Genomic DNA, 57,288 nt, shown 5'->3' on the forward strand with positions numbered 1-57,288 from the left:
TCGTGAACCACGCCGGCGCTTTTCACCCGTAGGTGTATATCCGCCGGACAGAAGAGGTTCCGAGTGCGAGTCCTGGTCACCGGTGCGAACGGCTACCTCGGCGGCGCGGTCTGCCGGGCGCTGCGCGACAGTGGGCACTCAGTCATCGGTTCGGTGCATCGCGGTCGGTCACTCGCGCCCGCCGACCTGCCGATGCGGGCCGCCGACCTGCGCGATGTCGCCGCCCTCACCCACGCGCTGCACGGCATCGACGCGGTCTGTCATCTCGCCGGGCTCACCCGCGCCCGCGATTCGCATACCGAACCGCTGCGCTATTTCGAGGTGAACGCGGGCGGCACCGTCGCCCTGTTGCGGGCGATGGAGGCGGTCGGCGTCCGCCACCTGGTATTCGCTTCGACCGCCGCGATCTACGGCACACCGGATCGGCAGCCGATCCACGAGGATATGCCCGACGACCCGCCGCATCCGTACGCGGCGAGCAAACTGGCCGCCGAAGCGGCGATCACCGCCCAAGCCGCCACCGGCACACTGTCGGCGGTCATCCTGCGGCTGTTCAATATCGTCGGCGGGTCCAATGCCGACGACGGCGGGATCATCCCGCGACTGCTCGCCGTCGCCTCCGGCGAACTGCACTGCCTGCCGGTCAACGGCGACGGCACCGCCGTCCGCGACTACCTCCACATCGATGACGCCGCAAGCGCATTCGTCGCCGCGCTGACCCGCCTGCCCGACCCCGGCGTCTCCCTGCGATACAACATCGGCAGCGGCATCGGCACCAGCGTGAACGAATTGGTGGCGGCGACCTCTCGAATCACCGGCAAGGCCATCGCGGTCCGGCACCGCCCGGCCGCGACCGAACCGCGCCGACTGGTCGGCGACAGCACCCGTGCCTCGAACGAACTGCACTGGGCGACGGTCTCTTCCGATATCGACACGATCATCGGCCGCGCCTGGGCGGACAAAGATCCGAAAACTCGGCCGGTTCCAGGCACTCCGTAGTACGTGTAGCGATCAGCCACCTTCGGGGGCACGTGAATTGGGGGCATCCGCGCACTCCCACCGCGCGGTAATTTCGAACCGAGTATCCACCTGGAGTTTTCGGCGAGGAGGCTGTAGATGGACGAGCAGACGTATGCCCCGGCCCCGGAGTTGACGGCACAGTTGCTGCGGCAATTACGGCTGATCACCGGAGTCGAAATCGGTGCCGAAGACGACTATTTCGAGATGGGCCTGGTGACACCGCTGCGGGCACTGGAAATCGTCGCCCTGTTGGAGCGCACCTTCGATTTCGAAGTGAACACCGATGACCTGGATCCGGATAATTTCCGCACCGTCCACCGCACGGCCGCGTTCGTCGTCCGCAAGGCCGCGGCGCCGACCCGTCCGGCACCGGCGCCCCTGGAACAGCTCCTCGCCGAGTACGTACCCGACAGTGCTCCACCTCCTGCTCCACACAGGTAATCGCACCGGCCTCGATTCCCGGGCGCGTACCGCCCGTGGGGCAGATCCACGACGGCGACGGGATGGCGACGAGCCCCGACGCGATCAGTAGGCGAGCTCGCTCCAAGGGATTTCGATCGGGAACGGGAACCCGATCCGGATCCCCTCCTCGTCGGCGGACGTCCATTCTCCAGCGAGCAGATAGTTGGCCGGGCGGAGTGGACGTACACCGTCGGGGAGGCGACCGTGCCCGGTCTCCAGCGCATAGGCCCGGACGATGGCGATGGCGCTCTCGGTGCGCGCGATCGTCACCTCCCAGTACCAGGGGATACCGGCGCTCGCGTAGCGACCTTTCTTCGCTTCCATATCGGACTGACTGTTCGACGGCGACAGCACTTCGCCGACGACGAGCGTGTCCGCCGCCCTGATGTCCTGGAACGGGGATTCCAGGCAGCGATAGACGAGAAAATCGGGCGTCAGGAAGTCGGACTTGCCCGTGGCGCCGAGGAAGACATTCGTCTCGACGTCGACCTGCCAACAGGTCTCGGGATTATCGGCCATGCTCTTGCGGGCACAACGCTCGACGGCGTTGCGCATGCGGACGGTGAAACGTTGGTGCTCGCCGGGGCCGCGGCGCACCCACACCACGCGGCCATCCCAGAGTTCGATCTGCGCGGCGATTTCCTCGGGCAGCTCTTCGAGTTCCTCCCACGTCATGAATTCGGGGAGGTCCGGTCGATCGACGTCGGGCACGGCCATATGGATCATGGTATGCACCCGAGCGACGGACGACGGCAGCAACAACAGCTATCACCGGCGTCGGATTCGACCTAACGCGCGGGTTCGGCGGGCACCGCGGCACGGCCCAATGCTTCGGCGAGCGCGGGATCGAGGGCGAAGGCGAGCGCGACGAGGGATTCGACCAGCAGGTCGACCAGGTCGTCGCGGCCGATGGGTTCTTCGCGCAACCACGTCAAGGTCGTTTCCTCGACGAACGCGACCCAGCCTCGCATCCCGAGCAGGAGTCGGGGCCTGCGTTCCTGCTCGATCGGCACCGGCGCTTCGGCGAGGATGATGCCGATGATGACGTCGCGGGTCTGGTCGACCAGTGGTTTCAGGTCGGGGCTCACGCTGGTCGGGCCGCGGAGCAGCGCCAGGTAGGAGGCGCGGTTCTCGGCGACGTATTCGACGTAGCGACCGATCGAGTCGTGCAGCATGTCGAGCACCCCGAGTGCGGGGTCGGGGGCGACGCGTTCGAGGAGTTCGGCGTTCGCCTGCGCGACGACGGCCAGCTGGAAATCCTGTTTCGTCGGGAAGTAGTGGAAGAGCAGGCCGCGCGAGATGCCCGCTTGTTCGGCGATCTCGGTGATGGAGATGTCCTCGATGGCGCGTTCGCCGAGCATCTTGACCCCGAGGGTTATCAGCTGCATGCGGCGCTGTTCCGGGGTGAGCCGGACACGCTTGGTCGCTCCCGCTTCTCTTGCCACGCCGCCATCTTACTGAACGTGACTCAATAGCTGTTGACTGACGCTCAATAGATCCGTATTCTCGCTTATATGAGTCGCAAGGTTACAGACAAAGCTGTCGGCGACCGGCCCACCCGCCACGCCAGGACGATCGTCATCGGCAGTGGGTTCGCGGGGCTCGGGCTGGCTATCCGGCTGGGCCAGCAGGGCCGCACCGATTACCTGGTCCTCGAACGCGGCAACGATGTCGGCGGCACCTGGCGGGACAACACCTACCCCGGCGCGGCCTGTGATGTGCCGTCGCACCTGTACTCGTATTCCTTCGCGCTCAACCCGGACTGGTCGCGATCGTTCTCCAAGCAGGGCGAGATCTACCAGTACATCCGAAGTGTCGCCGAGCGCCACCGGGTGCTCGACAAGCACATCTTCGACTGCGACGTGACGAGTGTGCGCTGGAACGCCGACGACGCGCGCTGGGAGATCAGCTCGTCGAAGGGCGAGTTCACCGCGGACACGGTGGTCTCCGCGGTCGGCGGACTCTGCGAACCCGCGCTCCCGGATATCAAGGGCATCAACACCTTCGAGGGCGAGACCTTCCATTCCGCCCGCTGGAATCACGAGATCGACCTGACCGGAAAGCGTGTCGCGGTCATCGGCACCGGGGCCTCGGCCATCCAGATCGTGCCCGCCATCGCGCCGAAGGTCGCGCATCTCGACGTCTACCAGCGCACCGCACCTTGGCTGCTTCCGCGCATGGATCGTCCCTACACGCTGCCGGAACGGCTGGCGTTCAAGCACATTCCCGGCTTCCAGCGTCTGTCGCGCGCCGCCATCTACGCCGCGCGTGAGACCCAGGTCGTGGGCCTGGCCAAGGTGCCCGCGCTGATGCGCGGATTCGAACTGCTGGCGAAAGCCAAGTTGCGCTACGAGGTTCGCGATGCCGAACTGCGCAAGAAGGTGACCCCGGACTTCCGGATCGGCTGCAAGCGCATGCTGATCTCGAACAACTACTACCCGGCGCTGAGCCGCCCGAACGTCGACCTGGTCACCGAGGGCATCGCCGAGATCCGCGCGAATTCCATTGTCACCAAGGACGGTACCGAGCGTGAGATCGACGCGCTGATCGTGGCCACCGGATTCCACGTGACCGATTCGCCGACCTACGAGGCCATCACCGGCAAGGACGGTCGCACGCTCAGCGAGGTGTTCGACGAGATCGGCCAGCAGGGCTACAAGGGCGCGTCGATCGCGAACTTCCCGAATATGTTCTTCCTGGTCGGCCCGAACGTCGGCCTCGGCCACACCTCGATGGTGTACATGATCGAATCACAGATCAATTACATCGCCGACGCGCTGGCGACCGTCGACGAAATGGGCCTGCGCACTGTCGAAGTCCGCAAGGACGTCCAGGACGCTTACAACCGTGACTTGCAGGCGAAACTGGGCAAGAGCGTGTGGAATACCGGCGGCTGCGCGAGCTGGTACCTGGACAAACATGGGAACAACACCACGTTATGGCCCGATTTCACCTTCGAATTCCGTAGGCTGACAAAGACATTCGACGTGGACGCCTATCAGACGACGGCCGCGTCACATAACGATCTGAAAGTGGTGGCAGCACCGTGAGCAATGACGCTTATTTCACGGGCAAGGTTTGTGTGATCACCGGGGCGGGTTCGGGCATCGGCCGGGCGCTCGCGGAGAACCTGGCCAAACGAGGCGCCAAGCTCGCGCTCTCCGACATCGACACCGAAGGCCTCGCCGAGACCGCGCGCCGCTGCGAGGAACTCGGCGCGCAGGTGAAATCGGACCGGCTCAACGTGGCCGAACGCGAGGCGGTGTTGCTCTACGCCGATGCGGTGAAAGCGCATTTCGGCGTCGTGCACCAGATCTACAACAACGCGGGAATCGCCTATCACGGTGACGTGATCAAGTCCGAGTTCAAGGACATCGAGCGGATCATGGACGTCGACTTCTGGGGCGTCGTCAACGGCACCAAGGCCTTCCTACCGCTGCTCATGGAGTCCGGCGCCGGCCATGTCGTCAATGTCTCCAGTCTCTTCGGGCTCATCGCCGTGCCCGGCCAGAGTGCTTACAACTCGGCCAAATTCGCGGTGCGCGGTTTCACCGAATCGCTACGCCAGGAAATGCTGGTCGGTAAGCATCCGGTCAAGGTGACCTGCGTGCACCCCGGCGGCATCAAGACCGCCGTCGCCCGCAACGCCACCTACGCCGACGGCATCGACGCCAAGAACGCGGCATCGATGTTCGACGCGAAATTGGCGATCCACACCCCCGAGATGGCCGCGCAGACCATCACCGAAGGGGTGCGCAAGGGCCACGGCCGCGTGCTCATCGGCTGGGAGGCCAAACTGCTCGATCTGTTCGTGCGGATCACCGCGTCGGGCTACCAGCGCATCTCCGCCGCCGTCAACCGACCCTTCCTGCCGTAGACCATGCGCGATTTCGATATCCCGCTGCCCCTCGCGCGGGCGGTGCTCGATCCCGTCTTCCGCGTCATCCTCAACGATCGCCTGCCGTTCGCGGCGCAGCGCGTGCTCATGGACGTGATGTCGCGCGCGCAGCCGGTGCCCGACGACACCGTCGTGCGACGACTGCGGCTGGCGGGCAGGCCCGCGGAGCGGATCACCTCGGCCTCGACCGCGATCGACGGGCCGCGCGCGCGGGCGGCGGACTCGGGCGCGATCCTGTACCTGCACGGCGGCGGGTACACGGTCGGCTCGCTGACCACGCATCGCTCGCTGGCGGCCCGGCTCGCGCACGGCACCGACTGCCCGGTGTATGTGCTCGACTACCGGCTCGCGCCGGAGCATCCCTTCCCCGCCGCGCTCGACGACGCGGAGACCGCGTTCCTCGAACTCGTCCGGGAGAAGGGGCACCGGCCGGAGCGGATCGCCATCGCGGGTGATTCCGCGGGCGGCGGGCTCACCCTCGCCACCGCGCAGCGACTCGTCGCCGACCACGGGCTCACCCCCGCCGCGCTCGGGCTCATCGCCCCGTGGAGCGACCCCAACCTGATTCCCGACCGCGAACGCGATCTGGTCGTCAATCGGCCCTGGTCACGCTCGTGCGCCGCGGCCTACCTCGGCGCGGGCGACGGCGACGTTTCCGGATACGCGCCGCTGCGCGGTGAACTGCACGGCCTGCCTCCGACCTACCTCCAGGTCGACGAGGGCGAGATGCTCTACGACCAATGCCTGACGCTGGAGGCGGCGCTGCGCGACGCGGGCGTGCACGTCCGGTTCAGCCGGACACGCGGACTGTGGCATGTCGCGCAACTGCAGGCCGGGCTGATCGGGGCCGCGGCCGCCGAGGTGCGGGAACTGGCCGATTTCCTGCGTGAAGCGTTACAGCCGGTGTCGGTCCGGGATCTAGGATGATCACGCACCCCGTATCCACCGGCCGATGGTTCCGCTCGAAACAAGATTCGGACAAATTTCCGGTGGTCGACATGACGACGCGCCCATACGTGTCGTAGATTACTGGCGAGTAAACCACGTGGAAGGGCAGTGATGCGCGAGTTCGAAGTTCCGGCTTCCTACACCATTCCGGAGGACGCGAACAATTCCGACAACGTCTTCCGGCATGCCGAACAGTCACCGAACGCGGTGCTGTTCAACCTGTCGGACGGCAACGGCGGCTGGCGGAATGTCACCGCCGCGGAGTTCGCGAAGACGGTGACCGGCATCGCCAAGGGTTTGATCGCCTCGGGCATCGAACTCGGTGACCGGGTCGCGATCATGGCCCCCACCCGGTACGAATGGGTCGCCTTCGATTTCGCCATCTGGGCCGCGGGCGGCTGCACCGTCGCCATCTACGACAGCTCCGCCGCCGAGCAGGCCAAATGGATCCTGCAGGATTCGGCCACCAAACTGCTGGTCCTCGACAACGACAAGCACCGCGCGACGATCGACGAGATCGAAGCGGGTTCGCTGCCGGATCTGAAGGAAACCCTGCAGATCGACAAGGGCGCGGTCGACCAGCTGATCGAGCGCGGCGCCGACCTCGACGATCAGGTCGTGCACGACCGTCGCAAGCAGGTCAACGCGGCCTCGCCCGCGACCCTGATCTACACCTCGGGCACCACCGGCCGCCCCAAGGGCGTCATGCTCTCGCATGCCAACCTCTGGGCGGAGTCGAAGTCCGACCGGCTCGCGCTGCGCAAGTACATCCAAGAGGGCAAGAAAACCCTCATGTTCCTGCCGCTGGCCCACGTCTTCGCGCGCGCGGTCACGCTGACCTCGTTCGACGCGAAGGTGATCCTCGCCTTCACCGCCGACTGGACCACCCTGGTCGAACAGTTCGGCAGCTACCACCCGCACTTCATCCTCGCCGTGCCGCGCGTGTTCGAGAAGGTGTTCAACGGCGCGAAGCAGAAGGCGCACGACGGCGGCAAGGGCAAGATCTTCGACGCCGCCGCGGACACCGCCATCGAGTGGAGCGAATCCCTCGACAACGGCGGTCCCGGTCTGGTGCTCAAGCTCAAGCACGGCGTCTTCGACAAGCTCGTCTACAGCAAGCTGCGGGTCGCGCTCGGCGGACAGTGCCAGGCGGCTGTCTCGGGCGGCGGACCGCTCGGCGCGCGCCTGGGCCACTTCTTCCGCGGCGTCGGCGTCACCGTCTACGAGGGTTACGGTCTCACCGAATCCACCGCGGCCGTCACCGTCAACACCCCCGAGAACCTGCGGGTCGGCAGCGTCGGCAAGCCGATCGAGGGCCATTCGGTCAAGATCGCCGAGGACGGCGAACTGCTGCTGCGCGGTTCGGTCATCTTCGACGGCTACTGGGGTAACGCGGAAGCCACCGAGGACGCCTTCGCCGACGGCTGGTTCAAGACCGGCGATCTGGGCGCCATCGACGCCGACGGCTTCGTCACCATCACCGGCCGCAAGAAGGAGATCATCGTCACCGCGGGCGGCAAGAACGTCTCCCCCGCGCTGCTCGAGGATTCGCTGCGGGCCCATCCGCTGATCAGCCAGGTCATGGTGGTCGGCGACGGCCAGCCGTTCGTCGGCGCGCTGATCACCCTCGATCCCGAGGCGCTGCCGGGCTGGAAGGAACGCAACGGCGTCTCCGCGGACACCTCGATCGAGCAGCTGATCGAGAACCCGGCCATCGTCGCCGAAATCGATGCCGCGGTCGCGGACACCAACAAGAAGGTGTCCCACGCCGAGGCCATCAAGAAGATCCGCATCCTCGCCGTCGACTGGACCCAGGAGACCGGCGAACTCACCCCGAAGATGTCGCTCAAGCGCGCCGTCGTGATGAAGCAGTACGCCTCCGAGGTGGAGAAGATCTACAGCTGATCTCTCCCTGATATCAACGGCGCCGTCCGCGAATCGCATTCGCGGACGGCGCCGTTGCGTCGGGCCGGATGTTCGTCGGCCGTCAGAAAATGGTCACATCGGCGGCGCGGGGGCGGCAGTAGGCTCGATTCATGGCGCGACTGTGGTATCGGATGGCGGCCGGGATCGTCTCGGCGGGCCTTGCGCTCGGCGTCGCCGAAGTGGTCGCCGCCTTCGTCGGCTCCGAGACCGCGCCGGTGCAGGTCCTCGGCTCGACGGTGATCGACCACACGCCGGGTGGATTGCGTGAGTGGGCGATCCAGACCTTCGGCACCAGCGACAAAATGGTGCTCTATTTGTGCATGGCGGTGGTCGCGATACTGCTGGCCGCCTTCATCGGCGTGGTCGAACGCGGCAACCGCGCGATCGGCTCGTCGGTGTTCGCGGTTTTCGGGGTGGTCACCGCGGTCATCGCGGTCGAACAGCACGGGGTCTCCGCCGCGTTCCCGACGGTCGTCGGTGTCGCGGTGGGGATCTACGCGCTGCGTGTGCTCACCCGCCGGGTGGAGGCTTACGAGGACGCGGTGAGCGACGGTGGGGTGGCCTCGGTATCCGGGGCAGGCGAAGCGGGTCGTGGCTCCCTCGGTACAGGGGAGAGCTCCGCGGCCGCGGTCGGCGTCGTCGGGACCAGCGTTTCCGGTGTAGGCGATTCGGCGGGCCGGGGCGATACGTCCGCGAATCGGGCACGCGCCGATTCCCCCGAGGCGTGGGCCGATCCGCCTGAAGCGCGGGCCGATGCGGCTCGAGCGCGCGCGGATTCGGTCGAGGCAGTCGAGGGTGATCGGCTCACCCCCGGTGACCGTACTCCCGCATCGTCGGTATCGACCGACCGACCGCAACCCACTCCGCATCCGGCCCTCGTGCCGAACGGCGCGAGCGCACTGCGACGCCGACAACTGCTGCGCGGTGTCGCCATCACCGGCGGGGTCGCGCTGGTCGCCGGATTCGGCGGCCGACTGCTCGGTTCGCGACGGGCCGACGTCTCGGGTGAACGGGCGGCGGTACAGCTGCCGGAGCCGGTGGGGCCGCCGATTTCCCTTGCGCCGGAGGCGGATCTGCGTCTTCCGGGACTGACCCCGTATCTCACCCGCAATGCCGATTTCTACCGGATCGACACCGAACTCATCGTGCCGCAGCTATCGATCGAGGACTGGTCGCTGCGCATCCACGGCATGGTCGATCGCGAGATCGTGATCCGCTGGACGGATCTGGCGAATCGGCAGGCGATCGAACGACTGGTGACGTTGGCGTGCGTCTCGAACTCGGTGGGCGGCGATCTGATCGGCAACGCGATGTGGCGCGGTTACCGGCTCGACGAAATGCTCGCCGAGGCGGGCCCGCACCCCGACGCCGACATGGTCCTGTCGCACAGTGTGGACGGATGGACCGCGAGCACCCCCCTGTCGGCACTCACCGACGGCCGTGACGCGCTGCTCGCCGTCGGCATGAACGGTGAACCCCTTCCGGTGTCGCACGGCTACCCGGCCCGCATGGTCGTGCCCGGCCTGTACGGCTACGTCTCGGCCACCAAATGGGTGACCGAACTCGAGGTCACCCGGTTCGACCGCGCGATGGCCTACTGGACCAAGCGCTGGTGGTCCCCGTACGGCCCGGTCAAGACCGGCACCCGCATCGATACTCCCCGCGCGAACGCCAAGGTCTCGAAAGGCACCGTCGCCATCGCCGGAGTCGCCTGGGCCCAGCACCGCGGCATCGGCGCCGTCGAGGTCCGGATCGACGGCGGCCCATGGCAGCAGGCGAAACTGTCCGCGGACCAATCGATCGACACCTGGCGCCAATGGGTCTTCGAATGGAACGCCACCCCCGGTTCACACACCGTCATCGCCCGCGCCACCGACGGCACGGGCGCCATCCAGACCGCCGACCGCGCGGGCGCCCTCCCTGACGGAGCGACCGGCCACCCCGAGATCACCTTCACGGTCAGATAATCGCCGGAGCGCCCGGCTCGGGCGGACAATCTCGTACACGAACGCCCGAAATCTGTTCGAACGACGCGAGATTGTCCGCCCGGACCGGACTCACCCGGTGACGGTCAACCCGCGAGGGTGTCGGCCTTCGAGAGTTTGTCGGTCGGTTCCGCCGCGCGGCCACGGGAGTGGCTGACGAACAGGGCCGAGGCGACGACGCCGATGAGGAGGATGCAGGCGGGGAGCAGCATCGATTCGGCGAGTGCGGAACTGAAGGCGTCCTTGACGAATTCCGGTATGGCGCCCTGACCCGCGCCGCCTTCGGCGACCTTGCCGCCGCCGAGTCCGTTGGCGCTCATGCGGGAGGCGATGAGCGCGCTGATCGCGGCGCTGCCGAGGACCGAACCCACCTGGCGGGTGGTGTTGTAGATACCCGCGCCCGCGCCGGCCTGCTGGACCGGCAGGTTGTGGGTCGCCGTCGACGCCAGCGGGGCCCAGATGCAGGCGTTGGCGAAGCCGGCGAGCGCGGCGGCGACGAGGAAGACCGCGATCGAGGAATCCGGTGTCATCAGCGCGGCGAACCAGAAGACGGCGGCGGCGAAGGCGGTGAAGCCGATGGTCGGCACCAGCCGAGGCGGCAGACGATCGGAGAATTTGCCGATGACCGGGGCGAAGAAACCGGTCACGATCGCCATCGGCGCGAATACCAGGGCGGATTTGGTCGGCGACATCTCGCGCACGGCCTGCAGGTAGAAGTAGGCGGGCACCATCAGCGCGGTGATGGCCGCGCCCATGGCGGCGATGGCGAGATTCGACAGCGCGAAATTGCGGTCCTTGAACAGGCTCAGCGGCAGCAACGGCTCGCCGCGGTTGCGGGCCTGGTTCCAGACGAACGCGGCGAGGACGAGCACACCCGCGCCGATCATCAGCCAGATGCCCACCGACCAGTCGTAGGAATTGCCCTCCTGGATACCGAACACCAGCAGGAACAGACCGACACCGCTGAGCACGATGCCCGGGATGTCGAATTTGTGGTCGTTGGTCTCCAGTGACGGCACCAGCCAGACGGCCAGCCCGAACGCGATGATGCCGACGGGCACGTTGACGAAGAAGATCCACTCCCAGCCGAGGCTGTCGACGAGCACGCCACCCAGAATCGGGCCGACCAGTGTCGCCAGACCCGCGACGCCGCCCCACAGGCCCATCGCCGCGCCGCGACGATCCGGCGGGAATGTCCTGGTGATGACGGCCATCGTCTGCGGGGTCATCAGCGCCGCGCCGAGTCCCTGCACCGCGCGGGCCGCGATCAGCATGCCGATGGTGCCGGACAGACCGCACCACAGCGAGGCGGCGGTGAAGACGGCGAGGCCGATGAGGTAGATGTTCTTGGGGCCGTAGCGGTCGCCGAGTCTGCCGGTCACCAGCAGTGGCACGGCGTAGGTCAGCAGGTAGGCGCTGGTCACCCAGATCACCGAGGAGACATCGGCTCCCAGGTCTTCCATGATCGCCGGGTTCGCGACGGCGACGATGGTCATATCGAGCAGGATCATGAAGAAGCCGACGACCAGCGCGGTGAGCGCTAGCCACGGATTACGTTGGGTGGTCATGGGTTCGGTTCCATTCTCGAACTCGTCGAAGGGTGATGAGCGGTCGGGGCCCGGCGCGCCGGGCTCCGTCGCGAGATCAGGGGGAGGCCGCGGCGGCGCGGCGCGGGACGGGCGGACGCTCGGGATGCCCGGCGTCGGCCCACGGATGTTCCGGTCCGGCGATCCTCGCGCCGGATTCCGGGTCGAATCGCTCCCACTCCAGCGCGCCGCTGCCGAGTTCGGCGAGGAAGCCGTCGATCCACGCGATCTCCGCGCCGACGGTCGCGCGCAGGTACGGCAGCACGATCCAGTACCGACGCGGGACATGGTGTTCGGTGGCCCAGTCCGTCATGCGGTCGAAATCCTCGATATCGGCGCGCAGATGCCGTAGCCGTTCCTGGAGCAGGGCGGTGACGTCGGCGGCGGGCAGATTGTGCGCCTCCGCCAGCGCGAGCGGGAACATCGGATATTCGGCGTGCGGGTACCGGATGACCTCGGCGATCTTGTTCCGCAGCGCCTGTTCACCGAGTTCGGTGATGCGATAGGTGGTCCGTTCGGGACGATTGCCCGACCGGTCGACGCCCTCGGCACGCACCAATTCGTGCTCGGCCAGTCGCGCGACCGTGTGATACAGCGATCCCGGGCGGACCTTGACCAACACGTCTTCACCACGGCGGATCAGCAGCTGATACATCTCGTACGGATGCATCGGCCGCTCCGCCAGCAGTGCCAGCACGGCGACCGCGAGCGCGGTCACCCCGGGACGCGCCTGTGGTCCCATTCTTTCCCCTCTCTCGGTCGAGCGTGGCACCACCGGTCCGCCGTCGGTATATCCCACACCAAATACTCCACACGGAATATACGGTCCGGAACATCGAGGCGGCAAGGGGGTTCCCCGCGCGATCTGTGATGAAAATGCCTCGCAGAGGCCCGAAATGACGGTATTGCGAAGATCAGAGGGCGTGCTCGTCCAGCCAATCGCGCGCCGCGGTCGCGGGGGAGGTTCCGGCGCGGACCTTCAGGATCAGGTCGACCAGATCCTCGGTGGTCAGTTCGCCCGCGACGTAGTTCAGTTTCTCCAGGCGACGGTCGTCGAGCATGCCCTTGCGGAAGATCGGCAGCACGTTCTGCGCCGGGAGCGCGTAATCCTCATCGGTGAGGATCGCGAGGCCGTCGGCCGCGCCGGGGATCAGTGCGGGCGGGCCGGAGAGGACGCCCACCGGCGAACTACCGTCCAGCAAGGCGTTTCGCAGGGCCGCCGCGTCGGGCAGGGGACGTTTCCCGGCGAAAGCGCATCCGTTGATCGAGAGTGGCGCGGACGACGCGCGCAGAATGTCGGGGGCGGCGGCGATTCCGGCTTCCCACTCGCCGCAGCGCGGGCCGATGTCGGCGATCGAACGCAGGTCCTCGCGGTCGGCGACCTCGGCGGGCAGCAGCACGCGCGGCCGCATATCGGTCCCGTCGGCCGGATCGGCGACGACGATGCCCTCCGGCAGCGCCCGATTCAACGCGACGGTCACCTGCTGCGGGGTTCGGGCGGTCGTGGCGGAATCCAGGTAGGCCAGCAGTTCTCCGCTGTGTTCGCCGATGAGACCGATCCGCCCCGCGTCGAGTGCGGCGAGATAGTCGGGCCGCGCTCCGAGTTGCGGCAACACCGCGACGGTGAGTCCGGTGCGCGCGAGCGCGCCCGCGTAGATCTCGGCGAGCACCCGGGATTCCACCGAATCTCCCGCGCCGACAACGAATGCCGAACGCGCGTCGTCGCTGCCGCACGATACTGCGGTGACAGCGGCCGTGACCAGCAACAACCGTGCCAGCATCCGCTTCGACGCGGCCAGCAACATCCGGCGACACCAACTCTCCGAAGTCGACAGAGCCGACACAAAGGCTCAGTAGCGGGCAGTATGGACAACCAGAATGTACCGGTGGCCGTCGTCACCCGGCCGCTCGCATAGCTCGCTCTGCCGGAAGGACCCCAGTGGATACCACATCGACCCCCGATGCCGCGCGGCACCGGCGCTGGGCGCTGCGCTCGGCCTTGCGTGCCGCCCGATTCCTGATCGCCGCGGCGGCATTGGCGACGGCCATGATCCTGTCGGCCTGCGGTGACTCCGATCCACTGGCCGCCGACGGCGATTGCTCGGGCGACACCCTCATCGTGGGGTCTGCGAATTTCCCCGAATCGGAGACCATCGCCGAGATCTACGCGGAAGTGCTGCGCGTCAACGGTTTCACCGTCGAAACCCGGCTGAACATCGGCAGCCGCGAGGCCTACATCCCGGCGCTGCGTCAATGCGCGATCTCGGTGATCCCGGACTACACGGGCAATCTGCTGCAATATCTGGACAAGAACGCGACGGCGACCAGCGCCGCCGACGTCGATGCCGCGCTGGTCACCGCCCTCGGTTCCGATCTCGTCATCGGCACCCCGGCCCAGGCCCAGGACTCCGACGCCGTCGTGGTCACCAAGGCCACCGCCGACCGCTGGAATCTGCGCACCATCGCCGATCTCGCGCCTCATTCGGCCGAAATGAAATTCGGAGCTCCCGCCGAATTCCAGGAGCGCGCGGGCGGACTGCCCGGATTGAAGAAGAACTACGGACTCGATATCGCCGCGAACAATTTCGTGCCGCTCGCCGACGGCGGCGGTCCCGCCACGGTCCGAGCGCTGGTCGAAGGACAGGTGACCGCGGCCGATATCTTCACCACCTCCCCCGCCATCACGCAGAACAACCTGGTGGTGCTACAGGATCCGAAGAACAATTTCCCCGCGCAGAACGTGGTGCCGCTGTTCAACGCGGCCAAGAAATCCGACAGGGCGCTCGCCGCGCTGAATGCCGTCTCCGCGAAATTGACGACGCGGGAACTGCTCGCGTTGAACGAGGCCGTTTCGGGGACGAGCAAGACCGAACCGAAAGCGGCGGCGGTGGCGTGGGTGAACGCCATGGGACTGAACAAGCCCCTCGGCTAGTTCGGCTCGAACACCGGGAGTTCGCGACGACGGACGCGAGAGCCGCGCGTCGCGGGTGGAACCGAGCGCCGAAAGACAGGATTACCAGGAGATACCGTTTGTCCGATATCGAATTTCGCGGTATCAGCAAGATCTATCCGGACGACACCCGTGCCGTCGACGATCTCGACCTGAATATCGAATCGGGTTCACTCACCGTGTTCGTCGGTCCCTCCGGCTGCGGCAAGACCACGTCGATGCGGATGATCAACAGGATGATCACGCCGACCTCGGGGGCGATCACCGTCGACGGCGTCGATATCTCGACGGTGGATCCGGTGACATTGCGCCGCGGTATCGGATATGTCATCCAGAGCGGTGGGCTGCTGCCGCATCGCACGGTGCTCGACAATGTCGCGACGGTCCCCGTGCTTCGCGGCGATTCACGCAGGGCAGCGAGGGCCGCCGCGCTGGAGGTGCTCGACCGGGTCGGGCTGGATCGCGCTCTGGCACGGCGATATCCGGTGCAGCTGTCGGGAGGGCAACAGCAGCGGGTCGGGGTGGCGCGGGCACTGGCCGCCGATCCGCCGATCCTGCTGATGGACGAGCCGTTCAGCGCGGTCGATCCGGTAGTGCGGGCGGAACTCCAGAGTGAAATGCGAAGACTACAGGCGGAATTGCGCAAGACGATCGTGTTCGTCACCCACGATATCGACGAGGCGATCACCCTGGGCGATCGCCTCGCGGTCTTCGGTCGCGGCGGCGTCCTCCAGCAGTACGACACACCGCGACGTGTACTCGCCCGGCCCGCAACCGATTTCGTCGCGGAGTTCGTCGGTCGCGACCGCGGCTATCGCGGCCTGTCGTTCCGCACCGCCGCCCATGTTCCCGTACACGAGATCCGGACCGTCCGCGCCGACGAGGTCGCGGACCTGCGGCCCGCACCGGGCGAATGGGTGCTGGTGGTCGACGCGGCGGACCGGCCGTCCGGGTGGATCGATATCGCCGGTGCGGCGGCGGTGCGCGCCGGAACCTCTCTCGCCGAGAGCATGTCGGCTGGCGGGTCGCTGTTCGCTCCCGGCGCGGATCTGCGTCAAGCGATGGACGCCGCCATCTCCTCGCCGTCGGGAATCGGTGTGGCGGTAGATGATTCCGGCGCGGTCCGGGGCGGGGTGCGGGCGAGCGACGTCGTCCGGGTTCTGGCCGAACAGCGTGCGTCCGAAGACGCCGAACGCCACGGGCTCGCCCCCGACGGTGTCGAATGAGCACGGTCCGAGGTTGTCGATGCGCTATCTGATCGACAATTTCTCCGTCGTCATGGGTTTCACCCGAACCCACGTGTATCTGGCGTTGGTGCCGTCGCTGATCGGATCGGTGATCGCGATTCCGGTCGGCGCGTCGGTTCGCCGGGTGCGGTGGCTGCGTCGGGCCACCGTGACCGTGGCGAGTCTGGCCTACACGGTGCCGTCGCTGGCCCTGTTCGTCATCATCCCGCCGCTGGTCGGCATCTCGACGATCGATCCGCTCACGGTGATCATCGCCCTGTCGGTGTATTCGACCGCGCTGCTGGTGATCGCGGTGCCCGCCGCACTGGATTCGGTGGCGGCCGATGTCGTCGACGCCGCCGACGCCATCGGATACGGCCCGCTGCGTCGCACCCTCACCGTCGATATGCCGCTGGCAGTCCCGGTTTTCGTCGCGAGTCTGCGGGTCGTCGTGGTCGGCAATATCGCGATGGTGTCGGTGGGGGCGCTGATCGGGGTCGGCGGTCTCGGCAAACTGTTCACCCAGGGCTATCAGCGCGACTATCCCGACGAGATCGTCGCGGGCATCATCGTGACGCTCGCGCTCGCGCTGATCTTCGACCGCGCGGTCTATGCCCTCGGTCGACTCGCCACGCCGTGGACGCGGACGAGCGGACGCACCGCGAAGGGCGACGTATGAGTCTTTTCCTCGACGCCTGGACCTATCTCACCGACGGCGCGAACTGGGGCGGTCCTGCCGGTATCGGAACCAGGATCGCGCAACATCTCTGGTACAGCGCCCTCGCGGTCGGCGCCTCGGCCGTGGTGGCGGTGCCGCTGGGACTGGTGATCGGGCATACCGGTCGGGGTGCGGCGCTGATCGTCGGCTTCGCGAATTCGATGCGCGCGCTGCCCACCCTCGGACTGCTCACCTTTCTGGTGCTGATGCTCGGCCTCGGCCTGATCCCGCCGCTGCTGGCACTGGTCACCGTCGGCGTTCCGCCACTGCTGGCGGGCGCGTACGCGGGTATCGCGAATGTGCCCGACGACGTGGTCGACGCCTCGCGCGCGGTCGGCATGACCGAACGCCAGATCCTGTTCCGCGTCGAGATCCCCAATGCCATGCCGATTCTGCTCACCGGCCTGCGCGGGGCGACGTTGCAGGTGGTCGCCACCGCGACCATCGCCGCCTACGTCAACCTCGGCGGTCTCGGGCGCTACATCTTCGACGGCATCGGCCTGTACCGCTACGACCGCGTGCTGGTCGGCGCGATTCTCGTCGCGGTGCTCGCGATGGCGCTCGACGGCATCCTGGCCATCGCGGTGTGGGTGAGTGCGCCGGGCACCGGTCGACTGCGCCGTGGACTCGCGCCGGTCACCGCGGCGAATTCGATCCGGCCCACTTCGTAGCGAGGCCGGTCCGCACCCGAAAACGGGAGCGCTCCGGTCCGAATTCGGACCGGAGCGCTCCCGTGGAGATTCGAACCGCTTACGCGACGCCCTCGGCGCGAGCCGCGTTCGCCACCGCTTCGGCGACGGCGGGTGCGACACGCGGATCGAGGGGGCTCGGGACGATCTTTTCCGGGCCGAGTTCGTCGGCGACGACGCTCAGGATGGCGTCGGCGGCGGCGATCTTCATGCCCTCGGTGATCCGGCGGGCGCCCGCGTCGAGCGCGCCCTTGAACACACCGGGGAAGGCGAGGACGTTGTTGATCTGGTTCGGGAAATCGCTGCGGCCGGTGGCCACGATCGCGGCGTACTTGCGCGCCACCTCGGGGTGGATCTCCGGATCCGGGTTGGACATCGCGAAGACGATCGACTCCGGGGCCATCGAGGCGATGAGCTCCTCGGCGATCAGACCGGCGGACAGACCGAGGAACACATCGGCGCCCGCCAGGGCCTCGGCCGCGCCGCCGTTCAGACCGCGCGGGTTGGTGCGCTGGGCCAGTTCGGACTTGACCTCGTTGAGGTCGGTGCGCTCCCGGCTCACGATGCCGCGCGAGTCGAGGACCGTCACGTCCTTCACGCCCGCGGCGAGCATGATGTTGGTGCACGCGACGCCCGCCGCGCCCGCACCGGAGACGACGACCTTGAGTCCGTCGATGGCGCGACCCTGGACCCTGGCCGCGCCGTTGAGCGCGGCGAGAACGACGATGGCGGTGCCGTGCTGGTCGTCGTGCATGACGGGGCAGTCGAGCGCCTCGATGACGCGCCGCTCGATCTCGAAGCAGCGCGGAGCCGAGATGTCCTCGAGGTTCACCGCGCCGAAGCTCGGGCGCAGGCGGATCAGCGTGTCGACGATCTCGTCGACATCCTTGGTGTCGAGCACGATCGGAATCGAGTTCAGGCCTGCGAACTTCTTGAACAGCGCGGCCTTGCCCTCCATGACCGGCAGCGAGGCGCGCGGGCCGATGTCACCGAGGCCGAGAACCGCGGTGCCGTCGCTGACGACGACGACCAGGCGGTCGGTCCAGGTGTACTGCTTGGCCATCGACTCGTCTTCGGCGATGGCCCGGCTGACCTGCGCGACGCCGGGGGTATAGGCGATCGAGAGGTCGCGCTGGGTCTCCAGCGGAGCTGACAGCTCGACCGAGAGTTTGCCGCCGAGGTGGCCCGCGAAAATCTCTTCCGACGTGATCGAGGAAAGGGAGGTCGGATCTTCGGTGCGGTTCACCGCGGTGGCATTCGGTGCGTCAGTCACAGGTGACACGATTTCACTCCTGCTCGGGTCGGGCTAAACCGGGGGACGGTTACCGCCGGGTACTGAGGTGATAAATGATTCGAACCGCTCATCGAGTGCTCCGGTCGATCAGTTTCGCATTCCGATCGGGCGCAGGGAACCTGCAGCAGGATATCGAATTCGCGAGGCGTCGCTGATCCGCGAAGCGGAGCCGGAGGGTGTTCCGGGCGGATATGCGGTGCGATCCTCGGGGCGCCGCGGTGCGCGGCGGAGAAGATCGTCATCGTTCCCTGACCCGGCGGTGGCAAGGGCGGGAATCCGCAATATTCTGCCAGCCTCGACAACGACTTGCCAAACCGGTGTGTGCTATACCGGTCGCGCGTCATATTCCGAGGGTAAGGCCCGGGAATTACCCCGAGGTAAGGGGAAACTCGCACCCCGGCGAACGGGGTCTGTGAGGAGACGCAGCGCGCTCTGCCCGGCGCGGTGAGTCGAGCGGTCGGCGCGCTCACAGGGGTAGCGGATCCGCCACGCCGCCGCGGTGTCCGTCGGCGGGTTCCTCGGTGCCGGGCCGGGCGGTCGGATGCGCGGCGAGGACCGATTCCTGACCCGCGAGCGGCCGGGCGGGCGGTTCGGAGACCTGGGCGCCGACGGGCTCGCGCGGCGAGACGGCGAGCACCGATTCCTGACCCGCGATCCTGCGGACGTCGGCGGCGTGGAGGTGGTCGGAATCGTCGCGCGTGTCGGCGCTCTCGGCGACGGTGGACGGTGCGGCGGCGTCGACCCGATTCCACGGCTGGGTCTCCGGGCGCACCCAGACCTCGTCGAGGCCGCCGGACATCAGCCGCACCCGCCAATCGGCGTCGGGGGCGGGGTGGTCGGTGCGGCGGTGCATACCCCTGGTCTCGGTGCGGGCCAGCGCGCTGTATTTGGTCCAGCGCGCCACCGCGAGCAGCGCGGCGGCCTGCCTGGCGCGCAACCGACCTGCACCGCGTCCGCCGAGATCGAATTCGGCGCCGGGCCACATCCCGTCCAGTTCACCGATGCTGTCGCGCAGGCTGCCCGCGCTGCGCCAGTAGCTGCGTCGCAACGGCAGGGTGTGTTCCTGCACCAGACCGACCACCGCGCGCGGATCGACGCGCGGCCGATCGTGCAGTCCCGCGCCGGGCACCGGATTCGCGGCCCGGGGTATCCCCCTCGCCACGGCGAATCGGGCCGCGCTCGCACCGGCCCAGACGCCGGAGGCGAGCGCCCACGCGCCGCCCTGTCCGCCGAATCCGCTGACCGCGCCGGTGATGGCTTCTCTCGTCGTGACGTCACCGGCTCCGTACAGGCCGGAAACCGTGGTCGCGCAATCGGTTCCGGTGATGTGCAGGCCGCCGGTGCCGCGCACCGTGCCCTCGAGCACCGCCCGCAGCGGAATTCGCCTGGAGCGGTCGACCACGCCCTGGCGTGACAGCCAGATCCCCACGACCTCGGGCAGGTCTTCGACGGCGGCGTAGACGCGCCTGCCCGCGGCGAGCGCGGCGAACGCGTCGGTGCCGAGTTCGGCGAGGTCGGCGCCGGATTCGTCGTACACCGTGGGGAAATGCGCGGCCAGTCCCGGCGCCGAACTCGAATGCCGCGCGACCGAGGGCAGACTCAGGGCCGGGGCCAGGCCGTAGGCGCTGGAGAATTCCATCCCGGACAGTTCGGCGCCCGCCTCCACCGCGAGCAGCAGCCCGTCACCGGTGTCGACATCGGTGCCGGGTCCGCCGGACAGGAAGGCGCAACCGCCGGTGGCGACCACGACCGCGCCCGCCCGCACGGTCCACGGCAGGTAGCGGTTGTGCGGTTGCAGCCCGGTCGCTCCCGATACGACACCGTCGCCGTCGGTGAGCAGTTGCAGCGCCGGGTGGTGATCGAGAATTCGGACGCCCGCCTCGCGCAGGCGTCGGCGCATCCGGCGCAGATAGCTCGCACCGTCGACGCACACCCGCGAGGATTTGCGGTGGGCGTTGCGATCGGTGCCGGGGAATCGGTAGCCCCAGCGCGCCAACTCGTCGATGCGGCGATATGTCTCGTCCAGGACCATGTCGATCCACATCGGGTCGCCCAGGTCGCCGCCGTGCGCGCAGGCGCGGCGGACGGCGTCGTCGCGGGCGGGGCCGGGCGGCATATTCCAGAGCGCTGTCATTCCGAAGGCGGTGGGACCGCTGGATCCGCAACGGGCCTTGTCGACCAGGATCACTCGCGCGCCGGACGTGGCGGCCGAGACAGCGGCCCAGGCACCGGCGGGGCCACCGCCGAGAACCAGAACTTCCGCTTCCAGATCACCCACAAGAAGAAATATTCGGCCACTATTCACCCGGCCGCAACTATTACACGACGATTAGCCCCACCATTGTGTCCAAAGCAATATTCCCGTGACCACGAAAACAACCGCGGAACCGGTAAAGGCAGCGAAACCCCGACGCCTATCCGAAAAAACTTGAGCGACAACGGCTGTCACGGACGCGAGCACATGCCATACGAGGGATTCCCCGCCCGGCCCGGGGAAATCGCGTCTGCTCGCGATGAAGGCGGATCCGATCACCACGAGGGCCAGCACGACGGTTCCCGCGGCCACCACGCCGCTGAGCCAACGAACGACTCTCACCGGACGATCACCGGCACACCCGTGGCCTTACCGACGAGCTCCTCGAACTGCGCCGGGTCGGTGGTGAATTCGCCCAGGCGGATGGTCTTGTTCGCACCGTGGTAGTCCGACGACCCGGTGGTGAGCAGCCCGAGCTCGGCCGCCAGACCCGCCAGCACCTCCCGATCGGGGTCGGCGTGGTCGGGATGGTCGACCTCCAGTCCGCCCAGTCCCAGCTCGGCCAGCTCGCGGATGTCGTCGACCGCGAGCAGCCGCCCGCGCTTCCTGGCCCTGGTGTGCGCCAGCACACTGACCCCGCCCGCCGACGCGATCATCTCCACCGCGCGACGCAACGGAGTGTCGGCCTTGTCGACGTAGTACGGCCCGCTCGGCGCGAGCAGCCGGGTGAACGCGGATCCGACGTCGGGCACCACCCCGGCCTCGACCAACGCCCGTGCCAGGTGCGGACGCCCCGCCGACGCACCGGCCGAGTCGAGCACCGCGTCCGGATCGATGGGGAGGCCGTCCTCGCGCATCCGTTCCGCCATCGCCCGCAGCCGCTCGACGCGTTCGGCGCGCAAACGCTCGCGTTCCTCGGCGAAACCGCGGTCGGCGGGGTCGAAGAGATAGGCGAGCAGGTGCACCGGCACCGGCCAGCCGTCCTCGCCGAGCCCCACGCACGACATCTCCATGCCGCGCACCAGGCTCAACCCGTCGGGTAGCGCCTCCACCGCTTCGGCCCACCCGGACGTGGTGTCGTGATCGGTGAGGGCGACGACATCCAGGCCGTCCGCCGCCGCTTTCCGCACGAGTTCGGCCGGTGTGTCGGTACCGTCGGACGCGTTCGAATGGGTGTGGAGGTCGATGCGCACGTCTCCAGTCATACAGTGCGCGATCTCCGACGGTTGTGGTCAGGCCCCGGACAGAGCGACCCGGTCTCGAGCGGGCCCGTCGCCGATGCCGACGTAGCATCGGCGGGTGCCCTCGATTCCGCCGATGCCGTCGTTCCGCGCTTCCGCGCGCGCGGCCCGCACGGCGACACGTTCGGAACTGCCGCGCATCCCGGTCCCGACCGCGCGCGCCATCGTCGACTGCGGCGTCTACGTCGACGGACACCGGCTGCCCGGCCGATTCACCCACCGGGACGCGCTGGCGGAAGTGCGCAATCGCGGGGCCGGTTTCGTCTGGGTCGGCCTGCACGATCCCGACGACGCCCAGATGGGCGATATCGCCGAGACATTCGGTCTGCACGCCCTCGCCGTCGAGGACGCGGTCCGGGCGCATCAGCGGCCCAAACTGGAGCGCTACGACGACACCCTGGTGCTGGTGATGCGCACCGTCGCCTATGTCGAACACGAATTGCACAGCGTCAGCGAGATCGTCGAGACCGGCGAGATCATGGTGTTCGCCGCCGCCGATTTCGTGGTGACGGTCCGGCACGGCGAGCATTCCGGGCTGGCGTCGGTGCGGCAGCGCCTGGAGGCCGACGCGACCATGCTGATGTACGGCCCCGGCGCCGTGCTGCACGGCATCGCCGACTACGTGGTCGACAACTACATCGATGTCGCGGCCTCGGTCGAACTGGATATCGACGCGATGGAGGAAGAGGTCTTCACCCCGCGCAGCCAGGTCGCCATCGAATCGATCTATCAGCTCAAACGCGAAGTCGTCGAATTGCGCCGCGCGGTGAATCCGCTGGCGATCCCGCTCCAACTGCTCGGCCACAAATCGGATCTCCCGCTGCCCAAGGAGATCAGGCGCTACATGCGCGATGTGGCCGACCACCACACCAGCGTGGCCGAGCGCATCACCGATTTCGACGGGTCTCTCAGCGCGTTGATCAGCGCGGCGCTGGCCAAGATCGGTGTCCAGCAGAACACCGATATGCGCAAGATCTCGGCCTACGTCGCCATCGCGGCGGTGCCGACGATGATCGCGGGTATCTACGGGATGAATTTCGAACACATGCCGGAACTCCGGTGGACCTACGGATATCCACTGATCATCGGCATCATCATCACCATATGCACGCTGCTGCTGATCCTGTTCCGACGGAACCACTGGCTCTGAGCCCGCGCCCGAACACCCTCGCGGCGCAACCGATCGCGGTCGACGGCAACCGCGGGCGGTACCACAGGTGGTGATCGATCCGAACCGGGCGACCGACTACAGCGAGGCCGCCCCGCGCGCCGGATCGTGCACGTCGATCCCGGCCTCGCCCCACGCGTCACGCAGTGCGCTCGCCCCGCGCACCCGGACCCACGCCGCTTCGGTCGCCGTCACCGGCGTGACCGTGAGATAGCGGACCGGGTCGGCCGGTTCGGGCAGCACGACCTCTGGGATGTCGCTGTCACCGAGCAGGACGGCGGTGAAATTCGCGCCCGCCCACATCGGCTCGCCCAGATCCAGCAGCGCGTCCGGTTGCAGCACGACGCCTTCCACGGCGGGCGTGGCGACCAGGACCCCGAGCGCGCGCACGAGTCCCGCGGTCTCGCCGATTCCGGCGCGCAGGGACAGGACCAGTTCGGCGCGTGGTCCACGCACCGGATCCGCCAGCAGGTCACCGGGATCGCCCATCGGATGACGTGAGCCGCCGAGAGTGACGAAACGCACCAGATCGCCGTCGTGGATGCGCAGGATCTCGATGGCCTCCAGACCGAGGAAGGTCACCGAGGCCGAGTCGACCCCGGCGGCGGCGACGCCGTAGTGGTCGAGCACTCCGGCGCGGACCTTGTCGACTACTTCCATCCGTCAGATCGCCAGCCTGGCGAGCATGTCGCGCGCCTGCTCGGCCGATTTCGGATCACACAGCACGTCGTAACGGCCCGCGACCAACTGCATGGTCGAGGCGAAATCACGCTGACCCTTGGTCGCCGCGTACGGGATCGAGGTGGTGATGACGCCGAAGATGATGCCGCCGACCAGACCGACCAGCAGCGGCCCGAAGGCGCCGCCGGTGGTGAACAGGCTCAGCAACAGACCGAGAAACAGGCCCAGCCACGCGCCGCTCACCACGCCGCCGCCGATGACCTTGCCCCACGTCAACCGGTAGAGCACGCGTTCTACCTGCATCAGGTCGACGCCGACGATCGTCACGTCCTGTACCGGGAATTGATTGTCGGCCAGGTAGTCGACAGCCTTCTGCGCCTCGGCATAGGTCGGATAGGAGCCGACCGGCCAACCCGACGGTGGGGTGGGGAGACCCTGCCGGGCGCGGCTCGAGCCTCCTAGAGGATTCGTCATATCACCATTCTGCTATCACGCCGGGATTTCCGGGGATGTGAAACGCGTGTTCTTGTCGTCCGTGGCGTGGCGGGTGCGCTCGCCCGCGAACCTCTAGCCTGACAGCCATGGCAGCAACCAGGGTTTACGTCGCCAGGCTGGCCGGCCTGGTGGTGCTGGGACCGGACGGCGAGTCCATCGGCCGTATCCGCGATGTCGTCGTGGCCATCCGCTACGACCGCCAACAGCCCCGGGTGCACGGCCTCGTCGTCGAACTGCCGAGCCGGAGGCGGATTTTCGTACCCATGCTGCGGGTGACCGCGATCGAGCCGGGCGTTGTCACCTTGAACACCGGAACCGTGAGCCTGCGCCGCTTCGCACAGCGACCGGGTGAACTGCTCGCCATCGCGCAGATCGTGGATTCGGCCGTCCGGGTGGACGATCCGGACCTGCCCGACCTGGTCGACATCGACGTGTTCGTGGTGGATCTGGGTCTCGAGCAGACCAGGACGCGGGATTGGCGGATCTCGCGAGTCGCGGTGCGGGGGCACCGGCGGATCGGTCGCAGGCGGACCGTGCACGTGGTCGACTGGTCGCGCGTGTCCGGTCTTACGCCGTACGAGATCGGCAGACCGGGCCAGGACGTGACGACACTGCTGGAACAGTTCGAGGGTCTGCGCGCCGCCGACGTCGCCCATCTGCTGCGCGAGTTGCCGGAGAAGCGCCGGATGGAGGTCGCCGAGGCACTCGATGACGAACGCCTCGCCGACGTCGTCCAGGAATTGCCCGACGACGACCAGATCGATCTGCTCGGCCACCTCGAGGTGCGCAGGGCCGCCGACGTCCTCGAGGCGATGGATCCCGACGACGCCGCCGACCTGCTCGGCGAACTCTCCACCGGCGAACGCGAATCGCTGCTCGCCCTGATGGATCCGCAGGAATCCGAACCGGTCCGCAGGTTGCTCCAGCACTCCCCCGACACCGCGGGCGGTCTGATGACCCCCAAGCCGGTGATCCTGACGCCGTCGACGACGGTCGCCGAAGCACTGGCCCGGGTCCGCAATCCCGATCTGACCCCGGCGCTGGCGTCGATGGTCTTCGTGGTCCGTCCGCCGACCGCGACGCCGACCGGACGCTATCTGGGCTGTGTCCACCTCCAGCAGTTGCTGCGCGAACCACCGGCGCATCTGGTCGGCGGGATACTCGACAGCGATCTGTCCCCGCTGCGCGTCGAGGTGTCGCTGTCGGCGGTGACCCGCTATTTCGCCACCTACAACCTGGTGTGCGGCCCGGTGGTCGACGCGGAGAGTCATCTGCTGGGCGCCGTCACCGTGGACGACGTACTCGATCACCTGCTGCCGGAGGATTGGCGCGAGCAGGAGGAATCACACGAAGGGGTGCCAGGGCATGAGTGAGAAGAGCCCGGCGAGGCTGCGGCTGGAGACACCGCTGGAAACCCGTTTCCGCATCGACTGGGATGCCGAGGCGCTGGCCCGCAGTAGTGAGCGGGTGGCGCGATTCCTCGGTACCGGACGCTATCTGGCGATGCAGACCGTGCTCGTCGTCGTCTGGATCCTGATCAACGTCTTCGTGGTGGCGCTGCGCTGGGATCCCTATCCGTTCATCCTGCTCAATCTGGCCTTCTCCACCCAGGCCGCCTACGCCGCCCCGCTGATCCTGCTCGCCCAGAATCGCCAGGACAACCGGGACCGGGTCGCGCTCGAAGAGGACAGGTCGAGGGCGACCCAGACCAAGGCGGATACCGAATTCCTCGCTCGCGAACTCGCGGCGCTGCGGATCGCGGTCGGCGAAGTGGCGACACGCGACTATCTGCGCCGCGAACTCGAGGAGATGAAAGAGGTGCTCGACCGAATCGATGCCGCGGCGTCACCGGATCGTGCGCACGATATCAACAAGACATCGAAGGCGCGTCGCAAGAAAACCTCCGGTCAGAAGCAGGGAGGTGACCCGATTCCGCCGCAGCCAACCGATCCATGACCGGAAATGCTCAACAACCACTTGACCCATGGGTAACCTGGAGAACGTTGTCCCGAGCGGGTCGGATGCGAAATGTCCCGGACAGCCGCTCTCACGACGTCGAGGATTGGTGTGGCCGAATGCGTATATCTGCTCCGATTACCGTGTCGGCCCTGGTAGTGGCGGGTCTCGTCGTCACGGGATCGGGTACCAACACCACCGATGAGACCACGGCACCGCAGGCGACCGACGCGTTGCTCGCCGCTTCGAACGGCCCCGGCGGTACCGGCAACGCGCCAGACAACACCACGGAAGCAGAACTGTCTCGGACAGTCGGCTTGCTGCCGGTGACCCCTCAGGCGCCCCGCAAACTCACGGCAATGACGCCGCCCGCCGACGGTAACGCCCCCTTCGCCGGAACGGTTCCGCTTCGTGACATCGTGCTGCCCGCCACCGGCGGTGCGCTCGGCATCCCGGAAATCGTGCTCGCGGCCTATCGCAACGCGGAGCTGGCAATGGAATCGGCGGCGCCGGACTGCGGCCTGCCGTGGAATCTGCTCGCGGGAATCGGACGGATCGAATCCGGTCACGCGAGCGGCGGGCGAACCGACGCCGCGGGCACCACGGTCACCCCGATCTTCGGCCCGGCGCTCGACGGCACCCTGCCGGGCAACGAGGTCATCCAGGCCACCGACGGCGGCTACGTGCGCGCGCTCGGGCCGATGCAGTTCCTCCCGAGCACGTGGAGCCACTACGCCTCCGACGGCAACGGCGACGGGGTCGCCGATCCGCACAACGTCTTCGACGCGACCGTCGCGGCGGGTAAGTACCTGTGCTCGGGCGGGCTGAACCTGCGCGACCCGGCACAGGAACTGCGGGCCGTGCTGCGCTACAACAACTCGATGTCCTACGCGGCCAACGTCTTGAGCTGGTCGGCGGCCTATCGCACCGGCGGCAAGCCGAGCCAGGACCGCATCTACCCCGGTCTGATCCCGCCCGGTCAGGCGCCGAATCCGGACATGCTGGCGGCGAACAGGACGACACCGAGCCCGTCCACCCAGGCCGAATTGCCACCGAACGCGCCGACCACGGTCGACCCGGCCGCCCCGACCCAGGTGATGATCACCATCCCCGGCCTGCCGCCGATCCCGTGCGGCATCTTCTGCCCCACACCCGCGCCGCCCGCTAATCCATGTGAGACGCAGACGATTCCGGCGCCGATGCCGCGCCCGGGCGATCCGGCGCTCCCCCCGGCGGCCCAGACATTCGGCGCGGGCGAACAGCAGGACCCACGGGCGATAGCACCCGCGCCCGCCTGCGCGCCGCTGATGCCCGATATCGGCGAACAGCGGACAACCGTGCCCGCACCCGCGCCGGAGGCGGCTCCCGAGACCGTGCCCGCCGAAACCCCGGAACCCGAACTGCCCGAGGCCCCGCAGCAGGAAGCGGCGCCCACGCCGACGCCCCAACCCGGCATCACCCTGCCGTTCAACATCGTCATCCCACTTCCGCCCGTCGGTCCCTGACCAAACCTCGATCGAGGTCACGAAGCAGTAACAAAAAGATCTCGAATGCGGTACCCTCTCCTAGAGTTTCAATCTTGAAAGCGGAGGAGGGCACCACACCGTGGGGCGTCACCGTAAACCTTCGACCGGTGTAAAAGTCGGGCGAACTTCTGTCCTAGCTCTGTCAGGTTTGCTCCCCGCCGGCGTCATCGCCGTCGCGGGCGCCTCCGACCTGGACCCCGCCATGCAGGCGGATATCCAACCGTCCCCCGAGGAAGATCGCGACGCGCTCGGCGCGCGCCTGGCCGCCGCGCTCGACGAGACCGCGGACCACGCCATGGCGCAACAGGGTTTCCGTGCCCCGCCGGTGGTCAAAACCGTTGCGCTGCCGGATAACCGGGCGCGCGCCGAGATGCCCGCCGGGCCGCTCGGCATTCCCGGCATCGCGGTCGCCGCCTACCAGAACGCCGAACAGGTCCTGCACACCGAGGATCCCGAATGCGGGATGTCCTGGTCGATGCTCGCCGGTATCGGCCGGGTGGAATCGACCCACGCCTTCGGTGGCAAGGCCGATGCCGACGGCAACCCGCTCTCCCCGGTCTACGGCCCGGTGCTCGACGGCTCGCTGTACGGCAACCACGTCATTCACGACAGCGACGACGGCGCGCTGGACGGGCTCAACGGGTACGACCGCGCGATCGGCCCGATGCAGTTCCTGCCCGACACCTGGAAGCGCTACGCCGCCGACGGCAACAACGACGGCGTCGCCGACCCGCAGAACCTCTTCGACGCCACGCTGACGGCCGGGAAGTACCTCTGCAGCGGCGGACTCGACATGCGCGACATGTCCCAGCAGACCCGCGCGATCCTTCGCTACAACAACTCGATGGCCTACGTCGCGAACGTCATGGCGTGGGCGAACTCGTACAACAACGGCGTCGCTCCGAAGCCCGCGGAACTGCCCCGGATCTGAGAAGACTAAAATCGCTGGAATGTCAGTGGTTACGGAAGCGGATGTGCGAGGAGCCCTCGCAAAGGTCGACGACCCGGAGATCCGCAAGCCGATCACCGAACTGGGCATGGTGAAGAGCATCGGGATCGGCTCCGACAGCAATGTCCACATCGAGATCTATCTGACGACGGCCGGTTGCCCGCTGCGGACCGAGATCACCCAGCGGGTCACCAAGGCCGTCGCCGACGTCGCGGGCGTCGGCGCGGTCACGGTGGAACTCGACGTCATGGACGACGAGCAGCGCACCAACCTGCGCAAGCAGTTGCGCGGCGACTCGCCCGAGCCGGTGATCCCCTTCGCCCAGCCCGGTTCGCTGACCCGCGTCTACGCGGTGGCCTCGGGCAAGGGCGGGGTCGGGAAATCCAGCGTGACCGTCAATCTCGCGGCGGCCATGGCCGCGCGCGGGCTGTCGGTCGGCGTGCTCGACGCCGATATCTACGGCCATTCGGTGCCACGCATGCTCGGCACCGATCAGCGCCCCACCCAGGTCGAACGCATGATCATGCCGCCCGTCGCGCACGGGGTGAAGGTCATCTCGATCGCGATGTTCACCCAGGGCAACACTCCCGTCGTGTGGCGCGGACCGATGCTGCACCGGGCACTTCAGCAGTTCCTGGCCGATGTCTTCTGGGGCGACCTCGACGTCCTGCTGCTCGATCTGCCGCCGGGGACCGGCGATGTCGCCATCTCCATCGCCCAGCTGATCCCGAACGCGGAGATTCTGGTCGTCACCACCCCGCAGCTCGCCGCCGCCGAGGTGGCCGAACGCGCGGGTTCGATCGCGTTGCAGACCCGTCAGCGCATCGCGGGCGTCGTCGAGAACATGTCGTGGCTCGATCTGCCGGACGGCACCCGGATGGATCTGTACGGGTCGGGCGGCGGCCAGACCGTGGCCGACAGCCTGAGCCGCGCGGTCGGCGCGAACGTCCCGCTGCTCGGTCAGATCCCGATCGAGCAGGCGGTGCGCGAGTCCGGCGACGAGGGCACGCCGATCGTGCTGCGCGATCCCGAGAGCTCGGCGGCCAAGGCCCTGCTCGAGGTCGCCGACAAACTGGCGGTGCGGCGGCGTGGCCTGGCCGGGATGTCGCTCGGCATCGACACCACGCGTCACCTGTAATACGCCTCGGCCCGGCCGGCACACGAGGACATGTGCCACGTGTCGGCCGGTGCCAATAAGCTCATCGGCATGCTCACGCTGCTTTTCTACGTGCTGATCGTAGGCCTCGTGGCCGCGATGCTCTTCCTGCTCGCGAGTGTGGTGTTCGGGCGGGGGGAGGAACTGGGGCCGCTGCCCGAGGGCACGACGGCCACCGTGCTGCCCGCGGAGGGCATCAGCGGGGCCGATGTGCGGGCGCTGCGCTTCCAACAGGTGGTGCGCGGATACAAGGCGGGCGAGGTGGACTGGGCGCTGGCGCGACTGGCCGCCCGCATCGATGAGTTGCAACGGGAATTGGCGTACGCGCGCGGTGGTGCGGCCGAGTCCGCCGTACCCGCGAGCGCGCTGCGGACCGGCCCGCAGCCCGCACCGGCTCCGGTCCCGCACCGGCATCCCTGGCCGGAGACGCCCGCGCCGCCACGTGCCCCGTGGGGCGTGGCGGCGGGGCAATCCGATCCGCCGCCACTACCCCTGGCCGGGCTGACGAGCGCGCAGCCGGTCGTCGCCCCGGCGCCGGAGGTATCCCCGCCCTCGGACAGCGCGCCGCTCGATGCGCGGCCCGAGCAGGCACCGGAGACACCGCACCGGGGCGCGCCCGCCGATCCGGGAGCGCGACGACCGGACTCGGGGCAGAACGGCGATTCCGCGCGACCCCGTGACCACTCGACCCCCGATTCGCCGTGACCGCCGTGCCGTTGAGCGACGGCCGATTTCGGTGCCCCTGGGCGGAGTCTTCTCAGCTGTATCGCGATTACCACGATCAGGAGTGGGGCCGTCCCCTGCACGGTGACGACGCCATGTTCGAGAGAATGTGCCTGGAGGCATTCCAGTCCGGGCTCGCGTGGATCACCATCCTGCGTAAGCGCCCCGCCTTCCGGACAGCATTTTCCGGATTCTCCATCGAACGGGTCGCCGAGTTCGGCGACGATGATGTGGCGCGTTTGCTCGCCGATACCGGCATCGTGCGCAACCGGGCGAAAATCGAGGCCGCCATCGCCAATGCCGAGGTTGCCTGCGACCTCGACACCGGCCTCGACGAGCTGATCTGGTCGTTCGCTCCGCCCGCGCGCCCGAGGCCGCGCGAGCTGGCCGAAGTGCCCGCTACCAGCCCCGAATCCATCGCTCTTGCAAAAGAATTGAAGAAACGCGGATTTCGTTTCATCGGACCGACGACCGCGTATGCGTTGATGCAGGCCACCGGAATGGTCGACGATCATCTGAGCGATTGCTGGATCCGCTGAAGCCGTCGGATCACCGACCTCCCGGTCACATTTCGAACTCAGGTATCCGTCGAGATCGGCAATAGGGAAGAATAGATCGGTGTAGCTCGCCAAATGCCGGCGAGCTCGCTGGTTGGTGACAACTGGAGTTCCAAGAAAGTGCGCAGAAAACCGCGCAGATCTGGAGGGAGCAGAGGATGGCGGCCATGAAGCCCCGCACCGGGGATGGTCCCCTCGAGGCAACCAAAGAAGGGCGTGGAATCGTCATGCGGGTTCCACTCGAGGGTGGCGGGCGTCTGGTCGTCGAACTCACGCCGGATGAGGCAGCGGCGCTCGGCGACGAACTGAAGAGTGTCACGAGCTAGCCGGCCGCAGCGAAGCGAGTGCCGGGCCGAGGGCGGCCCTTCCGATGATCCCGACGAATCGGGATCGGACGAGGCCGCCCATGCACCCGGCACTCGCTGATGTGGCCGCCCTGTTGGCGTGCCCGGAATGCGGTCTCGAACTCGAGGCCGCCGACCGGGCGTTGCGCTGCGGGAGCGGGCACAGTTTCGACATCGCCAAACAGGGCTACGTCAGCCTGTTGACCGGCTCGTCGACCAAGATGACAGGCGATACGCCCGCCATGCTGGACGCTCGTGCGGCGTTCCAGGGTGCGGGACATTTCGCGCCGATCGCGCGGGCCGTGGTCGGCGCGATCGGCGCGACTCTCGATGACGCCGGACCGGTGGCCCCGATAGTGGAAGTGGGCGCCGGAACCGGCTACTACCTCACCGCAATTCTCGACGCGGCGCCGGAATCGCGCGGCATCGCGGTGGACGTCGCCAAACCGGCGGCCCGCCGCTGTGCCCGCGCGCATCCTCGCGCGGCGTCGGTGCTCGCGGACGCCTGGCGAGGTCTGCCCCTGCGCACCCGTACCGTGTCCCGGGTGCTCGCCGCCTTCGCGCCGCGTAATCCGGCCGAGGTGGCGCGGGTGCTCGAACCCGGCGGCCGATTCGTCGTCGTCACACCCACATCCGGGCACCTGGGCGAACTCGTGGGCCGACTGGGCATGGTGACGGTGGATCCGGACAAACAGCAGCGCCTCACCGAATCACTCGCCGGGCATTTCTCCCCGATCGAGCGGGTGAGCGTGGAATATCCGATGACACTGTCGCGCACCGATGTCGCGCATGTCGTCGGCATGGGCCCCTCGGCATTCCACGCCGCCGACGGGTCGAGCAGCGACGCGCTCGACTCGCTGGACGAGGACACGGAAGTCACCGCGTCGGTGGTGGTCGCCGCCTACCGTCCGCTCTGAGGGCGGATCAGAATTTGCGTAACTGGTCGTACACGTCGACCGTGCGCGCGGCGATGGCGGCCCAGTCGAATTCCGCGATAGCCCTTGCCCGCCCGGCCGCGCCGAATTCCGTGGCGAGCGCCGGATTCCCCGCGACCTCGTTGACCGCGTCCGCGAGTGCGCGCTCGTAATCGGCGGCGGTGGCCGGGTCGTAGTGGACCAGCCGCCCGTTGCGTCCGTCGCCGACGACCTCCGGAATCCCGCCGACGTCGGAGGCCACCACCGCCGTGGCGCAGGCCATGGCTTCCAGATTGACGATGCCGAGCGGTTCGTACACCGAGGGACAGACGAAAACGGTGGCGGCGGCGAGTATCTGCCGGATCTGCTCGATCGGCAACATCTCCCTGACCCAGAAGACATTGCCGCGACGCTGCCGCAATTCGTCGACGGCCGCGGCGGTCTCGACTTCGAGTTCCCTCGTGTCGGGAGCGCCCGCGCAGAGCACGAGCTGGATATCCGGATCGAAATCGCGGGCGGCGGCGAGCAGATGCCCGACACCCTTCTGCCGGGTGATCCGGCCGACGAACGCCGCGATGGGCAGGTCGGTACGCACCCCCAGTTCGGCCAGTACCGGCCTGGCGTCCGCCTCGGCGGGGCCGGGATGCCACAGGGTCGCGTCGATCCCGTTGTGCACCACGTGGACCCGGCCCGGGTCGAGCGCCGGGTACGCGTCGAGCACGTCGTGGCGCATCCCCTCGCTCACCGCGATGACCGCGTCGGCGTGTTCGACCGCGTTGCGTTCCGACCACGACGAGAGCCGGTAGCCGCCGCCGAGCTGCTCGGCCTTCCACGGACGTCGCGGTTCGAGCGAATGCGCGGTGAGCACGTGTGGGATCCCGTACAGCGTCGCGGCCAGATGTCCGGCGAGACCGGTGTACCAGGTGTGGGAATGCACCACGTCGACGTGTCCGGCGGCGTCGGCCATGCGCAGCTGCGCCGACATCATCTGCATGGCGGCGTTGGCCGCGTACAGCATCGGATCGGGTTGGTGCACCACGGCATCGGTGCGGGGCACGCCCATGCAGTGCACGGTGACATCGCAGAGCACGCCGAGTCGATCGACCAGCTGCGTGACGTGCACGCCCGCGCCGCCGTACACCTCGGGTGGATATTCGCGGGTCAGCATGGCGACCCGCAACCGGTCGCCCGCCGGGGTGACATCGCTGTCGCGCGGCCCGTCTCCGACCGCCGTCAATGTTTCGCGTGACCGCTCGGCTTCACCGGATCCCGCCGCCGAGCGCCCGCCGTCCGTGCCGAAACTCACGGTCTCAAAGTAGACGCTCGGCTCTGCGGGGGCCACTCACACCCGCACTTCACGGTAGTTTGGCAAATGTGAGGAGCCAGCCGCACGTACTCGGGATCGTGCTCGCCGGTGGCGAGGGCAAGCGCCTGTTTCCACTGACGGCGGATCGCGCCAAGCCTGCGGTCCCCTTCGGGGGTGCGTATCGCCTGATCGACTTCGTCTTGAGCAACTTGGTGAACGCAGGTTTTCTACGGCTGTGCGTGCTGACCCAGTACAAGTCGCATTCGTTGGACAGACATATCTCCCAGACCTGGCGACTGTCCGGTTTCGCGGGTGAGTACATCACCCCGGTTCCGGCCCAGCAACGGCTCGGCCCGCGCTGGTACACGGGCAGCGCGGACGCGATCATGCAGTCGCTGAACCTGATCTACGACGAGGATCCGTCCTACATCGTGGTCTTCGGCGCCGATCACGTGTATCGGATGGATCCGGAGCAGATGCTGTCGCACCACATCGAATCCGGCGCGGGTGTGACGGTGGCCGGCATCAGGGTGCCGCGCAGCGAGGCGAGCGCCTTCGGTTGCATCGATTCCGACGAGTCGGGTCGGATCACCCAGTTCCTGGAGAAACCGGCTCATCCGCCGGGCACCCCGGACGACCCGAACGTGACCTTCGCCTCCATGGGCAACTACGTGTTCACCACCAAGGTGCTCGTCGATTCCATTCGCGCCGACGCCGAGAACTCCGATTCCGATCACGATATGGGCGGCGACATCATCCCGTCGCTGGTGGCGGCCGGACAGGCGGGCGTCTACGACTTCGCCGACAACGACGTGCCCGGCGCCACCGACCGTGACCGCGGGTACTGGCGCGACGTCGGCACCATCGACGCGTTCTACGACGCCCACATGGATCTGGTGTCGGTGCATCCGGTGTTCAACCTGTACAACCGGCACTGGCCGATTCGCGGTGCGGCCGAGAATCTGCCGCCCGCCAAATTCGCCCAGGGCGGGCTCGCGCAGGAATCCATCATCGGCGCGGGCAGCATCCTGTCGGCGGCGACCGTGCGCAATTCGGTGCTGAGTTCGAATGTGGTGATAGACGACGGCGCGACCGTCGAGGGCAGTGTGCTGATGCCGGGTGTCCGGATCGGGCGCGGCGCGGTGGTGCGTCGCGCCATTCTCGACAAGAACGTGGTGGTCGGCGAGGGCGAGATCATCGGTGTCGACCTCGAACGCGACCGGGAACGATTCGCGGTGAGCAACGGCGGCGTCGTCACCGTCGGCAAGGGAATCTGGGTCTGACCCGATCGGGGTCGAGCCCGCCGTTCACGGTGTGCGCGGCGCCGGGCAGAACGGCTCGCAGGGGCCGGGTGTGCGCGGGGCCGTCGGCCGGTCGCGATTCCCGAAATCCGCGTTGCTCACCACGATCAGCACGAGAACCGCCGCGACCAGCACGAGCACCAGTACGACGGTCGTGCCGCCCCAATCGACGCCGTCGTCGTTGTTGTGGAACATCACGGCCCCTCTCGGGCGGGCGGGGCGGGTGACTCGCCAGCCTGGCGGGGCGGGTGACTCGCCAGCTTGGCGGGGCGGGGGGACTCGCCAGCCTGGCGGGGCGGGTGACGTCGACGGATTCGCCCTGTCAGGGTGCCTGCGGCGCGAGCGTACAGAACGGCTCACAGCTTCCCGACGCGGGCGGAGCCTTCGGCGGACCGGTGTCGAAGTCGGCGTTGCTCACCAACAGAAGCACAATCACCGCCGCCGCGACAATCAGGAAGAAGACGCCGAAGATCGACGTCAGCCAACTCGGCGTCGAACGCTCGGTGGCTATGTGGCCGAGATGGGCTGTTGTCTCGGTGAATTCGGAACTACGTTGCCAGATCATGCGATACCTCTAACTCGATTGGTTCCCGCTTACCCAGCGCAATCGAGTTCACGCGCCCCGCGCGGCTATTCCACACGCGAGCGGCCACACGGCGGCCATACGAGCCAGTTCATCGATTTCCGAATCCATGTCCGTGGCCACCGACGCGACCCTGCCCACGGCGGCCACGGTGGGCAGACCCGAACTTCGCGCGCGCAATGCGAACACCAGCGCGACGGCGGACTCCAACGTCCGCCGTTCGGGCTCCGGCATCCCCCGCGCCGCGATGGCCGCGCGCACCTCCGGCGGGAGGGCACGGGTGTGGCGGGACAGGATCAGCATGCAGTCGCGGATCTCGACCACGGTGCGGTACACGCGGTAGCGGCCGTCGGCGCGATCGATTCCGGGTGCGCGATGCACGATTTCCGGGCAGGCGGCGGTGAGTTCGGACCACAGCGGCAGCAATTGTTTCCCACGCCGCGACCAGCCGTCGAGCCGCACGCGTTCCAGACCCGACCGGATCAGCGGAGCGGCGTAGAACACGGTGCCCGCCAGCACCGTCGGGAAGATCAGGTCGTTGTCGACGAGTCCTTGTAACCGGGTGAGGGCCGTGCTGTGACCTGTTCCGAGCAGCACCGCCGTCACCGTGCGACTGACCGCCTGGACGACGCTGACGATCCCGACCCCGATGACCATCAGGTGCAGCGCCGTCTCGATTCGATCCCCGCCCGTCGACAGTCCGGCCCTGCCGAGCGCGACGAATTCGATTCCGACCAGCAGAGCCAGCGGCACCGCGCCGCCGAAGTAGACCAAGGCCGTCGATTCCGCGCTGTCGCCGCGCACCAGGGCGTCGGGATCCTCGGCCAGGCCGAGCACCACGGCCGAGAGCACCCAGAGTCCGGTGGTCACGGCGAGCGCGATCCCGGGGACCGGACGGTCACGTCCGTCACGGGCGAACAGCACACCGGCCGCGGAACTGGCGGCGAACGCGACGACGCTGAGCTGGTACATCAGCAGTATCGAGACGTGCCCACCCGACGCGGCCGTGATCAGCCGCTGACAGTTCGGTTCGCGCAGGGTGCAGTTCACCAGTCCGAGGCCGATGATGGCGGCCAACTGCCGATCCGCGCGGGTCCGGTCGAAATACAGCGCGCGCAGAACGACCACGGGCCATGCCACGAACAGGGCGGCGGACGACAGCGCCGCGGGCCAACCGGTGTGCACGGTCGATCGGAACCTCCGGTCAGCCGCGCGAGGCGCAGAGCAGACCGTCACCGACGGGGATCAGCACACTGGTGAGTTCGGGGTCCTCGGCGATGGCGCGGGTGGCGGCCCTGACCGCGACGGTGGCGGGGTCTCGCTGGGAGGAATCGGGGACACGACCGCCGAGCAACGCGTTGTGGAAGATGATCGCCCCGCCCTCCCTGAGTAATCGCACGGCTTGACCGACGTACTGCGGGTGTTCCAGCGGCGCGGCGTCGATGAAGACCAGGTCGTAGGCGCCGTCGGCCAGCCGCGGCAGCACATCGAGGGCGCGGCCGTTGATCAGCCTGGTGCGGGCGGGGGGAATGTCGGCGGCGCGGAAGGCCTCTTTGGCCGCGCGCTGGTGTTCGGGCTCGGAATCGATCGTGGTGAGCGTGCCGTCCTCGCGCATGCCGTCGAGCAACCACAGGCCGCTGATACCGGCGCCGGTGCCGACCTCGACGACCGCGCGTGCGCCGAGCAACTGCGCGTACATGCTGAGCAGCGCTCCGACCGACGGCGGCACCGGCGCCGCGCCCAGCTCGGTGGCCCGTTCGCGCGCGGTCACCAGAATGTCGTCCTCCACGACGGATTCTTCCACGTAGGAGAGATTTCGCTCCAAGTTCGATGCCACCGTATGAGGCTAGCTTCCCGGCCTCCCCGCGTCTTTCCGCCGCTCGTGAGTGTGTGAGCATAGTTTTCCGCCGCCGCCGCCGATCCGCGCCCGCCGCCGCGCCCGGCCGCCCGGCTACCTGGTCATCTGCGGCTTCTCCGGTCCGCACGGGCGGATTCGCACGGTCACACTTCCGGAAAGACAAATTTCTCAGGTGTCCCTCAGGATCTCCATAACCGGGGCATATCAGGACAGGAAAGAGTAGGAACACGCAAGACCATCAGACCGTTTACACGGGACCAGGGAACAACGACATACAGGTAGTCGGTTGTATCCCCTAGGTGGGGGTCCGGGATTCCGGATCAACACGACCGTCGCGAACGTTTACGGTCCCGAGTAGGAGGTAGCCCCATCCACATGGTCAAAGGTTCCTTTGCGACACTGCCGGGGCACTCGGGGGACTACTCGGGGACAAGCCCGGAGGCGAACCCGCTGCCGAATACGGCCGGTTCCACGGCGGAGACTCGTCCCGCCGCGGTGAGCGAATACGCGACACTTCCCGAACACATCCCGCCGTTCGACGCCGAACGGGCCGACGAGAACGCCCTGCCCGAACCCGGGGAACTGACCGGAACCGCGGCCTTCGACGCCACCGGCGACCGCGCCGCGATGCCCTCGTGGGACGAACTGGTCCGCGAACACGCCGACCGCGTTTACCGACTGGCCTACCGCCTCTCCGGTGACGCGCAGGACGCCGAGGACCTCACCCAGGAAACCTTCATCCGGGTCTTCCGCTCGCTGTCGAACTATCAGCCTGGCACCTTCGAGGGCTGGCTGCACCGCATCACCACCAACCTGTTCCTCGACATGGTGCGCAGACGCAACCGGATCAGGATGGAGGCGCTACCCGAGGACTACGAGCGGGTGCCCGCCGAAGGACCGACCCCCGAGGACGCCTACCACGACGCCAGACTCGACCCCGACCTGCAATCCGCGCTGGACTCGCTGGCGCCGGAGTTCCGCGCGGCGGTCGTGCTCTGCGATATCGAGGGCCTGTCCTACGAGGAGATCGGCGCGACGCTCGGAGTCAAACTCGGCACCGTGCGCAGCCGCATCCATCGAGGGCGTCAGGCATTGCGCGACCACCTTGCGCATAATGGATCTCAGCAGCGGTTCACCGCTGACGCGAATCTCGGGTGATCGGTCGCAAACCGGCATCACCCGCGCAGGTGATCGATGTCGGTTGGAAGGGTGAGCACCGAATGAGTGGTGAGTCCAGCACGTCCGGTCCTTCACCGCGTTTCCGTCCCACCGAACATCTGGCCAGCGAGGCGATCGCGGCCTATGTGGACGGAGAACTGCGGATGAACGCGTACCTGCGTGCCGCTCAACATCTGTCCCTGTGTCCCGAATGCGCGGCCGAGGTGGACGCGCAGCAGCAGGCGCGGATCGCGCTGCGCCAGTCCGGTCAGGTATCGATTCCCACCGGACTGCACGACAGCCTGACCCGTATTCCGCTCGCGGAGCTGCCCGGCACCAACGGCGTGGCCCATCGGCAGGCCGGGAACACCCGAAACGAGGCTGTTTTCGGTTTCCTGGCGGATTCGTTCACCACGACCCGGTGGGCCAACTGGTGGCGCAAGTAGAGTTTGGCGAGTGACCACCGAATCACCGAACACCGGACCCGTGTCTGACGCGCCCGCGGCGGGCGACACCCCCGATTCGGCGGCCGACAGGGGGAACCTGAGGCCGTCGGACGCACCCGTGCTCGGTCCCCGGCCGGTCTATCGGCCCCACGTCGACTCCCATACCGCGCACGCGTTCCGCCGCCCGAGCGGCCAGACGGGGTCCTTCTCCGCGAACCGGTCCGCGAGTACCGGCGGCGCGGGCGTCGCGCCGCTCGGTCCCGAATTGCAGAACCGTCCACCGGATGCGGTGCTCGCCGAGGCGTTCGGCAGGCCCGAGGGTTCGAACGAACTGCTGCAACGCGAGCCCGATTCCGGGGACACGCCCGACGGCGTACCTGGTCGTGTCGATCCGTGGCGCGACCCGAACTCCTCGGCCGCGCTCGGTGCCCCCGCCGTGGCGACGCCGCGGGTCGAGCCGCTGCCGCAGTCGCGCAGGCTCACCGCGCGCGAAGTGCTGTTCGGCTCGCGGGTGGCCCCCAAGGCATTGGCTGTGCTCGCGGTCGTCGCGCTCGCCATCGGCCTGATCGGCGGACTGGTCGGGCGGCTCACGGCCGAGGCGTCGACCAACCTCACCTCACGCACGGTGAGCCTGCGCCAGAGCGACGCCACCGAACGTCCACACGGGCTGATCTCCCAGGTCGCCAATGCCGTTCTGCCGTCGGTGGTTTCGATTCGCGTCACGGTCGGCGAGAACGGCGCGACCGGTTCCGGCGTCGTCATCGACGGCCAGGGTTACGTGGTCACCAACAATCACGTGATCTCGATGGCCGCGCAGGACAAGAGCAACAGGGCCGCCATCCAGGTCACCTTCTCCGACGGCACCCGGGTGCCCGCCGATATCGTCGGACGCGATCCGAAGACCGATCTGGCCGTGCTCAAGGTCGATGTGAAGAACCTCACGGTGGCGAAACTCGGACGCTCCCAGGACGTGCAGGTCGGCGACGACGTGCTCGCCATCGGCTCCCCGCTCGGGCTGAGCAAGACCGTCACCTCCGGCATCGTCAGCGCGCTGCACCGGCCGGTGAAACTCCAGGGTGAGGGCAGCGACACCAACGCGGTGATCGACGCCGTGCAGACCGACGCCTCCATCAACCCGGGTAACTCCGGCGGCGCGCTGGTCGACATGGAGGGCCGGGTCATCGGCATCAACACCGCGATCCGCAGTGAGACCGGCGGTTCGGTCGGTCTCGGCTTCGCCATCCCGGTGGACGTGATGACCGATGTCGCGCAGAACCTGATCAAGAGCGGTCAGATGCATCACCCGATGATCGGTGTGAGCGCTCGCACCAAGACCGTGGCCAACGACGTCATGAGCGGCGCGGCGGTGGCCGACGTTGCGCCCGACGGGCCCGCGGCGAAGGCCGGGATCGTCGAGGGAGATGTCATCGTCAAGGTCGGCGATCGCGAGGTGACAGGTCCGGAGGAGCTGACCGTCGCGGTGCAGGCCTACAAGATCGGCGACCGGGTGAACGTGCAGTTGATTCGAGACGGCAGGCAGGTCGACGTGCCTGTCACGCTGGAATCCGACTGAGTCGCGACCCCCTCGCCAGGTAGCCTGGACTCGTGTTCAGCAATATCGGCTGGAGCGAGATGCTCATCCTGCTCGTCGCCGCCCTCGTGATCCTCGGTCCTGAACGGCTGCCCGGGGCGGTTCGCTGGACCACGCGCAGCCTGCGTCAGGTACGCGACTACGCGAGCGGGGCCACCGCCCAGCTGAAAGAAGAACTCGGTCCGGAATTCGACGACCTCCGCAAGCCGCTGGCCGATCTGAACGAGTTGCGTGGAATGAGTCCGCGCGCGGTGGTGACCAAACATTTGCTGAACGGGGATGATTCGGTCTTCCGCGATCTACAGAAGGCGGTGCCGAGCAAGGACGACCTCCTCGGTACCGCGAGCGGCATGCCGGATCACCCGATGCCGAAACTCGAGAAGCCGTTGGCGCGCAACGAGCGTCCGCCGATCGACAACGATGCCACCTGACCTGTAGAAATACACTTTTCGCGCGAAACGGACTGAGCCGTCTGGAAGTTCGACTGTCAAGCGTTCTAGACACAGGAGCGTGTCCACCTGTCTAGACTTCGCACATGTCGGCCGATGACGTGGCGCGAGTCTTTGCGATCGAGGACAAGGTCGAGAGACTCAAAGCAGCCACAGACGGGGTGGCGGCGGCGCAGCAGACCATCAACGAGCTAACGCGTATCCGCAGGGCGGTGATCCGCGAACTGCACGCCGAGGGCTGGACCTTCGCCAGAATCGGTGCCGCCGCCGGACTTTCCCGTGCGCGCATCCATCAGGTGAGCACCCAGGGTCCCGCACCCGAAGGGTTGTTCTTCGGGCACGGCTCGCTCACCGTGCTCGTCCCCGAGATCCGCGCCGGACGCATCCTCGGCGCACCCGATCCGAACGCGGGCACCAGGCTGGCCGAACTGCTGCGCGAACTCGGTTTCACCGCGACGGTCGAAACCTTCCTGCCCGGTCGCCCGATCGACCTGAACCGCGACGGGCTCATCGCCATCGGCGGCCCCGAACTCTCCCCGAGTCTGCGCCAGCTCATCGCCGCCGACCCTCGGCTGCGCCGCGCCGTGACCCGAGCGGGCGACGCCCGACGCGGCATCGAGGACAGGGCGGCCCGCCGGGTCTACCGGCCGGGCGGCCCGGAGCCGCACGATATCGCCTATCTGGCCCGTCTGCCCCGCCCCGACGGTCGCGGCAGCTGCCTGCTCATCGACGGACTGCATCCACCCGGCTCGCTCGGCGCGATCCGGCTGCTCGCCACCCGCCTGGCCACCCTGCACGAGCGCGCGGCCAACAATCTGTTCTCGGTCCTCATCGCGGTCCGTTACGACCGCTCGACCGGTGAGCCCGTCGACGCCGACCTGCTCACCCCGGTCTACCGCCACGAACCGCCCGATTCCCGATCGGCGGCCCTGCGCACCCGCCGCTGAACATCCGGCGCGCGTGTTCGACACCCGCGTGCCCGTACCGACCCGGCCCTGATCGGTCGCGTGCTCGCGCACCGCGGCCGTTGTGCGCCCCCTCGGTCGCCCACCTGTCGCATACCGCACCGCCCGAATCGGTTTCGCGCACGACGAGGGCCTAACGGGTCGGCAGCGGGCGGATTGCCACCTCACGGATTTCGCCCCGACGGGTCCCGTCCACCGCTCATCGATCAGCCGTGTGGCGCAGCTCACGCGGCTCCGACCGCCCACAAAGCCTCTTCTACATATAGATTGCTGACAAATAACCATTGATGTGAGCGGGTGCACGGTACGTGGGTGCGACGTCCGCAACCGAGCCGAGCCGGGTCGTGTGACGGGCTGTTCGTACGACGCTGTCGAGCACCTCCACGGGAGGCAGTTGTGAACCTCGTCGTCGCCATCGGAACGGTCCTCGTCGTCGCGGGCATGCTCGGCATCCTCGCCGTCGCCTTCCGCGGAACCGGCTCCGCGCGTGATCACCTGACAGTGGCGCAGATTCAAGCCCGGCTGGACGGGGAGTACCCCGCCGAGCACGCTACGTTCGGCGGCCCGTCCGTACTCCGCACGCCCGCCCGGTCGAATCGGGCCGCCGATTTCGACTCCCCCACCCTGATCGACATCGCGCGCCCGACCAGCGACCCCCGCCGGACCGAGCCGGTGACCGCCGCACAACGTCCCACCGGCTACCGCCCCCACCCGAACATCCGCTCCGGCAGGTAGCACGACACCCGGACGCGCCCCGGTGACTACGCTCGAATCATCGGCGCGCGTCTTCCCGCCCCCGCGGCGGGACGCGCGAGGCGTCCAGGAGAGGAGCGGAGGCCGTGCGCACCGTACTCGAACAGCTCATCGGGCTGCTGCCCTCCGGACCCGTCGCCCTGGCACGGGTCATCGAGACGACAGGCGCGGGACCGAGGCAGCCGGGGGCCGCGATGCTGGTGACCGAATCGGGCAGCGTCGTCGGATCGCTGTCGGGCGGCTGCGTCGAGGCGGCGGTGCTCGACTCGGCGCGCACGGCGTTGGCGAGCGGACAGGCCGCCGCAGACCGTTTCGGATACGCCGAATCCGACGGCATCGAGATCGGGCTGACCTGCGGCGGCGAGATGGAGATCTTCGTCGAGCGGGTCGACGCGAGCAGACTCGCGGTGCTGACCGAACTACGCCGCGCACTCGCCGCGAGCGAACCCGTCGCGCTGGCGACCACACTGGAGTCCACTACCGAATGGAAGTTGTTGCGGCCCGGGGATTCCGAGCCGTGGCGCGGCGTCGACCGGGATGCCACCGCGTTGCTGGCGGCCGGGCGCAGCGGCATCGTCGGCGCGGCGGAATGCGGACCGGAATCCGCCGCGCGTCCGCGGACTTTCGTCCAGGTCTTCGCGACCGCACCGCGGATGATCCTGGCGGGAGCCAATGATTTCGTGCGGGCGCTGAGCCACACTGGCCGCAGGCTCGGCTACCGGGTCACCGTCGTCGACGCCCGCGAGACGTTCGCGACCCCCGCCCGTTTCCCCGCGGCGCACGACGTGGTCGTCGACTGGCCGCACCGCTACCTCGACGCCGAATACCGCGCGGATCGCATCGATCACCGCACGGTGGTGTGCGTGCTGACCCACGACGCGAAATTCGACGTACCGATGCTCACCGCCGCCCTCGGCATCGACCGGCTGGCCTTCGTCGGCGCCCTCGGTTCCCGACGCACCGACGCCGAACGTCGTGAGCGACTGCGCGAGGCCGGTGTCGGCGAAACCCGACTCGCGCGCCTGCACAGTCCGCTCGGCCTGGATCTGGACGCCCACACCCCCGACGAGACCGCGATATCCATCGCCGCCCATATCCTCGCGGTCCGTGGCGGCGCGTCGGGCCTGCCGCTGGATCGACTCGACGGACCCATCCACCGCTGAGCGGTCCCGCCGTTCGGACGACGGTACCGAACCCGCCCGCGAATACCTGTCGGTACAGTCGGGGGCATGTTCAGCTCCACCGCCGTGCCGTCACCGACTCTGTGCGGCAGGCCGGTGGCGACGGATCGCGCTCTGGTCATGGCCATCGTCAACCGGACGCCCGATTCCTTCTACGACAAGGGCGCGACCTTCGGCGATTCGGCCGCCATGGACGCGGTCGCGCGCGCCGTCGACGAGGGCACCGACGTGGTCGACATCGGCGGGGTGAAAGCCGGTCCCGGAAATCTGGTCGACGCGGCCGAGGAGGCCCGCAGGGTGGTGCCGTTCGTCGCCGCCATCAGAGGCAAATATCCCGAGCTGCTGATCAGCATCGATACCTGGCGCGCCGAGGTGGCGCGGGCCGCCGTCGACGCGGGCGCCGATCTCGTCAACGACACCTGGGCGGGCGCCGATCCGGATCTGGTGCGCGTCGCGGCCGAACTCGGCGTCGGCATCGTCTGTAGTCACACCGGAGGGGCGGTGCCGCGGACGCGCCCGCACCGGGTGCGCTATGCCGACGTGGTCGCGGAAGTGACCGAAACGGTGGTGCGCGCGGCCGAGAACGCACTCGCCGCGGGTGTGCGCAGGGATTCGATCCTGATCGATCCGACCCACGATTTCGGTAAGAACACCCATCACGGGCTCGCACTGTTGCGAGGAGTCGACGTTCTTGTAAAAACCGGATGGCCAGTCCTGATGGCACTGAGCAACAAGGATTTCATCGGGGAGACTTTAGGTGTCGATCTATCCGAACGGTTGGAGGGCACATTGGCGGCGACCGCGTGGTCCGCCGCCGCGGGCGCTCGAATCTTCCGGGTTCACGAAGTCGCCGCGACCCGGCGAGTGGTTGACATGATCGCCGCGATCCAGGGCATCCGGCCCCCCGCACGAACCCTGCGAGGTCTGGTATGAAAATCCAACACCGCGAGCCCGCCTGGGCGACCACGAACACCTTCGACAATCCCGCGTGGCCGGTCGACGACCTCGTCGCCGCCAAGAACGGGCGCACGGTCTCGGTCGTGCTGCCCGCGCTGAACGAGGAAGGCACCGTCGCCGAGGTGGTGGCCAGTATCCGGCCCCTGCTCGGCACCCTGGTCGATGAACTGGTGGTACTCGACTCGGGATCCACCGACGCCACCGCCGCGCGCGCGGCGGCCGCGGGCGCCGAAGTCATCACCCGGGAGCAGGCGGTACCCGAACTGGATCCGGTCTCGGGCAAAGGCGAGGTGCTGTGGCGCTCGCTCGCCGTGACCAGCGGCGACCTGATCGCCTTCGTCGACTCCGATCTCATCGACCCGGATCCGGCCTTCGTGCCGAAACTGCTCGGCCCGCTGCTGACGGTCGAGGGCATGCACCTGGTGAAGGCCTACTACCGGCGGCCGCTGCGCCAGGGCGATTCCGTCGACGCGCACGGCGGCGGCCGGGTCACCGAACTCGTGGCACGCCCGCTGCTGGCAGCCCTGCGCCCGGAGCTGTCACAGGTGCTGCAACCGCTCGGCGGCGAATACGCGGGCACCAGGGAACTGCTGACCTCGGTCCCGTTCGCCCCCGGCTACGGCGTGGAGATCGGGCTGCTGCTCGACACCTACGATCGGCTCGGCATCGATGCCATCGGCCAGGTCAATCTGGGCGTGCGCACCCACCGCAACCGTCCGCTCGCCGATCTGGGTGTGATGAGCCGCCAGATCCTCGGCACCGTCCTCGGTCGCAGCGGAGTCCAGGACTCCGGCGCCGCGCTCACCCAGTTCCCGCTGATCGGCGACGAGTTCACCGCCCACAGCACCGAGGTGTCGCTGGCGGACCGTCCCCCGATGAACACCCTGCGCCCCTCCCGCGTCGCGGCCTGAGACCACCGGCGCTTCCCTCGGGCACGCGCCCCACGGCTCAACCGTGGGCAGGTCCCCTCTGGGCTCCCCCCTCGGACTCACGCCCCACTGCCAACCCATCGGCCACCCCTCACGGCTCACCCCTTGGGCACGCGCCTCGCGACTCACCCCTTGGGCACGCGCCTCGCGACTCACCCCTTGGGCACGCGCCTCGCGACTCACCCCTTGGGCACGCGCCTCGCGGCCACGTCGTCGACGTACTCGTCGTAGGCGGGCACATATCCGTCGGGGCGGCCCGCGAGGACGTACAGCGTGCTCGCGTCGTCGTCGGCGTATCCCTGTTTACGGAGTTCGACCTTGCGGCTCTTGAAGGTCGAGGTCTGCTCGAGTTCGTCGACCACGCGGACGAACAGCGGGACGGCGTAGGACGGCAAGCGGTCGTAGGCGAGCTCGGCGAGCGCCTTCCCGTCGAATTCGGCGTCGGCGCGCAGGGTCACGGCGGCCATTCCGGCCTTGCCATCGGTCCCGGGGATGTCGACGCCGAACACCACGGCCTCCTCGATCGCCTCGCTCTCGCTCAGCGCGCCCTCCACCTGCGTGGTCGCGACGTTCTCGCCCTTCCAGCGGAAGGTGTCGCCGAGTCGGTCGACGAAGGCGATATGCCACCAGCCCTGGTCGCGTACCAGGTCACCGGTGTCGAACCAGACGTCGCCGTCGGCGAAACCGTCGCGCACGAGTTTGGCCTCGGACGCCTGGGCGTCGGTGTATCCGTCGAAGGGCTGCCTGCCCGTCACCTTGGCGAGCAACAGACCCACGCCGCCGGAACCGACCCGCCGCAATCTGCCGTCGGACCCGCGCGCGGCCTTACCGGTCTCGTCGTCGTACTCGACGATCGCGTAGGGCAGCGGACCGACCCCCGCCGTGCGGTCGATGCCGAACGCGTTGACGAAGGCCACAGGCGCCTCGCTCGCGCCGTAGAACTCGACCACCCGGCCGATGCCGAAACGGGTGGTGAACTCGTCCCACAGTTCCGGACGCAACCCGTTGCCGACCGCGAGCCGGATCCGGTGCTGTCGATCGGTGGGTGCGGGCGGCTGCCGGAGCAGATAGCGGCAGAGTTCGCCGATGTAGATGAACGCGGTGGCCCGTTCCCGGACGATCTCGTCCCAGAATCCGCCCGCCGAGAATTTGCGACCGAGCGCGTAAGTCGCACCGCCCGCGAGCACCGACGACAGCGCGACGGTGAGCGCGTTGTTGTGATAGAGCGGCAGGCAGCAGTACATGGTGTCGCTGCCGCGCAGTCGAATTCCGAGTCCGCCGAGCCCGGCCATGCTCTTGGTCCAGCGCTGGTGGGTCATCACGCTGGCCTTGGGCAGGCCGGTGGTACCGGAGGTGAAGATCAGGAAAGCCCGCTCGCGCGCGGTGATCTGCGCGCAGACCGCCGGATCGTCGGGATCGGCGAATTCGGCCGCGTCCAGGAGATCGTCGCTGTACAGCACATTCGGCAGCGGCTCCGGCAGCGAGTCGAGCGCCTCCCGGCATTCCTCGCCGACCACGTCGAGCACACTGTCGAGCAGTTCGAAACTGTGCGCGAGCACCCGATCGCGCTGATTGTGATTGACCAGGCCGACGGTCGCGCCTAGTTTCACCACGGCCAGTGCGAGCAGCAGGGTTTCGGGCCGGTTGGTCATCAGCACGCCGACCACGTCACCGCGCCGGACACCGCGATCGGTGAGGACGTTGGCGAACCGGTTCACCTGTGCGTTCGCCTGCTGATAGGTGTAGGTGCTGCCCTCGAAACGCAGGAAGAGCCGTTGCGGGTGCCGGTGGGCGTTGCGCTGGAAATACAGGCCGATCGAGGCCCGGTCACCGGGCCGGACCAGCATCCCGACGGCGTTGCGCACCATGCCCGGTGCGTCGAGCGCCATCGCGGGGAGTGCTTTGACGAGATCGAGAAGACTTACCGTGGTGCGGGTTTCGGTACTCACCGGTCCTGATGCTCCTCAGCGTTCACTGTGGCGTCGGCGAAACCGCGCAGCGCGGCGAAGGCCGAGGCCGGATCGGTCACGACGGTGATCCGCTCCATGGCGTACCTGGTCACGAACCCCCGCTCGTACAGTTCGTCGAGCCAGCGCAGCAGTCCCGCGTAGAAACCGTCCGCGTCGAGCAGGACCACCGGTTTGTCGTGCTGGCCGAGGTAGCCGCCGGTCCACGCCTCGAAGAATTCCTCCAGCGTGCCGATGCCGCCGGGCAGGGTGAGGAAGGCGTCGGCGCGATCCTCCATGACCTGTTTGCGCTGGCGCATGGTGTCGGTGACGATGAGTTCGTCCGCGCCCACATCGGCAACCTCTTGGTGCACAAGGTGTTTCGGGATCACCCCGACGGTGTGCGCACCACCGGCGCGGGCGGCCGTCGCGACCGCGCCCATCATCGAGACGTGACCGCCCCCTGACACCAATCGCCAACCGTTCCTGGCGATTTCGGTACCGACCCGGGCCGCGAGGGACAGGTGCGCGGGATCGGCGGTGCTGGCCGAGCAGTACACGCACACGGAGTACCCGGCAGCGGTCACCACTGGTCCTCCGTGCCGAGCGCGTCGACATTCCCGCCCGTCGCCGCGGTGTCGACGATGATGGACACGACTTCCTCGACGCTGTCGGTCAGATGCAGCAGATCGAGATCTCCCGGCGAGATCTTGCCCGAACCGCCGAGCGAATCCCGCAGCCAGTCAACCAGTCCCGACCAGTACGCGGTGCCGAACAGGATGATCGGGAACCGGGTGATCTTGCGGGTCTGCACCAGGGTGAGCGCCTCGAACAATTCGTCGAGGGTGCCGAATCCGCCCGGCAGGCAGACGAAGGCCTGCGAATACTTCACGAACATGGTCTTGCGCGCGAAGAAGTACCGGAAATTGATCCCGAGGTCGACCCATTCGTTGAGGCTCTGCTCGAACGGCAGCTCGATGCCGAGCCCGATCGAATAGCCGCCCACCTCGGAGGCGCCGCGATTGACCGCCTCCATCGCCCCGGGACCGCCGCCGGTGATGACCGCGAATCCGGCCCTGGCCAGCGCGGCGCCGATGGCGCGGCCCGCCTCGTACTCCGGGTGTTCGACCGGGGTGCGCGCCGAGCCGAAGACCGCGACCGCGCGCGGTACCTCGGCCAGCGCGCCGAAACCCTCGACGAATTCGGCCTGGATACGCAGTACCCGCCACGGATCGGTGTGCACCCAATCGGTCGGCTCGTGCCGATCGAGCAGATTCTGATCCGCGGTGCCGAGACCGTCCTTGCGGTCGCGACGGAACATGATCGGCCCCCGATACTTGGGGGTCGACTTCCGTGAGCTGGCAACCTCGGGTTCGACGGCGTCGGTAGACATGACGTCCACGCTACCGGGATCGGCGTTTCGAGCGCCGAACCACCGGGACAACACCGCGCGTATTCACGGCAACACGGTGTCGCCGGATTCAGGCCCCGCCGACGAGGTAATTCCGGAGAATCGCGGCGACGGCGGTGATCTGCGCGGTCGGCACGTGTTCGTCGCGTTTGTGGGCCAGATTGGGATCGCCGGGACCGAAGTTGACGGCGGGAATGCCGCGCGCCGCGAAACGGGAGACATCGGTCCAGCCGTATTTCGCGCGCACCCCGCCACCGCCGTGGGACTCGACCGAGGCGATGAGATCGGCAGCGGCGGGCGCGGTCAGGCCGGGCAGCGCGCCCGGCGCGGAATCGGTGACTTCGAAGCGCAGATCCAGTCCCGCGAAGACCTCACGGACGTGGGCGATAGCCTCGTCCACCGAACGATCCGGCGCGAAGCGGAAATTCACGTCGAGTTCGGCGACATCGGGCACCACATTGCCCGCGACTCCACCCTGGACCCGCACCGCCGACAACCCCTCGCGATAGACGCATCCGTCGATGTCGACCTGCCTGGCCTGATATTCCGACAGCCGCTGTAGAACCGGAGCCAGACGGTGAACGGCGTTGTCGCCCAACCAGGATCGCGCCGAATGCGCGCGGGTGCCCTCGGTGGTGAGCCGCGCCCGCAGGGTGCCCTGGCAACCGGCCTCGACCCAGCCGCCGGACGGTTCGCCGAGGATCGCGAGATCGCCGTCGAGCCACTGCGGCAGATCGCGCTCGATATGGCCGAGCCCGTTGTGTTCGGCGGCGATCTCCTCGCCGTCGTAGAAGATCAGCGTCAGGTCGCAGACCGGATCGGTGACGGTCGCCGCCAGATGCAGGAAGACCGCGTCGCCGGATTTCATATCGACGGTGCCACAGCCGAACATCACCGCCGCGCCCTCGGCGTCGGTGTCGAATCTGCTCGGCACATTGTCGGCGATCGGCACGGTGTCCAGGTGCCCCGCCAGGATCACCCGTGTCGGCTTGCCGTGATTCGTCCGGGCCAGCACGACGTTGCCGTGCCTGAGCACCTCGAACCCGGTGGTCTGCTCGCGCAGCGCGCGCTCGACGATGTCGGCGATCACGGCCTCGTCGAGCGAGACGCTGGGAATGTCCACCAGAGCGGCGGTCAGTGCGATGGGATCCTCGCGCAGGTCGATGGTCACGCACTCAGCGTACGGAGACGGACTGCGCCTTTCCCCGGTGACCCGCGACCGGGTTGTGACGAACAAGCCGCAGGTAGGTTCACCACGGCTCGCCTCGGGTCGGTAACCTCTGTCGACGTGAGCATCAAGGGAGCAGCAGCAGTCGGTATCGCCAATGTGACCGCGGACGGAACCGTCCTCGACACCTGGTACCCGAGCCCGGAGCTGGGCGAATTCGGCGAGACGGGCACCAAACGCCTCGACGACGCATCCCCGGAATACGCTGCGTACGCCGCGCTGCTCGGCGTCGACGACGCGCGCGGCGTCGATGTGATCGCGGTGCGCACCGTGATCGCCGACCTGTCCGCCCCTCCGGTCGACGCGCACGACGTCTACCTGCGCCTGCACCTGCTCTCCCACCGGCTGGTCACCCCGCACACGATCAGCCTGGACGGCCAGTTCGGCCTGCTGAGCAATGTGGTCTGGACCAACCACGGCCCGGCCGCGGTGGAGGGTTTCGAGGCCACCCGCGCCAAACTGCGCGCCCGCGGTCCGGTGACCGTCTACAGCGTCGACAAATTCCCGCGCATGGTCGATTACGTGATCCCGACCGGTGTGCGCATCGGCGACGCCGACCGGGTCCGGCTCGGCGCGCATCTCGCTTCCGGCACCACCGTCATGCACGAGGGCTTCGTCAACTTCAACGCGGGCACCCTCGGCAATTCGATGATCGAGGGTCGTATCTCGGCGGGCGTGCTGGTCGGCGACGGCTCCGATATCGGCGGTGGCGCGTCGACCATGGGCACGCTGTCCGGTGGCGGCACCCAGATCATCTCGATCGGCGAACGTTCGCTGGTCGGCGCGAACGCCGGCGTCGGCATCCCGCTCGGCGACGACTGCGTGGTCGAGGCCGGGCTCTACGTCACCGCGGGCACCAAGGTCGTCACGCCCGACGGCACCGTGGTCAAGGCCGCCGAACTCGCCGGGCAGAACAATCTGCTGTTCCGTCGCAATTCCCAGAGCGGAGCGGTGGAAGTGGTGTCCCGCACGGGCACGGGTATCGAGCTCAACGCCGCTCTGCACGCGAACGACTGAGCTCCGGCAGGGTCCGCCGCCCCACGACGCTGATCGCCGTGGGGCGGGCGTTCCGCCTGGATGCACCGGCCGCACGTGCCTGAACCCGCGAATCATCGCGGGCCGATGCCGGGCAGACCGGCGGCAGCTCACGAGGCGGCGTCACCCTCCAACCCGAACGCGATGACCCGCTCCGGGCGGATGCGGATCATCTCGCGGGACACGCCGTCGATGTAGGGCTGCACATCCGTCAATGCTTCCGCGGTGCCGCGTATTTCGAGGCAGCGCACGCGCCAGGGCCGAACCGAGGCGACGTCATCGACCACGAAGGCGACGCGGTCGTTGCCGGTCAGATTGCGGAACTTCCACGAAGCGCCCATGTTCCGGCCCGCGATGTCGATGGTGCCGAGTTCGGCGTTGTACCGGAAGCCGACGGGGTTGTTCTGGGGCGAACCGTCGGGGCGGACGGTCGCCAGCCGACCCAACCGCTGCGTGTGCAGGTAATCGATCTGTTCGGACGTCAGCTGTGCGTTCATACCCGTGACCGTAGAACCTGAACTTCACTCGAGGTCAATTCCCCGAAGCCAGCACCTTCTTCTGCACCTTGCCCATGGCATTGCGCGGCAGCGCGGTCAGCACGCGGACCTCGCGCGGCCGTTTGTGCACCGAAAGCTGCTGCGCCACATGGTCGATGAGTTCGGACTCGATATCGTCGGCCGTGCCTCCCGACATACCGCGCAGGACGACGAAGGCGACGACGCGCTGGCCGAGATCGTCGTCGGGCAGGCCGACCACGGCCGCTTCGGCGACGGCGGGATGGCCGAGCAGCACGGTCTCGACCTCGCCCGCCCCGATCCGATAGCCACCGGATTTGATGAGATCCACCGATTCGCGCCCGACGATGCGATGGAAACCCTCGGCGTCGATGACGGCGACGTCACCGGTGCGGAACCAGCCGTCCTCGGTCCAGCTCTCGGCGGTCACCTCGGGACGGTTCAGGTAGCCGTCGAACAGCATCGGTCCCGAGACCTGTAGCCCGCCGATACTCTCGCCGTCGTGCGGCACCGGCGCGCCGGTTTCGTCGCGCAGCCGGGTCCGCACGCCCGCCACCGGGGTGCCGACCCAGCCGGGCCTGCGCTCGCCGTCGGCGCGCGTGGACAGCGTGATCATGGTTTCGCTCATGCCGTACCGCTCGACCGGACTCTGCCCGGTGAGTTCGCGCAACTTCTCGAAAACCGGAACCGGCAGCGGCGCGCTGCCGGACACCAACAGCCTGGCCTTCGACAGGTGCCGTGCGGATTCCGGATCTTCGACGACCCGCGACCACACCGTCGGCACCCCGAAATACAGCGTTCCCTTCGCCTGCGCGTAGGCCCGCGGGGTCGGCTTGCCGGTGTGGATCAGCGGCGATCCGACGCGCAGCGGGCCGAGTACGCCGAGGATCAGGCCGTGCACGTGGAACAGCGGAAGACCGTGCACCAGTACATCACTCGCGGTCCACGACCACGCGTCGGCGAGGGCGTCGAGCCCGGCGGCGATGGCCCGGCGTGTGAGTATCACGCCCTTGGGCAGGCCGGTGGTACCCGAGGTGTAGAGGATGAACGCGGCCGAGGACGGATCGGGTTCGGAGTAGGTGTGCCAGGACCGCGCGTGCACGCGCACCGGCACCACCGGCAGTCCGGTGCCAGCGGGCGCCTCGCCGAGCCAGGCCTGTGCTCCCGAATCGGCGAGGATGTGGGCGAGTTCGGCCGCGCCGGAATCGGGCGGCACCGGCACCACCGTGACACCCGCGATCAGGCAGCCGACGACCGCGAGCACCGTCGTGACGGTGGGCGCGGCCAGTACCGCCACCCGGTCGGCGCGGGCGACGCGCTCGGCCACCGAGGTCGCCGCGCCGAGCAGGTCACTGCGCGAGAGCGTGGTCCCCTCGATGGTGACGGCGTCGGGGATGTCCGCACCCGCGGCGACGGCGAGCGGATTCAGGGAACGAAGCAGCAACGGCGAGCCGAACGACATTCGCTCACGCTACTGCGCACGGACCCGGGGACCGACGCTGCCCCACGGCCGGTCCCCCTCGATCGCGCGGCCGCGCCGAGGTGGGCCCGCCCCGTCGACACCGGTCCCTACCATCGAGGCGCGGTGGCCGTGCGTCGAGGTGGGCCCGTTCCGTCGACACCGGTCCCTACCACCGAGGCACGGTGGCGCGTGCGGCCGATACACCCGACACCGCCACAACCCCCGCGTAGCGCGGACCGCCTGCGCGGATGACCGGTCCCCGATCACAGCTCGGACGACGTGGACCGCAGACGGTTGACACCCCGCAGAGGCGGTGAGACGGTTTATGAATACTCTTCTCAACGACGAGATCGAGGTCGCCATGACCAGACCATTTCGCGCCGCCGCGTCGACGCCGAGCACGCGCGCCGGGACCGACGACTTCGACATCGCCCGTCACATCGACGGATCGGCCGCGTTCTTCGGCGCGGCGGCCAACGTCATCATGCAGTTGAGCTCCCCCGCCGTCGGCTACGGCGTGCTGGAAAGCCCGGTCGACAGCGGCAAGATCATGCTGCACCCGATCAAACGGACCCGAACCACCCTCACCTATCTCGCGGTCGCCATGCTCGGCACCGAGGACGAGCGCGCCGCCTACCGCGCGGCGATCGACACCTCACACCGGGGCGTGCGCTCCGGCCCGGACAGCCCCGTGAAATACAACGCCTTCGACCCCACCCTGCAATTGTGGGTTGCCGCCTGCCTCTACTGGGGCGCGCGCGACCTCTACGAGCGCATGCACGGTCCCATGGACGAGGCCGCCGCCGACGGCTTCTACCACCACGCCGAACGTCTCGGCAGCACACTCCAGATGCCCTCCGGGCTGTGGCCCGCCGACCGCGCCGCCTTCGACCGCTACTGGACCGAGAACCTGGCCCGCACCAGCATCGCCCCACCGGTGCGCGCCATGTTGGACGACATCGTCGACCTGAGGATGTTCCCCCGCCCGGTCAACCTCGCCTTCGGCCGATTCCACCGCTGGATGACCGCGGGCATGCTCCCCGCCCACCTCCGCGACCAGATGGGCATGCCCTGGTCCGACCGCGACGACCGCAACCTGGCCCGCCTGCTCACCACCGTGGGCGCGATCGAGGACCGGGTTCCGCAGGGGCTCAAAACCTTGCCTGTCACCGCATTCCTGTGGGACCTACGCCTGCGCCGCCGTCTCGGCCTGCGCTTGGTCTGACGACGCGAGGTGTCTTCAGGACACGCGGAAGGAGACGACGACGTGGTCGCGGGCGAAGCGGCGGATGGCCTGGTCGTCGCCGAGCGGCATCACCGTTTGGGGCGTGAGCGCCAGTGACACCGCCGTGCGGGCGATCATCTCGGCGAGGGGGGCCGGGTCGTAGTCGGGGAGTTTGCCTTCCGACTGGAGGCGGGCGACGAATTCGGCGAGGTAGTCGCGGCCGAGTTCGATGATCGGCGCGCCGCGCGTGGTGAGGAACGGCAGGACCAGTTCGGGTTCGGTGGCGAGCAGTCGGTGGACCAGTTCGTTACCGCGCAAACCGTTGATGAACGCGGCGAACAGTTCGACGATCTGGTCCTCGGCGTCGGCGTCGGCGTCCACCTGACGTTTCAGCACGGCGTCGACCTCGTCGATGAAATCGCGGGTCTGCCGGAGCGCGACCGCCTGGATGAGATCGGATTTGCTCGCGAACCGCCGGTACAGCGTGGCCAGCGACAGCCCGCAGCGCCGTGCCACCTCGACCATGCTCGTGCGCTTGATCCCGAAGTCGAGGAAGGCCATCAGGGCGGCGTCCAGCACGCGTGCCTGATTGCGATCCTCCGGGCCCGTGTTGCGCACCAGGGGCAGCAACCTGGTCAGCCTCGCCATGCTCTCCACCTATCCACAGTCGATTCCGGCGAAACGATGACGATCCAAGCATCGCATAGCATCACCCTCCGGCGGCGGCCACCGCCGATTGACAGGGTTACGACACGATGAGAAGGTGAGGGCATAATCTTCTCACTTTTCGTCATCGTGGACGAAGACCGAAAGACGGGGATCCCATGACCGCACCCCTGCGCGAGACAACGCCCGAACCTACCCGTAGCTGCCGCTACGGGACGGCCGACGACTTCGACATGGAGGAGTTCTGGACCGGGGCGGCCGCCTTCCTCGGCGGCACCGCGAACGTCATCATGCAGCTCAGCCTGCGTCCGGTGGCCTACGGCGTGATGGAGAGCCCCGTCGAATCCGGTCGCATCACCGTGCATCCGTACAAGCGACTGCGCACCACGCTGACCTACCTCGCCGTCGCTCTGATGGGCACCGACGAGGACAAGCGGATCTACAAGGAAGCCGTCAACGGCTCGCACCGGCCCGTCCGCTCCGGTCCCGACAGCCCGGTCAAATACAACGCCTTCGACCCGAAACTACAGCTCTGGGTGGCGGCCTGCCTGTACTGGGGAATCGTCGACCTGGAGCAACGACTACACGGCCCGATGGATCCCGACACCACCGAGGTCTTCTACCGGTACGCCTCCCGACTGGGCACCACATTGCAGGTGCGCCCCGAGATGTGGCCCGCCGATCGCGCCGCGTTCGAGGAGTATTGGACCGCCGAACTGGCCACCAAGACGATCGACCCCAGGACCCGAGCCTTCTTCAACGACCTCATCGACCTGAAGATGGTCTCGCGACCGCTGCGGGTATTCGCACCGGTTCAGCGCTTCTTCGTGGTCGGGCTGCTGCCACCGCATCTGCGCTCGGAGATGCGGCTGACCTGGACCGACCGCGACGAACGGATCATGAACGCGCTGCTGCGCGCGATCGGCGCCGTCCATCGGCGATTCCCCAAGCCCGCCAGACTCTTTCCGCTCAACGCCTACCTGTGGGATATGCGTCGCAGGCACCGGCTCGGCAAGCCGCTGGTCTGATCAGGACCGCGAGACCAGCGCCCGCAGGAAGAATCCCAGATTCGCCGGGCGCTCGGCCAGCCGCCGGGTCAGGTAGCCGTACCACTCGTTGCCGTAGGGGATGTAGACGCGCATCGCGTAACCGGCCTCGGTCAGCCGGGACTGCTCGGCCTCGCGAATGCCGTAGAGCATCTGGTGCTCGAAACGATAGGCGGCCCGGTTCGTTTCGGCCGCCATCGTCTCCGCCGCGAGGACCAGCATCGGATCATGGGTCGCCACCATCGGATAGCCGTCCCCGTACATGAGTGTCTGGAGACAGCGTAGATACGATTCGGTCACCTCGACGGCGTGCTGGAACGCCACACCCTGCGGTTCCCGGTAAGCGCCCTTGCACAACCGGATCCGCGAATCCGGCCCGGCGAATTCGGCGCAGTCGGATTCGGTGCGATGCAAGTAGGCCTGGAGAACCGTACCGAGCCAGGGAAATTCGGGCCGCAGTTCGAGCACCGAGGCCAGGGTGGCGTCGGTGGCGGTGTGATCCTCCGCGTCGACGGTCACCCACACCCCGGCCTCGGCCGCCTTCGTGCACAGCACGCGCAGGTTGTCGGTGGCGATGGCGGGGCCGTCGACGGGTAATGCCTGCCCGAGGG

General features: G+C 68.0%; 57 protein-coding genes and 1 pseudogene (2 of these 58 cut by a window edge). 35 read left to right on the plus strand and 23 right to left on the minus strand.

The annotated features are described in order from the left end of the window. The 3 genes from DAT37_RS31495 to DAT37_RS31505 all read left to right on the plus strand — a co-directional run. Positions 1-6 carry the 3' end of a TerD family protein gene (locus DAT37_RS31495; RefSeq protein WP_109528627.1) on the plus strand. The gene continues 543 nt to the left of window position 1, outside the view, so the window shows 6 of its 549 coding nt (coding positions 544-549); its start codon lies off the left edge, out of view; its stop codon occupies positions 4-6. Between the two features lie 57 nt (positions 7-63). Beyond that, complete coding sequence (locus DAT37_RS31500; RefSeq protein ID WP_157978799.1) at positions 64-999, plus strand: NAD-dependent epimerase/dehydratase family protein; 936 nt, start codon at positions 64-66, stop codon at positions 997-999. A gap of 117 nt (positions 1,000-1,116) precedes the next feature. Then, positions 1,117-1,461, plus strand: a complete 345-nt coding sequence (locus tag DAT37_RS31505; RefSeq protein WP_109528465.1) for an acyl carrier protein — start codon at positions 1,117-1,119, stop codon at positions 1,459-1,461. Positions 1,462-1,545: 84 nt separating this feature from the next. Here the strand turns inward: DAT37_RS31505 and DAT37_RS31510 are convergent, their stop codons facing one another. Then, positions 1,546-2,199, minus strand: a complete 654-nt coding sequence (locus DAT37_RS31510; RefSeq protein ID WP_109528628.1) for a Uma2 family endonuclease — start codon at positions 2,197-2,199, stop codon at positions 1,546-1,548. Between the two features lie 71 nt (positions 2,200-2,270). Then, positions 2,271-2,927, minus strand: a complete 657-nt coding sequence (locus tag DAT37_RS31515) for a TetR/AcrR family transcriptional regulator (RefSeq protein WP_408637458.1) — start codon at positions 2,925-2,927, stop codon at positions 2,271-2,273. 69 nt (positions 2,928-2,996) lie between these two features. Between DAT37_RS31515 and DAT37_RS31520 the strand changes: the two genes are divergently transcribed. From DAT37_RS31520 to DAT37_RS31540, 5 genes are all read left to right on the plus strand, one after another. Then, positions 2,997-4,532, plus strand: a complete 1,536-nt coding sequence (locus DAT37_RS31520; RefSeq protein ID WP_109528467.1) for a flavin-containing monooxygenase — start codon at positions 2,997-2,999, stop codon at positions 4,530-4,532. Beyond that, positions 4,529-5,359: an SDR family NAD(P)-dependent oxidoreductase gene (locus tag DAT37_RS31525; protein ID WP_109528468.1), complete on the plus strand. Its 831-nt coding sequence runs from the start codon at positions 4,529-4,531 to the stop codon at positions 5,357-5,359. The genes DAT37_RS31520 and DAT37_RS31525 overlap by 4 nt, the downstream gene beginning before the upstream one ends. Positions 5,360-5,362: 3 nt before the next feature. After that, a complete protein-coding gene (locus DAT37_RS31530) occupies positions 5,363-6,307 on the plus strand; it encodes an alpha/beta hydrolase (RefSeq protein ID WP_109528469.1) in 945 nt (314 codons plus the stop codon). 132 nt (positions 6,308-6,439) lie between these two features. Beyond that, positions 6,440-8,233 carry an AMP-dependent synthetase/ligase gene (locus DAT37_RS31535; RefSeq protein ID WP_109528629.1) on the plus strand — a complete coding sequence of 598 codons (1,794 nt, stop codon included), beginning with the start codon at positions 6,440-6,442 and terminating at the stop codon, positions 8,231-8,233. A gap of 131 nt (positions 8,234-8,364) precedes the next feature. Beyond that, positions 8,365-10,221 carry a molybdopterin-dependent oxidoreductase gene (locus DAT37_RS31540; RefSeq protein ID WP_109528470.1) on the plus strand — a complete coding sequence of 619 codons (1,857 nt, stop codon included), beginning with the start codon at positions 8,365-8,367 and terminating at the stop codon, positions 10,219-10,221. Positions 10,222-10,325: 104 nt separating this feature from the next. On the opposite strand, the gene DAT37_RS31545 is transcribed toward DAT37_RS31540, so the two are convergent. From DAT37_RS31545 to DAT37_RS31555, 3 genes are all read right to left on the minus strand, one after another. Then, positions 10,326-11,807 (minus strand): DHA2 family efflux MFS transporter permease subunit, encoded by a 1,482-nt coding sequence (locus DAT37_RS31545; RefSeq protein ID WP_109528471.1) that lies wholly within the window; start codon positions 11,805-11,807, stop codon positions 10,326-10,328. 76 nt (positions 11,808-11,883) lie between these two features. After that, on the minus strand, positions 11,884-12,567 hold the full coding sequence (locus DAT37_RS31550; RefSeq protein WP_109528472.1) for a PadR family transcriptional regulator: 684 nt from the start codon (positions 12,565-12,567) through the stop codon (positions 11,884-11,886). 172 nt (positions 12,568-12,739) lie between these two features. Next, the gene (locus tag DAT37_RS31555; protein WP_109528473.1) at positions 12,740-13,630 is read right to left on the minus strand and encodes a glycine betaine ABC transporter substrate-binding protein; all 891 of its coding nucleotides are present in this window, start codon (positions 13,628-13,630) and stop codon (positions 12,740-12,742) included. A gap of 242 nt (positions 13,631-13,872) precedes the next feature. On the opposite strand from DAT37_RS31555, the gene DAT37_RS31560 reads away from it, so the two are divergent. The 4 genes from DAT37_RS31560 to DAT37_RS31575 all read left to right on the plus strand — a co-directional run bounded on the left by DAT37_RS31560 (position 13,873) and on the right by DAT37_RS31575 (position 17,390). Beyond that, complete coding sequence (locus tag DAT37_RS31560; protein WP_109528630.1) at positions 13,873-14,757, plus strand: ABC transporter substrate-binding protein; 885 nt, start codon at positions 13,873-13,875, stop codon at positions 14,755-14,757. Between the two features lie 98 nt (positions 14,758-14,855). Beyond that, a complete protein-coding gene (locus tag DAT37_RS31565; RefSeq protein ID WP_109528474.1) occupies positions 14,856-16,001 on the plus strand; it encodes an ABC transporter ATP-binding protein in 1,146 nt (381 codons plus the stop codon). Positions 16,002-16,020: 19 nt separating this feature from the next. Then, complete coding sequence (locus DAT37_RS31570) at positions 16,021-16,680, plus strand: ABC transporter permease (RefSeq protein ID WP_109528475.1); 660 nt, start codon at positions 16,021-16,023, stop codon at positions 16,678-16,680. Next, complete coding sequence (locus tag DAT37_RS31575) at positions 16,677-17,390, plus strand: ABC transporter permease (protein ID WP_109528631.1); 714 nt, start codon at positions 16,677-16,679, stop codon at positions 17,388-17,390. The genes DAT37_RS31570 and DAT37_RS31575 overlap by 4 nt, the downstream gene beginning before the upstream one ends. 79 nt (positions 17,391-17,469) lie before the next feature. On the opposite strand, the gene DAT37_RS31580 is transcribed toward DAT37_RS31575, so the two are convergent. The 3 genes from DAT37_RS31580 to DAT37_RS31595 all read right to left on the minus strand — a co-directional run bounded on the left by DAT37_RS31580 (position 17,470) and on the right by DAT37_RS31595 (position 22,161). Next, positions 17,470-18,690, minus strand: coding sequence for an NAD(P)-dependent malic enzyme (locus tag DAT37_RS31580; RefSeq protein WP_408637459.1), 1,221 nt, complete (start codon positions 18,688-18,690; stop codon positions 17,470-17,472). Positions 18,691-19,168: 478 nt separating this feature from the next. Beyond that, entirely contained in the window at positions 19,169-20,980 is a 1,812-nt protein-coding gene (locus DAT37_RS31585) for an FAD-binding protein (RefSeq protein ID WP_109528477.1), read from the minus strand. A 314-nt stretch (positions 20,981-21,294) separates the two neighbouring features. Then, positions 21,295-22,161, minus strand: coding sequence for a PHP domain-containing protein (locus tag DAT37_RS31595; RefSeq protein ID WP_408637460.1), 867 nt, complete (start codon positions 22,159-22,161; stop codon positions 21,295-21,297). 94 nt (positions 22,162-22,255) lie between these two features. Here DAT37_RS31595 and DAT37_RS31600 point away from each other — a divergent pair, with 94 nt between their 5' ends. Further along, on the plus strand, positions 22,256-23,347 hold the full coding sequence (locus tag DAT37_RS31600; RefSeq protein WP_198654515.1) for a magnesium and cobalt transport protein CorA: 1,092 nt from the start codon (positions 22,256-22,258) through the stop codon (positions 23,345-23,347). 96 nt (positions 23,348-23,443) lie between these two features. On the opposite strand, the gene DAT37_RS31605 is transcribed toward DAT37_RS31600, so the two are convergent. After that, positions 23,444-24,025 carry a suppressor of fused domain protein gene (locus DAT37_RS31605; RefSeq protein WP_109528481.1) on the minus strand — a complete coding sequence of 194 codons (582 nt, stop codon included), beginning with the start codon at positions 24,023-24,025 and terminating at the stop codon, positions 23,444-23,446. 3 nt (positions 24,026-24,028) lie between these two features. Further along, positions 24,029-24,520: a general stress protein gene (locus DAT37_RS31610; RefSeq protein WP_109528482.1), complete on the minus strand. Its 492-nt coding sequence runs from the start codon at positions 24,518-24,520 to the stop codon at positions 24,029-24,031. A 107-nt stretch (positions 24,521-24,627) separates the two neighbouring features. Here DAT37_RS31610 and DAT37_RS31615 point away from each other — a divergent pair, with 107 nt between their 5' ends. The 9 genes and pseudogenes from DAT37_RS31615 (at position 24,628) to DAT37_RS31655 (ending at position 32,669) form a co-directional block, all read left to right on the plus strand. Then, a complete protein-coding gene (locus tag DAT37_RS31615; protein ID WP_109528483.1) occupies positions 24,628-25,914 on the plus strand; it encodes a magnesium transporter MgtE N-terminal domain-containing protein in 1,287 nt (428 codons plus the stop codon). Then, a complete protein-coding gene (locus tag DAT37_RS31620) occupies positions 25,907-26,497 on the plus strand; it encodes a DUF1003 domain-containing protein (RefSeq protein ID WP_109528484.1) in 591 nt (196 codons plus the stop codon). The genes DAT37_RS31615 and DAT37_RS31620 overlap by 8 nt, the downstream gene beginning before the upstream one ends. Before the next feature lie 119 nt (positions 26,498-26,616). Further along, a complete protein-coding gene (locus DAT37_RS31625; RefSeq protein ID WP_109528485.1) occupies positions 26,617-28,002 on the plus strand; it encodes a lytic transglycosylase domain-containing protein in 1,386 nt (461 codons plus the stop codon). 100 nt (positions 28,003-28,102) lie between these two features. Continuing rightward, entirely contained in the window at positions 28,103-28,954 is an 852-nt protein-coding gene (locus tag DAT37_RS31630) for a lytic transglycosylase domain-containing protein (RefSeq protein WP_198654516.1), read from the plus strand. Between the two features lie 19 nt (positions 28,955-28,973). Then, positions 28,974-30,110 carry an Mrp/NBP35 family ATP-binding protein gene (locus DAT37_RS31635; RefSeq protein ID WP_109528486.1) on the plus strand — a complete coding sequence of 379 codons (1,137 nt, stop codon included), beginning with the start codon at positions 28,974-28,976 and terminating at the stop codon, positions 30,108-30,110. Positions 30,111-30,179: 69 nt separating this feature from the next. Next, a pseudogene (locus tag DAT37_RS31640) lies at positions 30,180-30,449 on the plus strand (DivIVA domain-containing protein); the annotation flags it as partial. 380 nt (positions 30,450-30,829) lie between these two features. Continuing rightward, a complete protein-coding gene (locus tag DAT37_RS31645; protein ID WP_109528487.1) occupies positions 30,830-31,390 on the plus strand; it encodes a DNA-3-methyladenine glycosylase I in 561 nt (186 codons plus the stop codon). Between the two features lie 176 nt (positions 31,391-31,566). Continuing rightward, a complete protein-coding gene (locus tag DAT37_RS31650) occupies positions 31,567-31,734 on the plus strand; it encodes a DUF3117 domain-containing protein (protein WP_011211259.1) in 168 nt (55 codons plus the stop codon). A gap of 80 nt (positions 31,735-31,814) precedes the next feature. Then, on the plus strand, positions 31,815-32,669 hold the full coding sequence (locus DAT37_RS31655) for a putative RNA methyltransferase (RefSeq protein ID WP_109528488.1): 855 nt from the start codon (positions 31,815-31,817) through the stop codon (positions 32,667-32,669). A gap of 7 nt (positions 32,670-32,676) precedes the next feature. Here DAT37_RS31655 and glgA read toward each other — a convergent pair whose 3' ends face one another. Further along, entirely contained in the window at positions 32,677-33,846 is a 1,170-nt protein-coding gene (gene glgA, locus DAT37_RS31660; protein ID WP_109528633.1) for a glycogen synthase, read from the minus strand. 194 nt (positions 33,847-34,040) lie between these two features. On the opposite strand from glgA, the gene glgC reads away from it, so the two are divergent. Continuing rightward, positions 34,041-35,255: a glucose-1-phosphate adenylyltransferase gene (gene glgC / locus DAT37_RS31665; RefSeq protein WP_109528489.1), complete on the plus strand. Its 1,215-nt coding sequence runs from the start codon at positions 34,041-34,043 to the stop codon at positions 35,253-35,255. A gap of 24 nt (positions 35,256-35,279) precedes the next feature. Here the strand turns inward: glgC and DAT37_RS31670 are convergent, their stop codons facing one another. From DAT37_RS31670 to DAT37_RS31685, 4 genes are all read right to left on the minus strand, one after another. Continuing rightward, a complete protein-coding gene (locus tag DAT37_RS31670) occupies positions 35,280-35,468 on the minus strand; it encodes a hypothetical protein (RefSeq protein ID WP_109528490.1) in 189 nt (62 codons plus the stop codon). A 127-nt stretch (positions 35,469-35,595) separates the two neighbouring features. Then, positions 35,596-35,838, minus strand: coding sequence for a hypothetical protein (locus tag DAT37_RS31675; RefSeq protein WP_109528491.1), 243 nt, complete (start codon positions 35,836-35,838; stop codon positions 35,596-35,598). 48 nt (positions 35,839-35,886) lie between these two features. Next, positions 35,887-37,041, minus strand: coding sequence for a DUF6545 domain-containing protein (locus DAT37_RS31680; protein WP_109528492.1), 1,155 nt, complete (start codon positions 37,039-37,041; stop codon positions 35,887-35,889). A 19-nt stretch (positions 37,042-37,060) separates the two neighbouring features. Then, complete coding sequence (locus tag DAT37_RS31685; protein WP_109528493.1) at positions 37,061-37,693, minus strand: O-methyltransferase; 633 nt, start codon at positions 37,691-37,693, stop codon at positions 37,061-37,063. Positions 37,694-38,089: 396 nt separating this feature from the next. On the opposite strand from DAT37_RS31685, the gene sigE reads away from it, so the two are divergent. The 9 genes from sigE (at position 38,090) to DAT37_RS31730 (ending at position 46,125) form a co-directional block, all read left to right on the plus strand. Next, positions 38,090-38,872, plus strand: coding sequence for an RNA polymerase sigma factor SigE (gene sigE / locus DAT37_RS31690; protein WP_232840113.1), 783 nt, complete (start codon positions 38,090-38,092; stop codon positions 38,870-38,872). 62 nt (positions 38,873-38,934) lie between these two features. Beyond that, positions 38,935-39,318 carry a hypothetical protein gene (locus tag DAT37_RS31695; protein WP_109528635.1) on the plus strand — a complete coding sequence of 128 codons (384 nt, stop codon included), beginning with the start codon at positions 38,935-38,937 and terminating at the stop codon, positions 39,316-39,318. A 10-nt stretch (positions 39,319-39,328) separates the two neighbouring features. Next, on the plus strand, positions 39,329-40,891 hold the full coding sequence (locus tag DAT37_RS31700) for a S1C family serine protease (protein WP_109528494.1): 1,563 nt from the start codon (positions 39,329-39,331) through the stop codon (positions 40,889-40,891). A gap of 32 nt (positions 40,892-40,923) precedes the next feature. Then, a complete protein-coding gene (gene tatB / locus DAT37_RS31705) occupies positions 40,924-41,340 on the plus strand; it encodes a Sec-independent protein translocase protein TatB (protein ID WP_109528495.1) in 417 nt (138 codons plus the stop codon). 104 nt (positions 41,341-41,444) lie between these two features. Further along, on the plus strand, positions 41,445-42,305 hold the full coding sequence (locus DAT37_RS31710) for a hypothetical protein (RefSeq protein ID WP_109528496.1): 861 nt from the start codon (positions 41,445-41,447) through the stop codon (positions 42,303-42,305). Between the two features lie 414 nt (positions 42,306-42,719). Beyond that, the gene (locus DAT37_RS31715; protein ID WP_109528497.1) at positions 42,720-43,058 is read left to right on the plus strand and encodes a hypothetical protein; all 339 of its coding nucleotides are present in this window, start codon (positions 42,720-42,722) and stop codon (positions 43,056-43,058) included. A gap of 104 nt (positions 43,059-43,162) precedes the next feature. Next, complete coding sequence (locus tag DAT37_RS31720; protein ID WP_109528498.1) at positions 43,163-44,239, plus strand: XdhC family protein; 1,077 nt, start codon at positions 43,163-43,165, stop codon at positions 44,237-44,239. A gap of 66 nt (positions 44,240-44,305) precedes the next feature. Beyond that, complete coding sequence (folP, locus tag DAT37_RS31725) at positions 44,306-45,190, plus strand: dihydropteroate synthase (protein WP_109528499.1); 885 nt, start codon at positions 44,306-44,308, stop codon at positions 45,188-45,190. Further along, positions 45,187-46,125: a glucosyl-3-phosphoglycerate synthase gene (locus tag DAT37_RS31730; protein ID WP_109528500.1), complete on the plus strand. Its 939-nt coding sequence runs from the start codon at positions 45,187-45,189 to the stop codon at positions 46,123-46,125. Before folP ends, DAT37_RS31730 begins: the two co-directional genes overlap by 4 nt. Positions 46,126-46,322: 197 nt before the next feature. Here the strand turns inward: DAT37_RS31730 and DAT37_RS31735 are convergent, their stop codons facing one another. The 4 genes from DAT37_RS31735 to dapE all read right to left on the minus strand — a co-directional run bounded on the left by DAT37_RS31735 (position 46,323) and on the right by dapE (position 50,671). Beyond that, the gene (locus tag DAT37_RS31735; RefSeq protein ID WP_109528501.1) at positions 46,323-48,092 is read right to left on the minus strand and encodes a long-chain-acyl-CoA synthetase; all 1,770 of its coding nucleotides are present in this window, start codon (positions 48,090-48,092) and stop codon (positions 46,323-46,325) included. Then, entirely contained in the window at positions 48,089-48,676 is a 588-nt protein-coding gene (locus DAT37_RS31740) for an LOG family protein (protein WP_109528637.1), read from the minus strand. The genes DAT37_RS31735 and DAT37_RS31740 overlap by 4 nt, the downstream gene beginning before the upstream one ends. After that, positions 48,673-49,482 carry an LOG family protein gene (locus tag DAT37_RS31745; RefSeq protein WP_109528636.1) on the minus strand — a complete coding sequence of 270 codons (810 nt, stop codon included), beginning with the start codon at positions 49,480-49,482 and terminating at the stop codon, positions 48,673-48,675. Before DAT37_RS31745 ends, DAT37_RS31740 begins: the two co-directional genes overlap by 4 nt. 88 nt (positions 49,483-49,570) lie before the next feature. Beyond that, entirely contained in the window at positions 49,571-50,671 is a 1,101-nt protein-coding gene (gene dapE, locus DAT37_RS31750; protein WP_109528502.1) for a succinyl-diaminopimelate desuccinylase, read from the minus strand. Between the two features lie 117 nt (positions 50,672-50,788). On the opposite strand from dapE, the gene dapD reads away from it, so the two are divergent. Further along, entirely contained in the window at positions 50,789-51,745 is a 957-nt protein-coding gene (dapD, locus tag DAT37_RS31755; RefSeq protein WP_109528503.1) for a 2,3,4,5-tetrahydropyridine-2,6-dicarboxylate N-succinyltransferase, read from the plus strand. A 128-nt stretch (positions 51,746-51,873) separates the two neighbouring features. Here the strand turns inward: dapD and DAT37_RS31760 are convergent, their stop codons facing one another. Then, the gene (locus tag DAT37_RS31760; RefSeq protein WP_109528504.1) at positions 51,874-52,260 is read right to left on the minus strand and encodes a PPOX class F420-dependent oxidoreductase; all 387 of its coding nucleotides are present in this window, start codon (positions 52,258-52,260) and stop codon (positions 51,874-51,876) included. Between the two features lie 34 nt (positions 52,261-52,294). After that, positions 52,295-53,740, minus strand: a complete 1,446-nt coding sequence (locus DAT37_RS31765; RefSeq protein ID WP_198654517.1) for an acyl-CoA synthetase — start codon at positions 53,738-53,740, stop codon at positions 52,295-52,297. A 361-nt stretch (positions 53,741-54,101) separates the two neighbouring features. On the opposite strand from DAT37_RS31765, the gene DAT37_RS31770 reads away from it, so the two are divergent. Further along, positions 54,102-54,965 (plus strand): oxygenase MpaB family protein, encoded by an 864-nt coding sequence (locus DAT37_RS31770; protein WP_109528639.1) that lies wholly within the window; start codon positions 54,102-54,104, stop codon positions 54,963-54,965. Between the two features lie 15 nt (positions 54,966-54,980). On the opposite strand, the gene DAT37_RS31775 is transcribed toward DAT37_RS31770, so the two are convergent. Next, positions 54,981-55,613: a TetR/AcrR family transcriptional regulator gene (locus tag DAT37_RS31775; RefSeq protein WP_109528505.1), complete on the minus strand. Its 633-nt coding sequence runs from the start codon at positions 55,611-55,613 to the stop codon at positions 54,981-54,983. Positions 55,614-55,789: 176 nt separating this feature from the next. On the opposite strand from DAT37_RS31775, the gene DAT37_RS31780 reads away from it, so the two are divergent. Next, positions 55,790-56,659 (plus strand): oxygenase MpaB family protein, encoded by an 870-nt coding sequence (locus DAT37_RS31780; protein WP_109528506.1) that lies wholly within the window; start codon positions 55,790-55,792, stop codon positions 56,657-56,659. On the opposite strand, the gene DAT37_RS31785 is transcribed toward DAT37_RS31780, so the two are convergent. Continuing rightward, positions 56,660-57,288, minus strand: the 3' portion of a protein-coding gene (locus DAT37_RS31785; RefSeq protein ID WP_109528507.1) for a proline dehydrogenase family protein. Its footprint extends 328 nt past the window's final position; only the last 629 of its 957 coding nucleotides appear in the window; its start codon lies beyond the right edge, outside the window; the stop codon is at positions 56,660-56,662. It lies immediately after the preceding gene.

Source organism: Nocardia aurea (assembly GCF_003123685.1).
GTDB classification, from domain to species: domain Bacteria; phylum Actinomycetota; class Actinomycetes; order Mycobacteriales; family Mycobacteriaceae; genus Nocardia; species Nocardia aurea.

Excerpts from the sequence above, each read along its gene's own strand:
- DAT37_RS31505 (WP_109528465.1), top strand. The coding sequence starts at position 1,117 with ATGGACGAGCAGACGTATGCCCCGGCCCCGGAGTTGACGGCACAGTTG.
- DAT37_RS31510 (WP_109528628.1), bottom strand. The coding sequence starts at position 2,199 with ATGGCCGTGCCCGACGTCGATCGACCGGACCTCCCCGAATTCATGACG.
- DAT37_RS31520 (WP_109528467.1), top strand. The coding sequence starts at position 2,997 with ATGAGTCGCAAGGTTACAGACAAAGCTGTCGGCGACCGGCCCACCCGC.
- DAT37_RS31530 (WP_109528469.1), top strand. The coding sequence starts at position 5,363 with ATGCGCGATTTCGATATCCCGCTGCCCCTCGCGCGGGCGGTGCTCGAT.
- DAT37_RS31535 (WP_109528629.1), top strand. The coding sequence starts at position 6,440 with ATGCGCGAGTTCGAAGTTCCGGCTTCCTACACCATTCCGGAGGACGCG.
- DAT37_RS31540 (WP_109528470.1), top strand. The coding sequence starts at position 8,365 with ATGGCGCGACTGTGGTATCGGATGGCGGCCGGGATCGTCTCGGCGGGC.
- DAT37_RS31545 (WP_109528471.1), bottom strand. The coding sequence starts at position 11,807 with ATGACCACCCAACGTAATCCGTGGCTAGCGCTCACCGCGCTGGTCGTC.
- DAT37_RS31550 (WP_109528472.1), bottom strand. The coding sequence starts at position 12,567 with ATGGGACCACAGGCGCGTCCCGGGGTGACCGCGCTCGCGGTCGCCGTG.
- DAT37_RS31555 (WP_109528473.1), bottom strand. The coding sequence starts at position 13,630 with ATGTTGCTGGCCGCGTCGAAGCGGATGCTGGCACGGTTGTTGCTGGTC.
- DAT37_RS31560 (WP_109528630.1), top strand. The coding sequence starts at position 13,873 with ATGATCCTGTCGGCCTGCGGTGACTCCGATCCACTGGCCGCCGACGGC.
- DAT37_RS31570 (WP_109528475.1), top strand. The coding sequence starts at position 16,021 with ATGCGCTATCTGATCGACAATTTCTCCGTCGTCATGGGTTTCACCCGA.
- DAT37_RS31575 (WP_109528631.1), top strand. The coding sequence starts at position 16,677 with ATGAGTCTTTTCCTCGACGCCTGGACCTATCTCACCGACGGCGCGAAC.
- DAT37_RS31595 (WP_408637460.1), bottom strand. The coding sequence starts at position 22,161 with ATGACTGGAGACGTGCGCATCGACCTCCACACCCATTCGAACGCGTCC.
- DAT37_RS31605 (WP_109528481.1), bottom strand. The coding sequence starts at position 24,025 with ATGGAAGTAGTCGACAAGGTCCGCGCCGGAGTGCTCGACCACTACGGC.
- DAT37_RS31610 (WP_109528482.1), bottom strand. The coding sequence starts at position 24,520 with ATGACGAATCCTCTAGGAGGCTCGAGCCGCGCCCGGCAGGGTCTCCCC.
- DAT37_RS31615 (WP_109528483.1), top strand. The coding sequence starts at position 24,628 with ATGGCAGCAACCAGGGTTTACGTCGCCAGGCTGGCCGGCCTGGTGGTG.
- DAT37_RS31620 (WP_109528484.1), top strand. The coding sequence starts at position 25,907 with ATGAGTGAGAAGAGCCCGGCGAGGCTGCGGCTGGAGACACCGCTGGAA.
- DAT37_RS31625 (WP_109528485.1), top strand. The coding sequence starts at position 26,617 with ATGCGTATATCTGCTCCGATTACCGTGTCGGCCCTGGTAGTGGCGGGT.
- DAT37_RS31635 (WP_109528486.1), top strand. The coding sequence starts at position 28,974 with ATGTCAGTGGTTACGGAAGCGGATGTGCGAGGAGCCCTCGCAAAGGTC.
- DAT37_RS31650 (WP_011211259.1), top strand. The coding sequence starts at position 31,567 with ATGGCGGCCATGAAGCCCCGCACCGGGGATGGTCCCCTCGAGGCAACC.
- DAT37_RS31655 (WP_109528488.1), top strand. The coding sequence starts at position 31,815 with ATGCACCCGGCACTCGCTGATGTGGCCGCCCTGTTGGCGTGCCCGGAA.
- DAT37_RS31670 (WP_109528490.1), bottom strand. The coding sequence starts at position 35,468 with ATGTTCCACAACAACGACGACGGCGTCGATTGGGGCGGCACGACCGTC.
- DAT37_RS31675 (WP_109528491.1), bottom strand. The coding sequence starts at position 35,838 with ATGATCTGGCAACGTAGTTCCGAATTCACCGAGACAACAGCCCATCTC.
- sigE (WP_232840113.1), top strand. The coding sequence starts at position 38,090 with ATGGTCAAAGGTTCCTTTGCGACACTGCCGGGGCACTCGGGGGACTAC.
- DAT37_RS31695 (WP_109528635.1), top strand. The coding sequence starts at position 38,935 with ATGAGTGGTGAGTCCAGCACGTCCGGTCCTTCACCGCGTTTCCGTCCC.
- DAT37_RS31710 (WP_109528496.1), top strand. The coding sequence starts at position 41,445 with ATGTCGGCCGATGACGTGGCGCGAGTCTTTGCGATCGAGGACAAGGTC.
- folP (WP_109528499.1), top strand. The coding sequence starts at position 44,306 with ATGTTCAGCTCCACCGCCGTGCCGTCACCGACTCTGTGCGGCAGGCCG.
- DAT37_RS31730 (WP_109528500.1), top strand. The coding sequence starts at position 45,187 with ATGAAAATCCAACACCGCGAGCCCGCCTGGGCGACCACGAACACCTTC.
- DAT37_RS31745 (WP_109528636.1), bottom strand. The coding sequence starts at position 49,482 with ATGTCTACCGACGCCGTCGAACCCGAGGTTGCCAGCTCACGGAAGTCG.
- DAT37_RS31760 (WP_109528504.1), bottom strand. The coding sequence starts at position 52,260 with ATGAACGCACAGCTGACGTCCGAACAGATCGATTACCTGCACACGCAG.
- DAT37_RS31765 (WP_198654517.1), bottom strand. The coding sequence starts at position 53,740 with ATGTCGTTCGGCTCGCCGTTGCTGCTTCGTTCCCTGAATCCGCTCGCC.
- DAT37_RS31770 (WP_109528639.1), top strand. The coding sequence starts at position 54,102 with ATGACCAGACCATTTCGCGCCGCCGCGTCGACGCCGAGCACGCGCGCC.
- DAT37_RS31775 (WP_109528505.1), bottom strand. The coding sequence starts at position 55,613 with ATGGCGAGGCTGACCAGGTTGCTGCCCCTGGTGCGCAACACGGGCCCG.
- DAT37_RS31780 (WP_109528506.1), top strand. The coding sequence starts at position 55,790 with ATGACCGCACCCCTGCGCGAGACAACGCCCGAACCTACCCGTAGCTGC.